The organism is Prevotella heparinolytica, from assembly GCF_004342845.1.
GTDB lineage: Bacteria > Bacteroidota > Bacteroidia > Bacteroidales > Bacteroidaceae > Bacteroides > Bacteroides heparinolyticus.
The window spans coordinates 57672-115342 of the sequence record NZ_SLXB01000009.1 but is presented as its reverse complement, the minus strand read 5'-3'; the positions used below and the strand labels follow the sequence as shown (position 1 = coordinate 115342).

Below are 57671 nucleotides of genomic sequence, written 5' to 3'. Positions count from 1 at the left end.
CGTACAGACGAAGAGTTTATGGCAATGTACGAAGAATACGAAGCTTTCGACGATTTGGAAGACGAATTCCTGGAAAAGGAAGAAGAATATACCGCTGCCGTGGCCGGATATGTGGATGAGCATATCGATTTGTTTGCCACGATTGTATGATTCCGGGGCGTTTTCCCACCGACAGATAATGCCGTTCGCAAAAAGCACGAAACGGGCAGGCTGGTTGTGCCGGTTGGGATGACGAAGTGTTAAAAAAGCAGAAGTATTTGCAGTATTCGGGCGTGTTTTCCGTTTACTCTTAAAAACAATGAAAAAAAGAGTGGGGTATCTCGTTACCCGATTCTTTTATCTAAATTTGCAAACCCTAATATTAAAGAAAATGAAACATTTGAATTTTTTGATGATTGCCTTTACCCTCTTGTTGGGTGTTTCGTTAACCTCCTGTCTGAATAGTGGTGATAATGAAAGTTCTTTTGACGGCTATGGCTATATGCGTGTAAAACACTATTTAGGAAGTTCTTGGTTTGAAGATTTGGGAGGAAATAAATATTTCCCCACTGAAAGTTCACTTGCCACGGTAAAGTCTAACAGTGGCTTTGATATAACAAAAAGCGATTTAGTCTTGCTTCAATACAAAAACGTAGAAACGCAGGCAGGGAAAGAAACGGCTACAACTACCAATCGTACTATTAGACTTGTGGGAGCCGTGGCTATAGATTCTTATGAAACTCGAACCGTACCTACCGAGGCCGATATGCCTCTTGGGAATGCACCTATTGTGACCTTGAATCCTGTTGCTCAGTACGGTGATACCTACAAGCCGTTTATTTATGGTCCTGAAATGGTGGTTTTGCCCATCAACTGGAAGATGGAAAATAAAACGGAAGCATTGGCACAACATTCATTCGAATTGATATATGTAAAAGATATGCAGAAGAGTGCATCGGAGCTGGTGCTTTATTTGCAACATAATAAGGGAACGGATACCAAAACAGAAGCGAATGCTTACCGGAATAAGGCTTATGATATCAAAAGCATCATGAGTGCCATCAAGAGCAGTACCCAAAAATATCCTGAGAAAATTATAATCAAAGCCAAAGTTGCTGCCGATGGCGGGACGATGCCTGATACTTATACGGATTTTGAGATAGACAGCAGCGCACTTAATAAACTGAAATAATTTGAACTATAAAGATTTATTTCACATAGCTCTGCGACTGATTACCTCTCCGGCTCGTACGTGGGAGGAAATTAGTTTAGAGGATAGACGAAAGGTCTTTACGGCCTTTGTCTATCCTATGATTGGTTTATGCGGGTTGTCCGTCTTCATTGGTTCGTTGATAAGAATGGGGTGGGGCGAGCCGCAAAGTTTTCAATATGCCATGACGCGATGTTGCGCTGTGGCTGTTTCTTTGTTCGGAGGATACTTTCTGGCGGCTTATCTCATCAACGGGTTGCGTGCCCGCATGCTTGGAATGGAGAGCGACATTCCGTTGGCACAACAATTTGCAGGCTATGCCTTAGTGGTAGTGTTTCTGATGAAAATGGTTATCGGCATACTGCCCGATTTCTATGTCATAGCTTTGCTGCTTCAGTTTTACATCGTGTATGTGGTGTGGGAAGGAAGCGACAAAGTGATGCGGGTAGCTGAGAAAGAACGTTTGCGTTTCACCATTCTTTCTTCAGTTTTGCTGATTGTCTGTCCGGCAATGGTGGAGTGGATATTCAATCAATTGACGACAGTGCTGAACTGAGCGCTTTCAACGTGTGGAGTTTTTAAGGTAAAGAGTTATTTGAAAGGATGAATAGAATTATGAAACAAGCTCCTGTAAATATAAAGAACAAACGTGCCACATTCGATTACGAACTGATAGACACCTATACGGCCGGTATCGTGCTTACGGGTACGGAGATTAAGTCCATTCGCTTGGGAAAAGCAAGTCTGGTCGATACTTTTTGTTATTTTGCAAACGGCGAACTATGGGTGAAGAATATGCATATTGCCGAATATTTTTACGGGTCGTACAACAATCATTCGGCACGCAGGGAACGTAAGCTTCTGCTAAACAAGAAAGAACTGGATAAGTTGGCACGCGACACGAAAACTCCCGGCTTTACCATTGTCCCGGTTCGTTTGTTCATCAACGAGAAAGGCTTGGCCAAAGTAGTGGTGGCCCTTGCCAAGGGTAAAAAAGAATTCGACAAACGCCAGTCTTTGAAAGAAAAAGAGGACAAACGCGATATGGCGCGGATGTTCAAACGATGATAATTATCAAACAGCGAACCACAGATTACAAGGCTCTTTTTTTCTACAAACATTATGAAACAGCTGAACGAGTTGGTGCGTGAGCACATCCTTATTCTGGATGGTGCCATGGGTACCATGATACAACAATACAACTTAACGGAGAAAGATTTCCGGGGCGAACGTTTTGCACACATTGCCGGACAGATGAGAGGCAACAATGATTTACTCTGTCTGACGCGGCCGGATGTGATACAAGATATCCATCGCAAATATCTGGAAGCAGGGGCAGACATCATTGAGACAAACACGTTCAGTTCCACTTGCGTCAGTATGGCCGATTATCATGTGCAGGAATATGTGCGTGAAATGAATCTTGCGGCTGTAAGGCTGGCTCGCGAGGTGGCCGACGAGTTTACCGCTCTTACTCCTGATAAACCTCGTTTTGTGGCAGGTGCCGTGGGGCCTACAAACAAAACGTGCTCCATGAGTCCCGATGTCAACAATCCGGCTTTCCGTGCTCTGACCTACGACCAACTGGCCGCTGCCTATCAAGAGCAGATGGAGGCTTTGCTTGAAGGTGGAGTAGATGCCTTATTAATAGAAACCATCTTTGATACGCTGAATGCAAAGGCTGCTATTTTTGCCGCAGAGCAAGCTATGGAGACTGTCGGCATACGCGTTCCTCTGATGCTTTCCGTCACGGTTTCTGATATAGCCGGACGTACGCTTTCGGGGCAGACGCTGGACGCTTTCTTAGCTTCCGTGCAACATGCCGACCTCTTCTCCGTGGGGCTGAACTGTTCTTTCGGAGCCCGGCAATTGAAACCTTTTCTGGAACAACTTGCCGCCCGTGCTCCTTATTATATCAGTGCCTACCCCAATGCCGGTTTACCCAATAGTCTGGGAAAATATGACCAAAGCCCTGACGACATGGCACATGAAATAAAAGAATATATTCATGAAGGCCTGGTGAACATTATTGGAGGATGTTGCGGAACCACGGACGAATACATTGCTCGTTATGCTGCTTTAATAGAAGGTGTGTCGCCTCGTCGTCCCGCCCCGAAACCTGCCAACTTGTGGCTTTCGGGACTTGAACTTCTGGAGGTGAAACCGGAGAACAACTTTGTAAATGTGGGTGAGCGTTGCAATGTGGCGGGCTCGCGTATGTTCCTGCGCTTGATCAACGAGAAGAAATACGATGAGGCGCTTGGCATTGCCCGTCGGCAAGTGGAAGATGGCGCCCAACTCATCGACATCAATATGGATGACGGCTTGCTGGATGCTTGTGCAGAAATGACTACTTTTTTGAATCTGATAGCTTCCGAGCCTGAGATCGCGCGCGTTCCCGTGATGATAGACTCTTCCAAGTGGGAAGTGATTGTTGCGGGGTTGAAATGCCTGCAAGGTAAATCTGTAGTCAACTCCATTTCTTTGAAAGAAGGTGAGGAGAAGTTTCTGGAGCATGCACGCATCATCAAGCAATATAGAGCGGCAGTCGTAGTGATGGCTTTCGACGAGAAGGGGCAAGCTGATACTTTTGAACGCAAAATTGAAGTTTGCGAACGTGCATATCGCCTTTTGGTCGATAAGATCAACTTCAATCCTCATGATATTATTTTCGACCCGAACGTGCTTGCCGTAGCTACGGGGATGGACGAGCATAACAACTATGCCGTGGACTTTATTCGTGCCACCGGTTGGATTAGGAACAATCTGCCGGGTGCGCATGTCAGCGGAGGAGTAAGTAATCTCTCTTTCTCATTCCGTGGCAATAATTATATCCGTGAAGCAATGCATGCCGTGTTTCTTTATCATGCTATTCGCGAAGGGATGGATATGGGTATTGTGAATCCGGCAACTTCTGTTCTTTATACGGATATTCCTGCCGACATTTTGGAACGCATTGAAGATGTGGTGCTGAACAGGCGCCCTGACGCTGCCGAGCGGCTGATAGAAACAGCCGAACGCCTGAAAGCAGAAGCCGAGGAAGCTAAGGGGGCAGGTGGTAAGAGTACGGCTTCCCCCCATTCGCAACTGGCATGGAGAGAGGGAACCGTTGTGGAAGACCGCTTGAAATATGCTTTGACCAAAGGTATCAGCGATTATCTGGAGGAAGACCTTGCCGAGGCGTTAAAGCTCTATCCCACGGCTGTGTCTATCATTGAAGACCCTTTGATGGCAGGTATGAATCATGTAGGCGATTTGTTCGGAGCTGGTAAGATGTTTTTGCCGCAAGTGGTGAAAACGGCGCGCACCATGAAGAAAGCGGTGGCCATACTTCAGCCGGTGATTGAATCCGAAAAGGAAAAAGGGGCGGTATCTGCCGGTAAGGTATTGCTTGCCACGGTGAAAGGAGATGTACATGATATCGGCAAGAATATCGTTTCGGTGGTTATGGCCTGCAACGGATATGAAATCATAGACCTTGGCGTAATGGTGCCTGCCGAAACCATCGTGCAGCGTGCCGTAGAGGAACAAGTAGACATGATAGGACTGAGCGGCCTGATAACTCCTTCCTTGGATGAGATGGTGCATGTGGCCATCGAGTTGGAGAAGGCGGGTCTGAATATTCCTTTGCTGATAGGGGGAGCTACGACTTCGCAGCTTCACACGGCATTGAAGATTGCTCCGGTATATCAGGCTCCGGTTGTTCATCTGAAAGATGCTTCGCAGAATGCCACGGTAGCAGTGAAACTTATGAATCCTGCAACAAAAGAGGAACTAAAGAAGGAACTTAACGAGCAGTATGCGCAATTGTGCAAAAAGAATCAGGAAAGAAAAGTAGAGACCGTTTCGTTGGAAGAAGCGCAAAAGAATAAGCTGAATCTGTTTTAAACAGCAGTTTTTATCTCTCCGGTTGTCAGCCTACACTTGGTCGCTCCTATAGTGTGGGCAGACCTTCCTCAAAGTGTGGGATAATGTCGCTTAAGGTGTGGGCATACGCTTCGGCAAGTGTGGGCATACTTCCCGTAAGGTGTGGGCTTGCGATTGCACAAGTGTGGCCTCCCGCATCTATAAGTATGACCACTCAATTCTACAGATTAGGGGATGATTATTTCTTCCTTGCAGAAGGGCGCGAAGTATCCTGTATCTTATTCTTATATTGATCAAATCGTGAAGTAATATCCCTCACAAAATTATATGTCTCGATACCCCGGAAATATCCATTCTTACAAACGGGATCGGTGAAGTATTCTTCATTACTTTTTAGCAGAATGAAAGTCTCTACATGGTCTTTCCACACATACTTGTTTTTGCCGTACTTTTCGGCCAGAGCCATGGCGTCTTGTACGTGTCCGATTCCTGAGTTGTAAGCAGCTAATATGAAGTTGATGCGCTCCTCTTGGGGAACCAGTGTAAAGCTTTTATCCATAGCAGCTATATATTTTGTGGCTGCTTTGATGCTTTCCTCCGGATTTTGTTCCTTGCCTGCAGGTACTCCCATTGCTCTTGCCGTGGACGGCATTAGCTGCATCAACCCTTTGGCTCCTGCCCATGACACGGCAGTGGTGTCAAAGTTCGACTCCGTGTAGGCCAAGGAAGCCAGCAGGCGCCAGTCCCAATTAATATCGGGCGCATATTTCTTAAACAAATCATCGTAATGAGATATTTTGCCTTCGCGTAACGAGAGAATAGGGGAGTGCGGAAAGATTTTGCTGATTTCAAAGTAACGCTTCATACTCGCCGTGTAGGCAGGCGAGGTCACGTTCTCTGCGTGCCACTTGTCGGCAATGGCAGCCAATTGCGGACTATCTTTGCGTACAGCCCATGAAGCACGCTGATCGAAGCTGATGGATAATCCGATGTTTAGGTTAGGATAATAGGTGGCATTCAGTTGTGCTACATCATTATCGGCCACCGTATAGGGAATTTTTCCTTGCGCTACTTGCGTAATCAGGTCTTCGGTGCTGATGCTATCGTTGGTGACCTGATGGATGCGAATGCCTCCTCCAAGTTCGTCGTCCAGATTGACCAGACGTTCATAATATTTCCCCGGTTTCACATATATGTCTTTTCCGATGAGTTCCGTAACGTCTTTCAGGGGCTTGCTGCCTCCACCGTTCCGTTGCACGATGACTTGGTGGGTGATGATTTCCTCGCCGCAATAAATCAGGCTGTCTTTCCATTCCTTGGTGATGGGCAGGTTATAGGCTATAAGGTCTCCCTTGCCGGCTTGCAATTGTTCGATAAGTTCGTGCACGCTCCGGACAACTTCTATCCTCAGCTTTACTCCCAGGCTTTTGGCAAACTGTTCGCTCAACTCATACTGGAATCCCATATCCTGACCGCGATAGATGAAATAGGACGTGGAGCTGTATAAGGTCAACGCCACCAGTTCACCACTGTCTTTTATCTGTTGCAAGCCGTCGTATTGTCTTTCTTCTTTACCGTGGCTTCCACGGCATCCCGAAATGCAACAAAGCAACAGTGCAAGAATGACCGATAATGAATGATTGCTCATTAATGACCAAAGTTTCCGGAAGCAAACTATGTCAATCATACTATGTTATTGTGTTGATCGTCAATCTGTTTTTGGAACCTCAATCTTCTCGTATCACTTCAAATGCTTCTTGATATACATGGTCAATATGTCAATGGCTATCCGGTTATTTCCACCTTCGGGCACAATGAGGTCGGCATATCGTTTGCAGGGTTCGATGAATTGCTGGTGCATCGGTTTCAGAATACGGGTGTAACGTTCCATTACCGCTTCGGCTGTACGTCCTCGTTCCACCACGTCACGTTGTATTACGCGAATCAAGCGTTCGTCGGGATCGGCGTCTACAAATATTTTGAGGTCCATCATGTTGCGCAATTTCTTGTCGCACAAGGCTAAGATTCCTTCGATGATGATGACTTCGCGAGGTTCGATATGGATGGTTTCGGGCTGCCGGGTACACGTCAGGTAAGAATAAGTGGGCTGTTCAATGCTCTTCCCTTCGCGCAGCATGGCTACGTGTTTGGAAAGCAGACTCCATTCAAATGCGTCCGGATGGTCGAAGTTGATGTTCTGCCTTTCTTCCACAGGCACGTGGCTGCTGTCTTTATAATAAGAGTCTTGTGGCAGTAATACCACTTCACCGGCCGGTAGGCTTTCAATAATCTTACGTACTACGGTGGTTTTTCCCGAACCGGTTCCTCCTGCAATTCCTATTATTAACATCCGTTTAAGTATATATTTAAAACAAAACCTGTATTTTTGTTGCACGAAAACCGGCATTATTCCGCCAAACGTTTCGGCAAAAGAAGATGAACATTCTTTTGTTCTCTGTCGTTATAAATTTTGCTGTTCTTGAGAAAAACAGCCGTTTCGGCTGACAAATATAGACATAAATCATTAAAACAACAATTTATGGTAAAGCACATTGTATTATTTAAATTGAAAGATGAGGTTTCAGCTGACGAAAAGTTAGCGGCAATGAATAATTTTAAAGCAGCTATTGAAGCGCTTCCGGCAAAGATACCTGTTATCCGTAAGATAGAAGTCGGATTGAACATGAATCCGGGCGAGACTTGGAACATTGCTCTTTACAGTGAGTTCGATACATTGGATGATGTGAAGTCTTATGCTGTCCATCCCGACCATGTGGCTGCCGGGAAACTCCTTGCCACAGTGAAGGAAAGTCGCGCCTGTGTGGATTATGAATTGTAAACAAATCTCTTTTCAATTAATTAAAAGCTTTAGACGAAACATGAAGAATATATCGCTCTCTTTTTTTCTGTTGCTCTTCGCCATGGTGGCGCAAGCGCAGATACAAGACCCCGTTAAGTTTAAGTCGGAATGGAAGATTTTACCGGGCGGTGAGGCAGAGGTTGTGTTCACTGCATCCATTGATAAAGGCTGGCACGTTTATTCTACCGATTTGGGCGATGGCGGTCCTATTTCGGCTACTTTCAATGTGGAGAGACTTTCGGGAGTGGAAACTGTGGGTAAATTGAGACCGGCAGGTAAGGAGATTTCCGCATTCGACCGCTTGTTCGAGATGAAGGTGCGGTACTTTGAGCATACTGCCCGGTTTGTGCAGAAATTAAAGCTCACAGGCAGTACCTATCAAGTGGAAGGTTATTTGGAATATGGTGCCTGCAATGACGAGAATTGCTTACCTCCCACCCAAGTGCCCTTTAAGTTTTCCGGAGAAGCGGAGGGTGTTGCCAGGGAAAATGTCGCTTCTGTGTCGGAAACAAACGTTGCTGATGTATCGGCACCGCAAGAAGCCGTTGCAGCCGATACGGTTTCTGCTGCAAATGTTGATGGAGTGGGAGTCCTCGCAGGAGGGGATGTGCCGAATAAGTCTGACTTGTGGAAACCGGTAATCGACGAATTGAAAGCCTTGGGGGAGTCTACTTCTCACGAGGATATGTCATGGTTTTACATTTTCATTACCGGATTTGTCGGAGGACTTCTGGCATTGTTCACCCCATGCGTATGGCCTATTATCCCGATGACGGTCAGCTTTTTCCTGAAGCGAAGCAAAGACAAGAAGAAAGGTATTCGTGACGCTTGGACGTATGGTGCATCAATCGTCGTTATTTATGTTACGCTCGGTCTGGCCATTACGCTTATTTTCGGCGCCAGTGCACTGAATGCGCTTTCCACCAATGCCGTGTTCAATATCCTGTTCTGCTTGATGTTGGTTGTGTTTGCCGCTTCTTTTTTCGGGGCTTTCGAGATTACTCTGCCTTCCAAGTGGAGCACGGCTGTAGACAGCAAGGCGGAAGCAACGAGTGGCCTGCTCAGCATTTTCTTGATGGCGTTTACGCTCTCATTGGTTTCTTTCTCCTGCACAGGGCCTATTATCGGCTTCCTTTTGGTACAAGTTTCTACTACGGGCAGTGTGGTGGCTCCGGCCATCGGCATGCTTGGCTTTGCAGTAGCTTTGGCATTGCCATTTACATTGTTTGCACTGTTCCCGTCTTGGCTGAAGTCCATGCCCAAGTCAGGAGGGTGGATGAATATAATCAAGGTGACTCTTGGTTTTCTGGAATTGGCGTTTGCCTTGAAGTTCCTCTCAGTGGCTGATTTGGCTTATGGCTGGCGTATTCTTGACCGTGAAACATTCCTCGCATTGTGGATTGTGCTGTTTGCCTTGCTTGGCTTTTATTTGTTGGGTAAAATCAAGTTCCCGCACGATGACGACGATACGAAAGTCAGCGTACCACGCTTTTTCATGGCTCTGGCATCATTGGCATTTGCCGTTTACATGGTCCCCGGTTTGTGGGGAGCGCCGTTGAAAGCGGTCAGTGCTTTTGCACCACCCATGCAGACGCAGGATTTCAATCTCTATAATAATGAAGTACATGCCAAGTTCGATGATTATGATCTCGGAATGGAGTATGCGCGTCAGCATGGCAAACCGGTGATGCTCGATTTTACCGGTTATGGCTGCGTAAACTGTCGTAAGATGGAACTTTCCGTATGGACAAATCCGAAAGTGAGTGATATCATCAATAACGGATACGTACTTATCACCCTTTATGTGGACAATAAAACACCGCTTCCTGCACCTGTGAAGATCGTGGAAAACGGTACGGAACGCACTCTGCGTACAGTGGGCGATAAGTGGAGCTATCTGCAACGTGTGAAGTTCGGTGCCAATGCGCAGCCTTTCTATGTGCTGATTGACAACGAGGGGAAACCTCTTAACAAGTCATATTCTTACAATGAGGATATACCCAAATACATTGAGTTTTTGCAGACCGGTTTAGAGAATTACAAAACGAAAAAATAAATATGAGTCAGCTTAATGAGTAATAAACCCACTCGTTAAGCTGACTTTCTTTTAAGATGAAACATATTATTGACATCGAAAAATGGGAGCGACGGGATAATTATGGATTTTTCCGTGGCTTTGCAAATTCGTGGTATTCCATTACAACGGAGATTGAATGTACGGAAGCAAGCGCTGTCGCCAGAAATATCGGACGGTCCTTCTTCCTTTATTACCTGTATGCTGTGCTACGCTCGGCCAATGAAGTGAAAGAGTTGCGTTATCGTACGGACAAAAACGGGCAGGTCATTTTTCACGATCAGGTAGACATTATTTCCCCGATAGCGGTTCCCGGAAAGACTTTTTATACGGTCCGTATTCCTTATCATGAAGATTTTGAACGTTTTTATACCGATGCCCATGCCATAATAACAGATATTCCGGCAGACGGCGATCCTTATAATGCAGAGAAAATACTGATGGCTCAAGGCGATTATGACGTGGTACACCTGAGTGCCGTGCCTAAAATGTATTTCACGGCTACCACGTATACGCTTGCCGAAATCGGGAATGGCTGTAACTACCCGTTGATGACTTCCGGCAAAGTTATCACTCGTGAAGGAAAGCTGTATTTTCCTCTCTCCATATATGTAAACCATGCTTTTGTGGATGGTTCGCATTTATCGGTTTTCTTCGGAAAAATAAAGGAGCATCTGAAAGAGATTGCACAAGGATGAGATGCACTTAAACACCGCTCATAGAATAAACCTCTTGAATCCATAGAATAAAATCGTTTGTTGCAAACAGTAAACTTGTTCGCAACTTGGATAAATCTCTGTTCGCGCCGTGCGAATACAAAATCGCAACCTGCGGATAAACGGTCGCGCTGTGCGAACAGACATCCGCGCACTGCGAACAAAGGTTTGCACAAAAGTGAAGCGATTCCTGTAAAGCGTGTAGGGAAACCGATGGAAAAATAGGGGGATTATCCGGCTATTTAACGCAACCTCCCTTTTAGAGTAAAAGATTCAGTATCTTTCATATTGCTGTCATGTGACAAGCCGAACCGCCTAACACGAAGAAATGAAAGACAGAGTGCATATATCGCGCTTTGTGTAGTGAGTAGAAAGCGGCTCCCGTTATATAGCATATCCCTTCGGCAATAATCCAGTAGCAGGCTGCAGGAGAAATGGCAAAGAGTTGCTTGAATACTGCCAGCACGGATAACCCCATCAGAATGTAGCATGCTGTTTCCACATGGCTGTGTTCTTTCATTTTTCGGAAGCTGACAACGGTGCCGATGAGGGCGCACAGCCATACGAAACCAAATAGTCCCCATCCGGACTCGTCTTTCAGTGCAACGAGCGTAATGGGCGAATAGCTTCCCGCAATATGCCAATAGATGGCTGCATGATCCCAATGACGCAGGCGTCGCTTCCATGGATTGTGGTGCTTCAGTGCATGATAAAGGGTAGAGGCAAGGTAGGAACCACCCATGCCGAAGAGATAAAGCCATACTCCGAAGATAGCCGGCAGATTGCCGCTTTGATAGCTTTTTATCAGGAAAACGATTCCGACAATCACTCCCATGGCAAAGCCTATGCCATGGGAGATTGAATTGACGGTTTCTTCTTTTTGGCTGTAGAACAGTCCGCTACGTTTGTTTTTCATCAGTCGAAACATCCGTAGCAGGTAGGCAACAGGTTACGGTCGCCCAATGTGTTGTCTACACGTGCCACGTTTACCCAGAACTTGTTGTCCCGTACGCTTTCTATCGGATAGGCCGCTTTCTCGCGTGTATAGCTGTGTTCCCATTTGTCGGACACAATCTCATATTCGGGATGCGGTGCATTGACCAGTACATTGTCTGTTTTGTCGGCTTTACCCTCTTTTACTTCCTGAATTTCATTCCAGATATTCAGCATCACATGGATGAAATTGTCAAGTTCGGCCAGACTTTCGCTTTCTGTGGGCTCAATCATCAATGTGCCGTGCACGGGGAAGGACAGGGTGGGGGCATGATAACCATAGTCCATCAGACGTTTGGCGATATCATTCTCGCTGATGCCCGTTTCCTCGTGAACATTGCGGCATTCCAATATCATTTCGTGTCCCACGTAGCCGTTCACTCCTCGATAAACAGTGCTGTATGTGTCTTGTAGGCAAGCAGCCAGATAGTTGGCGCTGAGGATGGCTGTTTTGGTGGCGCGTGTCAGTCCTTCCGCTCCCATCATGCGGATGTAACCATACGTGATGGGCAGGATGCCGGCGCTGCCGAATGGAGCGGCAGATACTTCATTGGAGGCATTGCCAAATGAAACGTGTCCCGGCAGGAACGGAACCAGATGTTCGGCCACACAAATAGGGCCTACGCCGGGACCGCCTCCACCGTGGGGTGAAGCGAATGTCTTGTGCAGGTTCAGGTGGCATACGTCGGCACCGATAAAGCCGGGGTTGGTCAAGCCTACCTGCGCATTCATGTTGGCACCGTCCATATACACTTGTGCCCCACAAGCATGGATAATGTTACAGATCTCTACGATTTCCGTTTCAAAGATACCGTGTGTTGATGGATAGGTGATCATCAGGGCGGCAAGTTCGTTCTTGTTTTCTTCCGCTTTGGCGCGAAGATCCTCCATGTCTACATTACCATGTGCATCGCAAGCACATGTCACGGTGGCAAAGCCCGCCTGTATGGCCGATGCCGGATTGGTTCCGTGTGCAGATGCCGGTATCAGCACTTTGTTGCGGTGTCCCTGTCCGATATGCTCCAGATAAGCACGGATGACGCGCAATCCGGCATACTCACCTGCGGCACCGGAGTTCGGTTGTAGGCTGACACCTGCAAATCCGGTTATCGTTTTCAGTTCGTCGCTAAGATTGTCAATCAGCTTCCGGTAACCTTCTGCCTGATCTTCGGGTACCAGAGGGTGTATGTTCATGAATTCGGGACGGCTGAGCGGCAGCATCTCTGCGGCTGCATTCAGCTTCATGGTGCACGAACCGAGTGAGATCATGGAATGTGCCAAAGAGACATCCTTGCGGTCAAGGCGCTTGATATAGCGCATCATTTCCGTTTCCGTATGATACTTGTTGAACACTTCATGAGTCAGATAGGCACTTTGGCGCTTCAAGCTTTTACTGATATTGTTGCCCATCGGAATTTCGCAGATCTTCTCCCAATCTTTTCCGGCAGCAATGGCAAAGATGGATAGTAGTATGTTGACGGCCGGCACATCTGTGGTCTCATCAATACTCATACCCACATCACCGTTCTTGAAGTAGCGTAGGTTCACTTCTTTGCTAAGTGCAATGGTGCGGATTTGTTGCGCTGATATGGTGTCGGGCAGTGCGAAACGCAAAGTGTCGAAATACTGTGTGTTCACTTGCTTGTATCCCAGCTTGTTGATGCTCTTTTCCAAAAATACGGCAATGCTGTGGATACGCTCTGCTATGGTATGGATGCCTTTCGGACCATGATATACGGCATAGAATCCAGCCATTGTGGCCAACAACGCTTGTGCGGTGCAGATATTGGAAGTGGCCTTTTCTCTCTTGATGTGTTGTTCACGGGTTTGCAAGGCCATGCGGTAACAGAGCTTACCATGTTTGTCTTTCGACCAGCCGATGATACGTCCCGGCATATTGCGTTTATATTCATCGCGTGTGGCAAAGTAAGCAGCCGACGGTCCACCGTAGAACATCGGTGTGCCCAACCGTTGTGTCGTACCGAAAACAATGTCTGCTCCCCATTCTCCCGGAGGAGTAAGCAAAGCAAGGCTTAAGATGTCGGCAGCAACAGCCACTTTGCAGTTTGCCGCATGTGCTTTTTCCACAAAATCCCGATAATCTTCCACATTACCATTGGTGTCAGGATATTGAAGTATGCAGGCAAAGATGCCCGGGGTAAATTCCATTTCATTCCACTTGCCTGTACGCAGTTCGATGCCTTGCGGAAGGGCGCGGGTGGTCATGACTGCCAAGGTTTGCGGGAATATGTTTTCATCTACGAATACAATGTTCGCTCCGGATTTTTGCATGTCGCGTGGTCGCAGGGCATACATCATTGTCACGGCCTCGGCGGCTGCGGTAGCCTCGTCCAGCAAGGAACAGTTGGAAAGGGGCATCCCTGTAAGGTCGCACACAGCAGTCTGGAAGTTCATCAAGGCTTCCAATCGTCCTTGTGATACTTCAGCCTGATAAGGAGTATAAGAGGTGTACCAAACGGGGTTCTCGAATACGTTACGTTGGATAACGGCAGGAGTGATGGTATTGTACCATCCCATACCAATGTAAGTGGTGTAAAGCTTGTTTTTTGCAGCCAGTTCGGCAATGTGTTGTCCAAACTCATATTCCGTCATGGCTTTTGGGAGTGCCAACTGCTCTTTTAGGCGAATATTGGCAGGAATGGTCTTGTCAATCAGTTCGTCCAGACTTTTCACTCCGATTTTTCGGAGCATTTGTTCCTCATCTTGTTCACTGATACCGATGTGACGGCAGGAGAATACGTCGTTTTTCATAATTTATAGTGATTTTAAAGTTTATTTTCTGAAGAAAGGATTTTCTGCTTTTTCAAATCCAATTGTTGTGGGAGCGCCATGTCCCGGATAGACAACGGTTTCATTTGGCAAAACGAACAGACGACTGCAGATATGCTCTATCAGTTCATCGAAGTTCCCACCGGCAAGGTCGGCGCGACCGATGCTGCCTTGAAACAATACGTCACCCGAAAACATGCAATGGTCTGCCGCACAATAATACACCAAACTGCCCGGTGAATGTCCCGGTACGTGAATGGCTTCCAGCTTCGTGTTGCCGAAGCTGATAATGTCTCCATCGTGCAGATATGTGCCCAAAGGCACGGGGGCTTCTTGCAGCTGAAAGCCGAACATGCGACTTTGCTTGGGAGCCTCGTCAATCCAGAACTCATCTGCCTGATTAGCTTCAGCTTTCAGTCCGAACTCTTTCAGCATGAACGGGTTGCCGAATATATGATCCAGATGTAGGTGCGTATTCAGCAAGTGTTTTACGTTCAGTCCATTTTTTATAATGAAGTTTTTCAAAGTCTGTTTCTCTTCTTCGTAGAAACAGCCCGGATCAATGACGACTGCTTCATTGGTTTCATCCCACAGCACATAGCTGTTTTCCGGGAACATGTTGAATTCAAATTTCTTTATTTTCATTTTTGTATGAGACTACAAAGTTATTTGTTACGTTTTTCAGACAGCTACGTGCACTACCTTCTTCGTGCTGAAAAAATCTTCTTCAAAGATGTCTTTCAAATCCCACATGGTAGTTTTATTCTTAAAAGGCATCGATTCTTGTTCCAATTCACCTCCTTTAAGACAAATCAGCCCGTTGGGCAAGGCATTTTGTTGTTTGGCAGAAATATTCTTGCGGATGATCTTGAGTAAGTTGGACAGCGGCATCACAGCACGACTCACTACGAAATCAAAGATTCTTTTTTCCTCTTCTGCACGGGCATGGCGGGACGTGACATTTTCCAATCCGATGCTATTGGCTATTTCAGTGGCCACACGTACTTTCTTGCCAATACTGTCCACCAGATGAAACTCCACTTCAGGAAAAAGAATAGCCAATGGTATGCCAGGAAAACCTCCTCCTGTCCCGAGATCCATGATCTGAGTTCCCGGTTTAAAACAGACCACTTTAGCTATACCCAAGGAATGGAGTACATGGTGTTCGTAGAGATTCTCGATATCTTTACGTGAGATGACGTTTATCTTGGAGTTCCAATCCAAATAGAGGTCGTAGAGGGCAGCGAACTGCTCTTTCTGCTTCTCTGTCAGATCGGGAAAATACTTCAGGATTAGTTCCATTTAATTATGAATTAATTACAATGTATGACGGGTTGTTTTTAATTATGAGTTTCTTATTTCATTCAGCACCATACAATCGTCTTTCAGTAAGTGCTGCATTATTTCGTATGGAAGAGTTATTTCTATCGGTCCCATTACGTAAGGAGCTATGTCGTAGACATTATAATAAAATATGATGCCTTGAGGAGTGAGGTAGAAATTCTCTGTTGGTGCCAGTTCTCCGGTGGTGGCATAGCCTATATCTTCCAGCTCTTGACGGGTCTTTACCTTATTATCAGCCATCAACTGGTTCCACAGTAAGTCGGTCAGTGCTTCTTTGTAGTCATTGGCAAACAAGTCGTCCAGACGGACGGGGCTTAATGTATGTAAGTCCATGTTGAGGAATGTGGCCATGTAAATGCCGTGTGCGCCGCCGGTATATTCGTTATAGTCGATGCGATAAACCAACAGATGTTTGAAGTAGTTTTTTACACTGCCTTCTACACTTCTATAAAAAGAATACCATCCTTCCAAGTTCATGCCTTCTTCCTGTTCCTGTTCGTCTTTCTTATACATCGGTTCCAGATCATTGCGATAATCGTTGATATATTTCTCCGTGTACTTCTTGATGGCTTCTTCAGGCTTCATGTTTATGTATTTGTCTCCGAAGAAAGCGGAAACAAGAAAACTATTGAGGCTATCCCTTAATTTTATGTCAGATGATTTAGCAGCATAGGTGAATCTTACAATAAGGTTGCAGGCTGGTTTGGCAGTATCTCCGAAAAGGTGAGAGGTTTCATTTACTCGTATACTGTCAAACTCTAATGCGCCGGTATTTTTGTTCACGGTGTTATTGCAGGAAGAGAAATAACTGCTTGTCGCAAGTAGAAAGACAAGTAGGCTGACAGTTTGCTTTTTCATATTCGATTTTATTTATAATTCAATATTTCAACCAAAATACTTTATCGACAAATATAGAACTTATTAACGAACTGTAGGCATAAAAAAAGGAAAATTAAATCCGGCGAACGGTTAAAACTTTCTATCTTTGCCCTTACTTATGAAGGAACTACGTTACATATTCGCGGTACTTTTTTCCTCTTTCATCATTGTGAGTGGAGTAGGGGTTTCTATTATCCATTATTGCTGTACCGGATGCGAGACAATGCAAAGTTGCTGCTCTTCCGATTGTTCCAAATGTGAGCAAAAGCATCGGACGTCCGAAAATACATGTAAGGATGCGGGTTGTACAGTTGTTCATTATAAAGTAGATATGGTAAAACATGCGCAGGATTCTTCTCCGGCCATACCCCCCATCATGCTTCTTTGCGAACAACTGTTCTTACCGGGATACTTGATGTCCGTAGCCGATTCTTTTTCAGATTTTGTTTTCGAAGTGCCACCACACCCGGGTGGCTCACGCCAATATTTGGCACTCTATTCAGTACTTCTCATTTAGTAGTCGAGGCAAAGACAAACGGTTCGGTTATGCTGGGCGATGGGTTCGCGATGCAAAAAACGGTTCGTTCCATGTCTTTAAGTCTGTGCTATATTTAAATATTCACAAATCATTTCATACTGTTGCATTTGTATTTGGGTTATACCTGAACCGTATCTGGGCTGTACTTCCTCCATAATATACGGAGTTGATACGAACCTCTTACGGGGCAACTGCGGAGAAAACAGGGAGTACTCCGGATCATGAAATGCTTTACCTGAAAATAAAAAAGAAAATGAGAAATAAAATACTACCAATAACCATATGGATGATGTTGTTCCCTTTTGCGATATTGCATGCGCAGATAGAGGGAATAGTGAAAGATAATGCAGGTGTTCCCATTGCCGGAGCCAATCTATTCTGGCAGGGCACCGCGCAAGGTACTACGACTAAGGCCGACGGAACTTTTTCTTTGGCTAAACTCCGGAATAATCACAGTCTCGTGGTCAGCTTTATTGGCTTTGAAAATGATACGATAAACGTGGAAGGACGGCACGAACGGCTGGACATCGTTCTTCGCGAGGGAGTTGAACTCAGAGAAGTGAATGTGGTAGGTCGTAAGTTGGGCACCATGAAGTTGCGCAATAGCGTGATGAACGAAGACATGATAAGCAGTGCCGAGTTGAGTCGTGCAGCATGTTGCAATCTTGGAGAGAGTTTTGTGACGAATCCTTCGGTCGATGTCAGCTATTCCGATGCGGCTACCGGTGCCAAACAAATCAAACTATTGGGTTTGTCAGGCACGTATGTACAGATGCTGACGGAAAATATTCCGAATTATCGTGGTGCGGCTGCCGCTTATGGATTGGGATACGTGCCCGGTCCGTGGATGCAAAGCATTCAAGTGAGTAAAGGTAGCTCATCTGTAAAGAATGGTTACGAAGCTATTACGGGGCAAATTAATGTGGAGTTCAAGAAACCTCAACTTCCCGAAGCGGATAGGTTATCGGCCAATCTCTTTGTGAGCAGCACCAATCGGTATGAGGCCAATGCAGATGTCACCATAAAGCTTTCCAAACGCTGGAGTACATCACTGTTGGCTCATTACGAGAATGAGACCAAAGCCCATGACGGCAACAATGATGATCTTATCGATATACCTCAAGTGGAGCAGTATAATCTGTGGAACCGTTGGGCATATATGGGCGACCGCTATGTTTTTCAGGCCGGCATCAAGGCTCTTTCCGAAGGTCGGTATAGTGGTCAGGTAGGTCATGGGATAAATCATTCTTCCGATCCGTACAAAATAAATATCGGAACAGACCGTTACGAGGCATTTACCAAAAACGCTTATATATTCGACAAAGATAAAAATACCAATCTGGCACTGATTCTTTCAGCCTCTTTGCATAAGCAGGATGCAGTGTACGGACGAAAAAGGTATGACGTAGACCAGCATAATATGTATGCTTCTTTGTTGTTTGAAACGGAATTTAGCAAACGCCATAGTCTTTCTGCAGGATTGAGCTTCAATTATGACTCTTACGGTCAAGCTTATCGGCTGTATAATGATGTGGAATATCCTCTTGTAAATGATTTTGTAAAAGAAGCTGTTCCCGGGGCTTATGTACAGTACACTTATAATTGGAACGATAAGCTTATCCTTATGGGAGGACTTCGAGGAGATTACAGCAGTGAATACGGTTATTTTATCACACCCCGTTTCCACGTAAAATACAATCCGAATGAATATGTCCATTTCCGTCTTTCTGCCGGGAAGGGCTATCGTTCCAATCACGTCTTGGCTGAAAACAATTACTTGCTGGCAAGCAGCCGGCGGGTAGATATCGCCCGAAACCTCGAGCAAGACGAGGCTTGGAATTACGGGGCAAGTACTTCTGCCTATATACCGGTATTTGGCAAAACACTGAATCTGAATGCCGAATTCTATTATACAGACTTTCGTAAGCAAGTGGTGGTAGATATGGATACCGATCCGCATGCCGTTTTGTTTTATAATCTGAACGGGCGTTCATATTCGCAGGTCTTTCAGGTAGAAGCCACCTATCCGTTTTTCCCGGGCTTTACTTTCACGGCTGCCTATCGCTGGACGGATGTCCAGACAAATTACAATGGTCGATTGATGGAGAAGTCTCTTACGGGTAAGTATAAAGGGCTGCTGACAGCATCTTACCAGACGCCTTTGGCATTATGGCAATTTGATGTGACATTGCAGATGAATGGGGGCGGACGAATGCCTGCACCATATAAATTGGAAAACGGCGATTGGGCGTGGGAGAATCGCTACGGTAGTTTTGAACAGTTGAGTGCGCAAGTGACCCGCTATTTCCGTTATTGGTCTGTATACATTGGCGGCGAAAATCTGACGAATTTCAAACAAAAGAGTCCCATTATTGACGCTGCCAATCCGTGGGGCAATCGCTTTGACGCAACAATGATCTGGGGGCCGATGCATGGAGCGAAAGCCTATATAGGTATTCGTTTTAATCTGCCGGGAGTATGAAGATTTATAAAAGACATGGAATGTCGTTCAGACAAGTCCGGTATTTCCTGTGAGAAGATGTACCGGATTTCCGTATCTCTATATTTCAATCATAGGACATTTAATAACTTTAATATGTAAATAAAATCAACCTGAGTTCGATGTAAAAAGAGACTCCGCCTATACAAAAAAACGCTCCCGGAGGGGTCAATCAGTGGTGCCAAGTCTCGTATATGCGACGTGTGTGGTCTCGTATATGCGACGTGCGCGGTCTCGTATATGCGACGTTCGGCACCTCATATATGCGAGGAAAACGGTAAGATATATACAAGTATTTAACAGGCATATAACATCTTGTTTTATACCGAATTCAGGTTAAAATCAGGAAAGAATGAAAACAAAAAGATGTTTGATGATTGTGGCAGCAATGCTGTTCAGTTTCACCTTTGTGGTGGCGAAAGATATTCGTACAGCTGTGTTTAAAGTGGCGCAGATGAAGTGCGATAATTGTGTCAGGAAGATAAACAATAACATTCGCTTTGAGAAAGGGCTGAAGAACTTCCATACAGACCTGAAAACAAAGACGGTCACCATCACATATGATGCCGAGAAAACCAGTGTCGATAAGTTGAAAGAAGGTTTTAAGAAGTTTAATTACGAAGCAGAGTTTATCAAAGAAGCCAAGCAGGAGGACAAGAAGTAATTTTCACTGTTTTATTCCTTTTGTAAAAGGAATCTGTTATTCAATCTTTCTTGGAAAAGTGAAAGGAATTTCTTACTTTTGGTTGTTATTAAGAAAAGAAGAGTTAACCTTATCTAATAGACAGAATGATGAAACAGTTTCATAAAATTATCGTCACCGGATGTTTTTGTGTTTTTGGAGCGGGATTATGTATGCGTGCGCAAGAAACGCCGCATACAGTGCCCGACTCCTTGATAACCATCGGATATACCGTAGGGCATGAGAAAAACGTATCTTCCCTTGTTGAAAAAGTCACCGGAAAGCAACTGAAGGTCGACCAGATTACCAATCCTTTGGAAGCCATTTACGGTAAAGTGCCGGGGTTGACGATACATCGTGCGGCGAATGGCACGGCTGCTTTAGATGCGGTTCGTCTTCGCGGAACGACTTCACTGACCAGTGGCAATGACCCACTGATTATCATTGACGGAGTGTTCGGAGACATCTCTTTGCTTACCTCCATTTATCCTACGGATATAGAAAGCTTTACCATTCTGAAAGATGCTTCGGAGACTGCCCAGTATGGTTCGCGTGGTGCATCCGGTGTTATTGAAATCACAACGAAAAAGGGAATGAAGGGTAGAACGCAGGTAAGCTACAACGGCAGCTTCGGCGTTGCGGCCGTTTATAAGAGTCTTAAAATGTTGTCGGCCGACGAATATCGCAAAGTGGCGCAAAGGGAAGGCATATCCATCGTAGATTTAGGCAATGACACCGAGTTCTTGAAAGAGATACAACAAGCCGGTTTGCAGCAAGATCATCATGTGGCCTTCTATGGAGGAAGGGATGAATCCAGCTATCGCGTGTCTCTTGGTTTTATGCGTAGAGAAGGAGTTATAGTCAATGAGAGAATGACCAACTTCACATCGAACATGAATATGACTCAGAAGCTGTTCGATGGATTTGTGCAGTGCGATGTGGGAATGTTCGGTTCTGTACAGAAAAATCGTAATATAGTAGACGGGCAAAAGACTTTTTATTCGGCTGCCGCATTCAACCCCACTTATCCTAATCATAAAAATAAGGAAGGGGCGTGGGATGGAGTGACCAATGCAAGCCAAATCACTCATCCTTTGGCTTGGATGGAGGTGAAAGACAAAGAATCGACCTCACATATCAGTACCTATGCCAAACTGAAGTTTAATCTTATGCCGGATTTGAGTTTGCAGCTTTTCGGTTCTTATTCTTATAATATGATTGAAAATTCCCAATATCTCCCTACCTGCGTGTGGGCACATGGGCAGGCTTATCGCGGTGTACGTAAATCGGAGGCATTGGTTGGAAATGCTATACTGACATATCGCAAGCATATGAAGCGCCATTTTATCGATGTGTTGGCATTGGCTGAAGTTCAACAGGAATGCTATACCGGTTTTTATACAACGGTCACCAACTTCAGTTCCGACCTGTTCGGATATGATAATCTGCAAGCCGGCGCTCTACGCCCTTGGGAAGGCACGAACTCATATTACGAGCGCCCTCGTCTGGTCTCCTGTATGGGACGCATCAATTATACGTATGCCGATCGTTATATCCTGACCGTGAATGCCCGTGCGGATGCTTCTTCTAAATTCGGAAATAATCATAAATGGGGATTTTTTCCTTCCATTTCAGCAGCTTGGAATGTGTCTCAGGAGAACTTTATGAAGCAACTCTCTCAGGTGAATAATCTGAAAATCCGTATCGGATATGGATTGGCGGGAAACCAAAGCGGAATTGATTCCTATACTACCCTTCGGTTGGCACAGCCCAACGGAGTAGTGCCCGTAGGCAGCTCACAAGTAGTTTCTCTTACCGAATTACGCAATACAAATCCAAATCTGAAATGGGAAGTAAAACATAATCTGAATGCCGGGGTCGATTTGGCCTTATTCGATAATCGCCTATTGCTTTCTGCCAACTATTATCTTTCCAAAACAAACGACATGCTTTATACTTATAATGTCAGTGTTCCACCATTCACTTATAGCACATTAGTGGCAAATATCGGCTCGATGCGTAACAGCGGTTTGGAAATAGCTGTGGGAGTAACTCCTCTGAAAACCGAAAACATGGAACTTAACGTTAATGCCAACGTTTCTTTCCAACAAAACAAGCTCCTCTCTTTAAGCGGCATGTATGATGGCGAATATCTCAGTGCGGCAGCGTATAACAGTATTTCCGGTTTAGATGGAGCCGGCTTTCATGGAGGATACAATCACATTGTATATCAGATTGTGGGGCAACCGCTGGGGGTATTCTATCTTCCGCGCAATGCCGGATTGGTGGCTGACGGGAATGGCGGTTATAAATATGGAGTTGTTGATTTGAACGGTGGAGGCATAAGTTTGGAGGATGGGGAAGACCGTTACATAGCCGGACAAGCCATGCCGAAAACCATTGTCGGTTCCAATATCAGTTTTCGTTATAAAGATTTCGATCTGGCGGTACAAATCAATGGGGCTTTCGGGCATAAAATTTACAATGGAACTTCGCTGACTTACATGAATATGGGGATATTTCCCGATTATAACGTAATGAAGGAGGCTCCGCAGGCTAATATCAAGGACCAGACGGCTACCGATTATTGGCTGGAACGGGGAGATTATGTGAACTTCGATTATGTGACGGCCGGATGGAACGTGCCTTTGCGGGGGACGAAAAAGTATATTCAGAATCTGCGACTTACTTTCACAGTGAATAATTTGGCGACGATTACCGGTTATTCTGGAGTTTCGCCTATGATAAACAGTTCTACGGTCAACAATACGTTAGGTCTGGATGATAAACGTAATTATCCGCTTGCCAGAACCTATACATTGGGGGTGAGTATTAATTTCTAAAGAGAAAAGGCTATGAAGAACTATCGGATTCAATATTGGCTGACGGCATCTTGCTGTTTCTTTCTGTTGGCGGCTTGTGATACTTTTTTAAAGGAAGAACCTCGTGACAAGATAGATAAAGAGGAAGCTTATCGTACACTTCCCGATTTATATTTGAACGCGGTGGCGTCGCTTTATAATTATGTGGGTGGATGTGCCGACAGTCAGGGGTTGCAAGGAACGGGACGCGGTGTCTATGACTTGAACACGTTTACCACCGATGAAGCCATTCTGCCTACTCGCGGCGGCGATTGGTATGATGGAGGTTTCTGGCAAGGATTGTTTCTACATCGATGGGGAGTGAATAATGATGCCATTCAAGCCACATGGGAGTATCTCTATAAAGTGGTGATGCTGAGCAACAGGTCGGTAGAGAGAATTGAAAAGTTTCAGGCCACTCATGATGAACCGGAGTTAGCGGAGTATGATGCAGAGGTGCGTGCGTTGCGTGCCATGTATTACTATTATCTGATGGATTTGTTCGGGCGTGTGCCTTTGGTACTTTCTTCTTCTGTTACTATGGAAAAAGTGGTACAAAAGGACCGGAAGGAAATTTTTGATTTCGTGGTGAAAGAATTACAGCAGGCAGCTCCTTTATTGTCCGAGGTACATAGTAACCTGCCGGGAGATTATTATGGACGCATCACGCGTCCGGTCGCCTATTTTTTGCTTGCGAAATTGGCACTAAACGCCGAAGTTTATGCCGACAATGATTGGACTGACGGTGTACGTCCTGACGGAAAAAACCTTTATTTTACGGTAGACGGGCGGTTGTTGAACGCTTGGCAAACTGCGATGGCCTATTGTGATAGTATCACTGCATTGGGTTATCAATTGGAAGCCCGGTATGAAACAAACTTTGCCGTATATAACGAATCATCGGTGGAGAATATATTCACTATTCCCATGAACAAAACTTTATATACCAACCAGATGCAATATTTGTTCCGCTCCCGGCACTATAATCATGCCAAGGCTTACGGATTGGGCGGTGAAAATGGTTCCAGTGCGACGGTAGATGCATTGCACGTGTTCGGCTATGATACGGATGAGGTAGATCCGCGTTTTGATAAATGTTATTATGCCGATGTGGTATATGACTTGCAAGGGAATGTTGTCAGGTTGGATAATGGCACGATTTTGGAATATCATCCGTGGAAAGTGTCGGTGGACATATCCGATACGCCTTATGAAAAGACGGCGGGGGCACGTATGAAGAAGTATGAGATAGATGTGAATGCCACCAAAGATGGTAAACTGATGGAGAATGATATCGTATTGTTTCGATATGCGGATGTGTTGCTGATGAAGAGCGAGGCAAAGGTGCGTAACGGAGAAAGCGGAGACGAAGAGCTGGCGAAAGTCCGCAGTCGTGTAGGGGCTGCTTTCCGTCCGGCCACATTAGCGACTTTGCTGGATGAACGGCAATTGGAGCTTGCTTGGGAGGGATGGAGACGCCAAGACCTTATACGCTTCGGGAGGTTTACCCGTGCCTATGACAGCCGCCCTCAATTGCCTGAGGAAGCAAACGGATATACCACTGTATTTCCCATTCCGGGAAATGTGCTGAAGATGAATGGAAGATTGGTGCAGAACAAAGGCTATTGATAGAGACGGATGCTTGGCTATTATCGGAAAAGTGCTATATTTGCCCTCATGAAACCGAAAATATCAGATTGGAATGTAATTCCTTATGCCGAGGCATGGAAGCGGCAGACGGAATGGTTTGATGCACTTGTGCAAGCCAAACAGGCGGGGATAGGGTATGTAAACCATATTGTGCTCTGCGAACATCCTCATGTCTATACCTTGGGCCGTAGCGGGAAAGACGGGAATATGCTGCTAAGCGATGAACAGCTTCATAGGATAGGAGCTACACTCTATCACATAGACCGTGGCGGAGACATCACTTATCATGGTCAGGGGCAATTGGTTTGCTATCCCATATTGAACCTTGAAGATTATTCTTTAGGGTTGAAAGAGTATGTGCATTTGTTGGAAGAGGCGGTAATCGGTGTATGTGCTTCGTATGGTATCACGGCCGGACGTTTGGAAAAGGCTACCGGCGTATGGCTGGAAGGCGATACTCCCCGTGCCCGTAAAATCTGCGCTATCGGGGTACGCAGCAGTCATTTTGTCACCATGCACGGATTGGCCCTGAATGTAAACACCGATTTGCGCTATTTCAGTTATATCCATCCTTGCGGATTTATAGATAAAGGAGTCACTTCCCTGCAAAAAGAGTTGGGAAACGAAGTATCCATGACAGAGGTAAAAGAGCGCCTTTGCGAGGAGTTGACGAATAGGTTGTCGTAAGCGTCATTAGATACATCCTTTTTAGGGAGGGTTTGACTTTTTTCTATTAAAATAAGAAGTCTTGCTTGTTTTATTGTTAATAAAACAAGGGATATGGTTGTGGTAATGTAATTTTTACTATCTTTGTGTTAGTGAAGTGTGTCGAGATACTGATAATGGAATAATAACAGAATTCTGTGTGCGGCACACTTTCCTTTTTGTTAACCATATAATAAACTAAAAAAAGATTGGCGTATTATGAATCAAGAATTGTCAATGAGCTCCAATTCGTTGGTTGCTGAGCTTCAGAAACCGGCTTCTGAATTTACGAAAGCAGACATCATTTCTTATATTAAAAAGAATGATATCCGTATGATAAATTTCATGTATCCGGCTGCAGACGGACGATTGAAAACACTGAATTTCGTTATTAACGACGCTACTTATCTGGATGCAATCCTTACTTGCGGGGAGCGTGTGGATGGGTCGAGTCTCTTCCCGTTTATAGAGGCCGGCAGTAGCGATTTGTATGTAGTGCCCCGCTTCCGAACCGCTTTTATCGACCCTTTTGCAGAGTTACCCACACTCTCTATGCTATGCTCTTATTTCAATAAAGATGGAGAACCGTTGGAGAGTTCGCCTGAATATACTTTACGCAAGGCTTGTCAGGCATTCAAGGATGTAACGGGAATGGAATTTCAGGCTATGGGCGAATTGGAGTATTATGTGATTTCGGAAAACGACGGCATGTTTCCCGCCACCGACCAGCGCGGCTACCATGAATCGGCCCCGTATGCCAAATTCAATGAATTCCGCACGGAGTGCATGTCATGTATAGCACAGGCAGGGGGACAGATAAAATACGGTCATTCCGAGGTGGGCAACTTCACGCTCGACAATAAAATATACGAACAAAACGAGATAGAATTCTTGCCCGTGCCTGCCGAGCAGGCTGCCGACCAGTTGATGATAGCCAAATGGGTGATTCGCAATCTGGCTTCACAATATGGTTACAACATTACTTTCGCGCCTAAAATAACAGCCGGGAAAGCCGGTTCGGGACTGCATATCCATATGCGCATCATGAAAGACGGGAAAAATCAGATGCTGAAAGATGGTGTACTCTCTGAAACGGCTCGCAAAGCCATTGCAGGAATGATGGTTTTGGCACCTTCCATTACGGCTTTCGGCAATACGAATCCTACGTCTTATTTCCGTCTTGTACCTCATCAGGAAGCACCTACCAATGTATGCTGGGGCGATAGAAACCGTTCCGTGTTGGTACGTGTCCCGTTGGGATGGTGTGCCAAAACAGACATGTGTATGCTGGCCAACCCATTGGAGACTCCGAGCCATTATGACACCACGCAGAAACAGACGGTAGAGATGCGTTCACCGGACGGGTCGGCCGACTTGTATCAATTGATAGCGGGGCTGGCCGTGGCATGTCGTCATGGTTTTGAGATGGAAGATGCGTTGGCTGTTGCGGAAAAGACTTATGTGAACGTGAACATTCATCAGAAAGAAAATGAGGATAAACTGAAAGAGTTGGCACAATTGCCGGATAGTTGCTCGGCTTCTGCCGATTGTTTGGAAAAACAGCGTGCCATATTCGAGCAACATCAGGTATTCAGTCCTGCAATGATTGACGGAATTGTCGCCAAGCTGCGTTCATACGGAGACAAAACTTTGCGTAGCGAGATACAGAATAATCAGGATGAAATGCTGAAACTGGTGGAGCGGTACTTCCACTGCGGCTAAATTCGGCGAAGCGCAGAGACATTGAAGTGCAAGGGACATTGCGCCTGAAAATCATAGTTTGAATATGGTTTCAGGCGGATTTGATTTCCCGTATTCTTGTGCTTCCTTGTCTCTGTGTTTGCTTTTCTTATAACTCCTTTAAAACTTACCTTGTCTTGAAGTGTGGGAATAACTTCCCTAAAGTGTGGGCTCATCTTCCCTATGGTGTGGGGTTATGCTTCCTGAAGTGTGGGCTTGTGTTCATTAAGGTGTGGGCTTGTGACTGCTAAAGTGTGGGCATACGTTTTCCCCGATGTAAGCTTACGATTGCTTAATCGTAAAATACTGATTTGCTTTGAATTGTAGATATGGAGAATTCTCTTCAGCGGATTTTCAGGATTGTTCTTGAATACAGGGCTTCCCTTCCTCACTTTTAGAACTTTTAGACATAAAAAAAGGAGTACCGCTGTACTCCAACCTTTGTTAACCTTAAATCTAATACTATGAAAAACACAGTGCAAATATACGGACTTTCTTGAAACTTGCAAGAGGCAAGAGGGATAAACTGTAGTTTTATAACACTTGTTATGATTTTCCTTCTGATATTATAGCCTTTTTAGAGATCTATTTCGCTTTTTCTTTCAGCAACTCTTCCATTTTCAACACCTCGTCGCGATATTGGGCAGCTTCGATGAAGTCGAGCTTCTTGGCTGCTTCCTGCATGAGTTTTCTGGTACGTTCGATGCTCTTTTCCAGTTGCGCGCGGTTCATGTACCGGACAATCGGGTCGGCGGCAACAGAAGACGTTGGTTCTTGTTCCACATAGGGACGAGGAGTACTGCCGGTCCGGTTTTCATTCTCGGAAGCAGGCGGGGCAGAAGGTTCGCCGGTGGCAAAAACATTGAGATTCTTCGCTTTTTTTATCTGCTGGGGTGTGATACCGTTCTCTTCGTTGTATTTCAACTGTTTCTCGCGGCGTCGGTTGGTTTCGTCGATAGTCATTTGCATGCTTTCCGTTATTTTGTCGGCATACATGATAACCATTCCGTTCACGTTGCGGGCAGCACGGCCGGCAGTCTGCGTCAGCGAACGGTGGGAGCGGAGAAAGCCCTCTTTGTCGGCATCAAGGATGGCCACAAGAGAAACCTCCGGCAAATCAAGTCCTTCGCGCAACAGATTCACGCCAATCAGTACGTCATACAATCCTTCGCGAAGGTCGCTCATGATTTTCACTCGTTCCAGCGTATCTACATCGCTGTGTATATAGTTACATCTCACCTGATTGTTCAGCAAATATTCGGTCAGCTCCTCCGCCATTCGTTTGGTGAGGGTGGTTACGAGAGTGCGTTCGTTCTTTTCGATGCGTAGTTGTATCTCTTCCATCAAGTCGTCTATCTGGTTGTGGCTGGGACGCACCTCAATGATAGGGTCGAGCAATCCTGTGGGACGAATGACCTGCTCTACCACAATGCCTTCCGACTTCATCAGCTCATAATCGGCAGGTGTGGCGCTGACGTAAATCACTTGTTTGGCCATCTCTTCGAACTCGTCGAACTTCAACGGACGGTTATCTTTAGCAGCAGGCAGCCGGAAGCCGTATTCCACCAGATTCTCCTTGCGGGCACGGTCGCCTCCATACATGGCACGTATCTGCGGAACGCTGACGTGGCTTTCGTCAATAACTATCAGGAAATCTTCGGGAAAGAAGTCCAGCAGGCAGTAGGGACGAGTACCGGCGGCCCGCCCGTCGAAGTAGCGCGAATAATTCTCTATGCCCGAACAATGTCCCAGCTCCCGTATCATCTCCATATCATAAGTCACCCGTTCCTGCAAGCGTTTGGCTTCAAAGGTACGCCCTTCACTTTCAAACCATTGCACCTGTTTGTGCAAGTCGTCCTCAATCTCGTGGATGGCGCGCAAAGTAGCTTCTTTGGTTGTCATGAAGAGGTTGGCGGGATAAATCTTATAGGCATCGAATTTACCGACTGTCACACCGCTGATGGGGTCTACCTCTTCGATGCTGTCTATCTCATCGCCCCAAAAAACAATGCGCAACAGATTGTCGGCGTATGCCAGATAGATGTCCACGGTATCTCCTTTCACACGGAAGTTGCCACGGTTCAGGTCTATGTCGTTGCGCACATAGAGACTATCCACCATGCGTCGCAAGAATACGTTCCGGCTGAAATTTCTGCCTTGCTGCACTTCAATGACATTGTTGTAGAAGTCGGCAGGATTTCCCATACCGTAGATGCACGAAACAGACGATACCACCACCACGTCTTTCCTGCCGGAAAGCAGGGCAGAGGTGGCGGCAAGCCGCAGTTTGTCTATCTCGTCGTTGATGGCAAGGTCCTTCTCTATATAGGTGTCCGAAGAAGGCAGGTAGGCTTCCGGTTGGTAATAATCGTAATACGATACATAATACTCCACCGCATTGTTGGGGAAGAAGCTCTTGAACTCACTGTATAGTTGTGCGGCCAACGTTTTATTGTGGCTCAATATCAAGGTCGGTTTATTGATGTTGGCAATAACATTGGCTATGGTGAATGTCTTTCCCGAACCGGTGACACCGAGAAGAGTTTGTGCGGGAAGCCCCTCGCGTATGCCTTCGGTCAGTTGTGCGATGGCCTCAGGTTGGTCTCCCGTGGGACGATAGGCAGATGTCAGCTCGAATTTGCTCATTTTTCTTTTCTTAATGAGTGGCAATATTCGGCAAAATCTTCGAAATAAACAAAATATTTTGTTTACTTTGCAGCTATTTGATAATAATCACTAAGAACAGTACAACGAAGAACATGATTTGGAATGAAAGCATCGAGTGCATGGATCGCGAAAGTCTTCGCAAAATCCAGAGCATTCGTCTCAAAAAGACCGTGGAGCGTGTGTATCACGACACTCCTTTCTATCGTAAGAAGATGCAGGAATTAGGCATCACTCCCGATGACATAAACAGCATAGACGATATCGTGAAACTTCCCTTTACCACAAAGTATGATTTGCGTGACAACTATCCTTTCGGCCTGTGTGCCGTGCCGATGAGCCAGATTGTACGTATCCACGCTTCGTCGGGGACAACAGGCAAGCCTACTGTGGTGGGCTACACCCGTAAAGACCTCTCGGCTTGGGCCGAATGCCTTGCACGTGCTTTTACGGCCTATGGAGCAGGACGTTCGGATGTATTTCAGATATCTTACGGTTACGGACTTTTTACCGGTGGTCTGGGCGCTCATGCCGGTGCCGAGAATATCGGGGCATCCGTTATTCCGATGTCCAGCGGTAACACCGAAAAGCAAATCACGCTGATGCACGATTTCGGTTCGACCGTGCTTTGCTGCACACCTTCCTATGCGCTCTATCTGGCAGATGCCATCAAGGATTCCGGCTTTCCCCGCGAAGACTTCAAGTTGAAAGCCGGTGCTTTCGGTGCCGAGCCGTGGACTGAGAACATGCGTCGTGACATCGAAACCAAACTGGGCATCAAAGCATACGACATATACGGTTTGAGTGAAATTGCCGGTCCCGGTGTCGGCTATGAGTGTGAATGCCAAAACGGCACGCATCTTAATGAAGACCATTATTTCCCCGAAATCGTCGACCCGAAAACCCTTGAGCCGGTTGCTCCCGGCGAGACGGGTGAATTGGTGTTTACGCATCTCACCAAAGAGGGAATGCCGTTGCTGCGCTATCGTACCAAAGATCTCACAGCTCTTCATTATGATAAATGTACCTGTGGCCGTACATTGGTGCGTATGGATCGCATTCTCGGACGCAGTGACGATATGCTGATTATTCGCGGAGTGAACGTATTCCCGACACAAATCGAGTCTGTCGTTCTTGAGATGCCTGAGTTCGAACCTCACTATCTGTTGCTGGTCGATCGAAAGAACAATACCGATACGATGGAACTTCAGGTTGAAGTCCGTCCGGAATATTATTCCGATGAAATCAACAAGATGTTGGCTTTGAAGAAAAAACTTGTCGCCCGTTTGCAAAGTGTACTCGGATTGGGTGTAGATGTACGTTTGGTTGAGCCTCGCAGTATCGAGCGAAGTGTCGGTAAGGCCAAGCGTGTCATCGACAACAGAAAATTATAATTAGTATACCCCGTAAATATATTACTATGGTAGCAAAACAACTTTCCATTTTCTTAGAGAACAAATCCGGTCGCCTGACGGAGGTAACGGAAGTGCTTGCCAAGGAAGGTGTCAACCTTTCTGCCCTGTGTATTGCAGAGAATGCCGACTTCGGTATTCTTCGTGGCATTGTATCTGAACCGGATAAAGCATACAAGGCTTTAAAGGACAATCATTTTGCCGTTAATGTAACCGATGTGGTGGGTATTAGTTGCCCCAACATTCCCGGCTCGTTAGCCAAAGTACTTCGTTTCCTTTCTGACGAGGGCGTGTTTATCGAATACATGTATTCCTTTGCCAACGGTGAGACAGCCAATGTCATCATTCGTCCGAATGACATGGAGAACTGCATTCGCGTGTTGACAGAAAAGAAAGTCGATTTGCTTGCGGCAAGCGACTTATATAAACTCTGATTAGTGGTTAGAGGGTAACGATTAGCGATTAGCGAGCATGCAGCATGACAGCACAATCTGCTAATCGACTAACCGTTAACCGCTAATAGCTAATTACCCGTTTTTGAAAATTTAAGTTCCGTATCGTTGTTTAATTCGATGCGAACCTCTATCTTTGCACATTATTTGAATAAAAGTAATGAAGAAAAATACCCTGATAACTCTGCTTGCAGCCTTGCTGCTCTCCTCGTGTGGAGAATACAACAAATTGCTGAAAAGCACGGATTATGAATATAAGTATGAAGCGGCAAAAAATTACTTCGCAAAAGGTCAGTATAGCCGTACAGCAACCCTTCTCAACGAACTGATTGCCATTCTTAAAGGTACTGATAAAGCTGAAGAATCTCTCTACATGTTGGGGATGAGTTATTATAATCAGAAGGATTATCAGACTGCGGCGCAGACTTTTATTCAATACTACAACGTTTATCCCCGTGGTACGTTCGCTGAATTGGCTCGTTTTCATGCCGGTAAAGCTTTGTTCTTGGATACTCCTGAGCCCCGTTTGGATCAGTCCGGAACATACAGTGCCATTCAGCAATTGCAGATGTTTATGGAATACTTTCCCCAAAGTACCAGAAAAGAAGAAGCGCAGAATATGATTTTTGCATTGCAAGACAAGCTGGTGATGAAAGAATATCTTTCAGCTAAACTTTATTATAATATGGGGAATTACATGGGTAACAACTATCAGGCTTGTGTCATTACGGCACAAAACGCCTTGAAAGATTATCCATATACTAACCTACGCGAAGATTTGTCTATCCTCGTACTGCGTGCCAAACATGAATTGGCCATATATAGCGTGGAAGATAAAAAGCTTGAACGTTACCGTGAAGCGGTAGATGAATACTATGCTTTCAAGAATGAGTTTCCTGAAAGTAAATATCTGAAAGAGGCCGACCGTATCTTCAAGGAAGCGCAGAAAATATTAAAGGATTAAAGAAACCGGAAAAAGATATCAATATAGAATTTAAATTAGACGGATAAAATTATGGATTACAGAAAAACGAATGCTCCTGCCAGTACAGTAACTCGTGATATGATGAAGTTGTGTGAGGATACCAATAATGTATACGAATCTGTGGCAATCATTGGAAAGCGTGCCAACCAGATCAGTGTAGAGATCAAGAATGACCTCTCCAAGAAACTTGCTGAGTTTGCCTCTTATAATGACAATCTGGAAGAAGTATTTGAGAACCGGGAACAAATCGAGATCTCCCGTTATTATGAGAAATTGCCGAAACCGACTCTGATCGCTACTCAAGAATATATTGAGGGTAAGGTTTATTATCGCAATCCGGCTAAGGAAAAAGAAAAATTGCAGTAATATAATGATACAGCGCATTCAATCCGTTTATTTGTTGTTGGTGACTGTATTGCTGGTAGTTGCCATGTGCATGCCTATGGGACACTTCATCGGAGCGGATGGAGTAACTGTAAGTACCTTTAAATCTTTAGGGCTGTATATGGCCGACGGAAGTTTCCGTTCTACGTGGGGATTGTTCGGTATTTTATTGCTGAGTGCAATTATTGTGTTTGGCACTATTTTTCTATTCCGCAACAGGATGCTGCAAGTACGCATGACTGTTTTCAGCAGTGTTTTGCTGATAGGTTTTTATATTGCTTTTACCGTGTTCGCTTTTATGCTGAAAGATGGTGCAGAGACCGCTTCTTTCCGATTGGGGTGGGCACTTTGTTTGCCTGTTGTTTCTATAATACTGAACTATTTGGCTTTTCGCGCCATTTATAAAGATGAGTTGATGGTCAAGGCAGCAGATCGATTAAGAAGATAAGCAAATAACATTCTGATTTATGATAAAGACAGACTACGTGTTTAATGGATGCTTGGTCTGTCTTTTCTTTTTATAGGTTTCCGATTTATTGGTAGGATCTTATTTTTTCAAATCGAACAGGTAGGTTATCTTGGCGGTAATGACTTCGTGCGCAGAGCGAGCAAAGAAGTCTTTTTTGGCACTGTTATAGAAATCGGATAAAGCATAATAGTATCTCCCTTCTACTAAAAAATGGCCGGCCTTGGTACGCACTTCTATACCAAGTCCTCCGGTAAGACCATAATCAAATTTATTATCAATAGGTTTACCATGTTGTTCTACTGTTATGTACGACTTGGAAGCTGCGGTTGTCCAGTCTCCATCTATTTTCTCGCTGTTGTTGAGCAAAAAGCCTATTTGTGGGCCGGCATGTATGAAAAGTTGCATGCCACGGTCTTTACCAAATGCCAAATGTGCTAGAAAAGGTATTTCCACATAATTCATGTTGCGTGTATAGCTCAATGCGGGGTAATCTTCGTAGTATTCGTCCCATCCGTGTTGCGAGAGATTTATTTCAAGCTGTGCACCGCAAATCATTTTGAAGTATCTTTCTGATATATACCGAGCTGTAATGCCGCCATTGATACCCATCAGATTCTTTTGTTTTACGGTAGGAGAGAAGCTGGCTTTGTTCAGATTGATCCCTCCATTGATGCCGATGGCAAGATTATGACGTTGTTCACCCACTTGTGCATTTGCCGGCAATACACATGCGCCTGCAAGCAAGGCGACTCCTATTAGTGCTTTTATTTTCATTTTTTTCAAGCTTTAATGACCGTACAACTTCTCTTATCAGTCGAAATCCAATTTCATCAACTCATAATTTTTTGTGAAGTGTACAAAAAATACCTTCTTGTTGATGAAACCGCCCCAGTTGTTTACCCGTTGAAACTTAAAACCGGTTTGTATCGGAGTCAAGTCCATCCGTTGCATATTATCCTCAAATGCCGAACCATAGCGTACCAGACCTTTCAAGAAGAAGTAGCCAGTGTCGAATCCCAGCATTCCGAATTTGGGATAACGTTCGTCCATATCTTTACTGTACCATTTGCGGTAGTTCTTTGTGAAATTGATGGCAGCAGGCAACAAGTTGTTGGTATAGAAAGATGAATAGAAATAGGTGCTTAATTCAAAGAAAGCATCCAGATGATCCTTGGTATAGGTCTGCCATTCCGGATAGCCGAACAAGTGGATACGGCTTTCCGGCTGCTCACGCACCAACAATGTCAGTTGAGGAAGAATTTTGATAAGCGTCAGGTTGCTACCGGAGGTCGGGATGAAGATGTTTTCGCGATCAGCGCGCAATACGGTTTTCAAAGTTTCTATCGTGGCATCTTCTTTCAAGCTTTTCATGGGGATGGCGCGATTGCGCAATTCATCTTTCAAGCCTTTGATGAATTCTGCCTTATCTTTAGTTCCTTGGCTCGCCTCGATAAAAATAACGTTGGCATTGAGAAACTGGCGTACAAAATGATCGTACACTTCGGAATACAAGTATGATTGAGGAGTATTGATCTGATACACGGCAGGGTTTCTGAATACGGTATTGTCTTTTGAAGTGAAGGGTATCACCAGACGGGTGTTATGCTTCTTGGCAAATTCAGCCAAAGGCATGATGTGCTGTTGATATAAAGGACCGAAGATGATATCCATTTCCTTCATTTCGCTTTTATCAAGCACTGCATTCAATGAAGCGTCTTCCGGGCCGGAGTTGTAGGTATATAAATCTATGGAAGTACCGGTGCGCTTCAAGCTATCTACAGCCATGAGCAACCCTTCATAATATTCCACCATGCGAGACGATTCGCTTTTTGAAACGCCATCCAAGAAAGGAAGAACCAAAGCTGCTTTGATGGTATTGAACCGTTGGACTTTTTTTCTGTTCTCATTGAACAATTCGTTGTCGGTGGGAGTCATATTGCTTGAAATCGCTTGAACAGCCTGTGCTTTTGCGTATGGGATGCAAAGAAATGAACCTTTCTTGATATGTTTTTCACCTTTCAGTTCGGGGTTAGCGGCGATCAGTTCGGCTTCGCTGATTCCATATTCGCGGCTGATGCTGAAGATAGTTTCTTTTCGTTTCACCTTATGCATTTCGCGACAGCGAGATTCTACAGGACCCGGAATAGTGACTCCGGTTATCGTTGTATTACCTTTGGTTTCGGAGAGACCGACGGTGGCTTCGGAAGCAGAAGGGATGCGTATAACTTGTCCGGTACGGAAGTTCTCTGCACTTAATCCAGGATTGGCATCACAAATGGCTTTGGCTGACACACTGTATTTTATGGTCAGGCGATAGAGCGTTTCTCCAGCTTCGATGGTATGATAGGTTTCTTTTTGAACATTGGCAACACTGCGAGGGATACGTATCGTACGTCCGATATATATCTTCTCATCGCTTCCGGGATTCAGCTTGATAATGTCCGATTGGCTGACACCATACATGCTGGCTATGGAATAAAGACTTTGTCCTTTCTCGATGGTATGCAGAAAATATGACTGATTCTCTTGTGCCATTGCTCCTAAACTGTATGCACCGGCAAGCAGCAGTGAGCAGATAATGCAGTTTATAGTTTTCATTCAGTAATCGTTGGTTTATATTTACAATTTCCCAAAGTAGTTGCAAAGATAAGAATATTGGCTTATATTAGCCAACGGATTGCGTTAAGAAATAATATTGCTTCTTTGGAAGCTGTTCTTGAATTTACCCTTTCACTTTTTATGAATGCCGTCTCTCACAAAGAACTCTTCCAATAATAGTGACTAATATCAGAACAGGCGTCCGAGCAGCCTATAAAATAAAAATCAGGGTAGTTTCTAACTATTTTTAGGTTGATATTCGGAGGAAAAAACTTATTTTTGTCCCCTTATGAAGCATGGAGCCGAAAACACAAGACGTTTTTTCGGCAGATAAAATTCGTATCTGTTCCGTATCATCTCCGCATTAAGTCCGTATCTATAGGTACGAAGAACATACGGAGTAGACACGGTTCTGATACGGCTTTGATAAGAAAAAGGAGAGACCAAAACAGAACCAAAGATTATGCAGGAGGAAACAGAATATATCAATGTATATGGTGCACGTGTGCACAATCTCAAGAATATCGACGTTGAAATTCCCCGTAACAGCCTTACGGTGATTACCGGTTTGAGCGGAAGCGGCAAATCATCGTTGGCATTCGATACGATTTTTGCCGAAGGGCAACGGCGCTATATCGAGACTTTTTCGGCTTATGCCCGTAACTTTCTGGGCAATCTGGAGCGTCCGGATGTGGATAAGATAACCGGGTTGAGTCCCGTTATTTCCATCGAACAGAAGACGACGAACAAGAATCCCCGTTCCACGGTGGGGACTACGACCGAAGTTTACGACTACCTTCGTTTGCTCTATGCCCGTGCCGGCGAAGCCTATTCCTATCTGTCCGGAGAAAAGATGGTGAAGTATACCGAAGAACAGATACTCGAACTCATCTTGAAAGATTATAAAGGGAAACGAATCTATATTCTTGCTCCGTTGGTGCGCAGCCGTAAGGGGCACTATAAGGAACTTTTCGAACAGGTGCGCAAGAAAGGCTATCTATATGTGCGTGTGGATGGAGAGGTGCGTGAGGCATTGCCGGGCATGAAGCTGGATCGCTACAAAAATCACGATGTGGAAGTGGTGGTAGACAAACTGGTGGTTGCTGATAAGGATGATACGCGTCTGAAGAACAGCGTGGCAGCCGCCATGCGGCAGGGAGATGGGTTGTTGATGATACTCGATGTCCAAACCGACGACCTGCGACATTACAGCAAGCAGTTGATGTGTCCCGTCACCGGGCTGTCTTATCGGGAACCGGCACCGCACAACTTTTCATTCAACTCGCCGCAGGGAGCATGTCCCAAATGCAAAGGATTGGGAATCGTCAGCCAAATCGATATGGACAAAGTAATTCCCGATCGCGAGCTGTCCATCGCGGGAGGTGCAATAGCTCCGTTGGGGAAATATAAGAACAGCATGATTTTCTGGCAGATTGATGCCCTGTTAGAAAAGTATGAAGCAACACTTAAAACACCGGTCAAGGAACTGCCGGACGATGCACTCGACGAGATACTGTATGGTTCGGACGAACGCATCAAGATAAAAAGCTCGTTGATAGGTACTACTTCCGATTATTTTGTGACGTTTGAAGGGGTCGTGAAATATATTCAAATGTTGCAGGAGAAGGATCTCTCGGCCACGGCACAAAAATGGGCCGACCAGTTTGCCAAGACTGCGGTTTGTCCGGAGTGTCATGGAGCAAAACTTAACAAGGAGGCTCTTTCGTTTCGCATTCACGACAAGAATATATACGAACTGTCCACTATGGATATCAGCGAGCTGTATGCTTGGCTGACAAATGTAGATTCATTCCTCAGCAGCAAGCAACGGCAAATTGCCGGGGAGATACTGAAAGAAATCCGCACGCGTCTTAAATTTCTGCTCGATGTGGGATTGGATTATCTTTCGTTGAACCGTACAGCCGTCAGTCTTTCCGGAGGTGAGAGCCAGCGCATCCGCCTGGCTACGCAAATAGGCTCTCAACTGGTGAATGTGCTGTATATTCTGGACGAACCAAGTATTGGTTTGCATCAGCGTGACAACCAACGCTTGATTCATTCTTTAAAAGAGCTGCGCGATATAGGCAACTCTGTCATTGTTGTGGAGCATGACAAGGATATGATGCTGGCCGCCGACTATGTGATTGACATGGGGCCGACAGCCGGACGTATGGGAGGAGAGGTGGTTTTTGCTGGCACTCCCCGCGAGATGTTGCAGACACACACGCTGACCTCTCAATACCTGAATGGCGAACGGGGCATTGAAGTGCCTGCCAAACGCCGTGAGGGAAACGGACATAGTTTGTGGTTGCGTGGCGCAAAAGGTAATAACCTGAAAAATGTAAATGTGGAATTTCCGCTCGGCAAGCTGATTTGTGTTACCGGAGTTTCGGGCAGCGGCAAATCAACGCTCATCAACGAAACACTGCAGCCCATACTTTCACAAAGATTTTATCACTCCCTTCAAGACCCTTTGGAATACGGCAGTATAGAAGGGCTGGAATACATTGACAAAGTGGTGAATGTAGACCAATCGCCTTTAGGCCGTACACCGCGCTCCAATCCGGCCACCTACACAGGAGTTTTCTCCGATATACGCAACTTGTTTGTCGGATTACCCGAAGCGAAGATACGCGGGTATAAACCGGGACGTTTCTCATTCAACGTCAGTGGCGGACGTTGCGAAGCTTGTCAGGGAAACGGCTATAAAACCATTGAAATGAACTTCCTGCCCGATGTGTATGTGCCTTGCGAAGTGTGTCACGGTAAACGCTATAACCGCGAGACGCTGGAGGTGCGCTTTAAAGGAAAGTCTATTGCCGATGTGCTTGACATGACCATCAACCGTGCGGTGGAGTTCTTTGAAAATATTCCTCAAATATTGAACAAGATTAAGGTGATTCAGGAGGTAGGATTGGGGTATATCAAGCTGGGGCAGTCATCCACTACGCTTTCCGGAGGAGAAAGCCAACGCGTGAAGTTGGCCACCGAACTGTCGAAACGCGATACGGGCAAAACTCTTTATATCCTCGACGAACCTACCACCGGGCTTCATTTCGAAGACATCCGTGTTCTGATGAATGTTCTGAACAGGCTTGTTGACAAAGGAAATACCGTTATAGTCATCGAACATAATCTCGACGTCATTAAGATGGCCGATTATATCATCGATATGGGACCTGAAGGCGGAAAGGGCGGGGGAGAACTCCTTTCCTGCGGTACACCCGAAGAAGTGACAAGGAGTGAGAAAGGATACACACCTAAGTTCCTGCGTGCAGAGCTTGGCTAACCGAGAATCTTACGAGAAATAATATAAAATCGCTTATTCCATCCACAAATCGTCTGACGATGAAAATAAATAAGACAAATGCAGCGAGGCTGCTCGATAAAGCAAAAATAGCTTATGAACTCATTCCCTATGAAGTGGACGAGCACGATTTGAGTGCGGTTCATGTGGCTGCCGGTTTGGGCGAAGACATCAACTGTGTATTTAAAACATTGATTCTCCATGGAGACAAGAACGGATATTTTGTCTGCGTGATTCCCGGTGAGCATGAAGTGGACTTGAAGTTAGCGGCCAAGGTGTCCGGCAATAAGAAATGCGACTTGATTCCCATGAAGGAACTCCTTCCTCTGACGGGATATATCCGTGGCGGTTGTTCGCCCATCGGCATGAAGAAACCTTTCCCTACCTATATCCACGAAACATGCCTTTGCTTTCCCTACATCTATATCAGTGCCGGACAACGCGGGTTGCAGCTCAAATTGAATCCGAAAGATTTGATAAAGGAAATTCGGGCGGAAGTTTGTCTTCTTTTTAATGAATAAGAACCTGTTTTAAGAAAATATTCGGAAGAAATTATATATTTGCAGGAATTATTCAAGATATGAATTCTATTACTAACTTTAAAAACTAATTTTTATGTTCAAGAATCACCCTAAAGGTTTGTTGGCGGCTGCTATCTCTAACATGGGCGAACGGTTCGGCTACTACATCATGAATGCGGTACTGGTGTTGTTCCTTTGCTCTAAATTCGGTTTGAGCGACGAGAGTAGTTCCATTATTTATTCGGTTTTCTACTGCGGAATTTATGTATTAAGTTTGGTAGGCGGTATCATTGCCGATAGGACACAAAACTATAAAGGAACAATCATGTCCGGATTGATAGTGATGTCATTGGGTTATATTATTCTTTCCATCCCCATCCTGTCTACTGCCGGAAATATCGGCTGGCTGCTTCCTCTGACCTGTATGGCTCTGTTTCTTATAGCATTCGGCAACGGACTTTTTAAGGGAAATCTGCAAGCCATTGTGGGGCAAATGTACGACAACTTTGAAAAGGAAGCTGAAAAACAAGGGCCGGAAGCCGTTAAGTTGGCAAAAAGCCGTCGTGATTCAGGTTTCCAGATATTCTATGTATTCATTAATATTGGTGGTCTGATTGCCCCGTTTGTGGCTCCTCTGCTTAGAGAGTGGTGGCTGAAAGCCCACAGTTTGGCATATAATGCCGACTTGCCGGCACTGTGTCATCAATACATCAAGGAAGGTGGAAAGATGGCTTCCGATCATTTGCAGAATCTTACGGAATTGGTTGTAAAAGTAGGCGGAACCGTTACTCCGGATATGACTTCATTCTGTACACAGTATCTCGATGTATTCAATACAGGTATCCACTACTCATTTATTGCTTCTGTGGGTGCCATGCTGATTTCTCTGCTTGTTTTCGTAGTATGCCGGAAAGTATTCCCCACGCCGGGTAAAAAGACAAAACAGGAATCCGTAGATTATACACCCGAAGAGAAAGTGGCTATGGCTAAGGAAATCAAGCAACGCTTGTATGCTTTGTTCGCCGTGTTGGGTATCGTGATTTTCTTCTGGTTCTCATTCCACCAGAACGGACAATCGCTCTCGCTCTTTGCGCGTGACTTTGTTGTTACGGACAGCGTTGCGCCCGAAATCTGGCAGGCCGTGAATCCTTTCTTTGTCATTGCACTTACTCCGCTCATCATGCTTTTCTTCGGTGCTCTCACTCGTCGCGGCAAGGAGATTTCTACTCCGAAGAAGATAGCTATCGGTATGGGAATCGCAGGTATTGCCTTCTTGTTCCTTGCCCTATATTCGGCTATGCAAGGTTATCCTTCGGCTACCGACTTCAAGGCTATGGCAGATTCCGCCAAGGCAGGAATGAAGGCAGGACCTTGGGTGCTGATTGTTATCTATTTCTTTTTGACAGTTGCGGAACTCTTTATTTCACCGCTTGGCCTCTCTTTTGTTTCAAAGGTAGCCCCGAAACATATTCAGGGCTTATGTCAGGGATTGTGGCTTGGTGCGACGGCGATAGGAAACCTCTTCCTTTGGGTTGGCCCGTTGATGTACAACAAAATTCCTATTTGGCAATGCTGGACCGTGTTCTTTGTGGTTTGCCTTGTGTCCATGGGCGTGATGCTGGCCATGGTAAAGTGGCTGGAACGGGTGACAAAATAAGCTTGAGGTTATAATAAAATATAAGGACTGTGCAGTCTGAACAAGTAGGGATGCTTGCGAAGAGAATGCACAGTCTTTTTTTATATTTCCATTCCCATGATATAATCATTCATATAGTACCCGTTTCCTATCGGGAAATCTCCTTCGCGCAGTTTACGCATTCCCATGTGCTCGTAAAAGTGCACAGCTTTGTTGTTGCGATTCACATTTAACTCCAGCATACAAGGAGAGGGATGGATAGCTTTGATATACCGAATGGCCTCACGAAACAGAAAGCTACCGCAATGTGCACCCTGATAACGAGGCAGCACGTAGATTTTCTGCAGATGGAACAGTGCCTCACCTTGCTGTTCCACGGAGGCATATCCTGCGGTTTCTTCTCCCTCGCAGGCAAGGAGATAGACGTGTCCTTCCTCTTCCATTTGTTTACGCAGGTTCTCTGTCGAGTACATCCATTCCATCATGTATTCTGTTTGTTCATGAGTGAGGATGTCTTTGTACGTTACAGGGAAAACTTGTTGTGCCAATCGGTGTATCAATTCACAGTCGGCAGTCGTTGCTTTTCTGATGCTGAACATAAGGGATAAAATGCTTTAAAACATTATTTGATACAAAGTTATATGTTTTTTTGTAAAGACTGAATTGGCGACGGTTATTTTCATGTGACAAAAGCAAGATAAAATATTAGCAGAAATAGTTGATAACACGGATGTATTACATCTATGGAATAAACTTCGTGTATCCATAGAATAAAATCGTGTGTGGTGTAGAGTAAACTTGTTTTCAGCCTGAATAAATCTCTGTTCGCACCGTGCGAATACAAATTCGTACGCTGCGGACAAAGATTCGAAAGTAAAAGTGAAGAGAGTCTCGCAAGTTGAAGTGTGTAAATAAATTCGTTGGAAGATAGGAAGGATGGAGATGATGGCTCAATAGAAAGCATAAAGCAGAGCGAATCCTGAATATCCGAGAATAGTTTTGGTGGACGGCATATAGAATTCATGTGATGAGTTTGCTCGGATTTATTTACGTAAACTTATTTGTAAAACCATGCTAATTATGCTAAAAATATTATCTTTGCAAACGTCACAAACTAACTGATTCTGAACCTTACAATTATTATGGCATTTACCAACAACACTATGATCGTGCGTCACAGATTGCTGAAAGAGCTGGTAAGTCTGTGGAAAAACAATGAACTCGTAGAGAAAATAGATCGTCTACCTATTGAGCTGACCCCGAAAAAGTCGAAACATGCAGGACGCTGTTGCATACACAAAGAGCGGGCTGTATGGAAATACAAATCATTGCCGTTGCTGGGGCTGGATATGGAGGATGAAACGGATGAGTTGACTCCGTTGTCGGAATATGCGGCTCGTGCGCTGAACAGGGCGGAGAACGGCAGGCCGAAAGAGCGCATCATGTGCGTGATAGATGAAGCCTGTTCGGCTTGTGTGCAGATAAACTACGAAATAACGAACCTTTGTCGCGGATGTATAGCACGAAGTTGTTTGACTAATTGTCCCAAGAATGCGGTGTCGCTGAAAGAAAACAGTCAGGCACGCATCGACCATGATGTGTGTATCAGTTGCGGCATTTGCCATAAAAGCTGTCCCTACCACGCCATCGTATATATTCCCGTACCTTGCGAAGAGGCTTGTCCGGTAAAGGCAATCAGTAAAGACGAAGAAGGGATAGAGCACATTGACGAGAGCAAATGTATCTATTGCGGAAAATGTCTCAATGCCTGTCCGTTCGGCGCCATTTTTGAAATATCCCAAGTATTCGATGTGCTACATCGCATCCGCAAGGGCGAACAAATGGTGGCTATTGTGGCACCTTCTATCTTAGGTCAGTTCGATACAACCATCGAGCAAGTGTACGGTGCACTGAAGGAAGTAGGTTTCGCCGATGTTATCGAGGTGGCTCAAGGGGCAATGGATACTGTGAGCAACGAGGCGCACGAACTGGTTGAGAAACTGGAGGAGGGGCAGAAGTTTATGACGACTTCTTGTTGCCCGTCGTACATCGAACTGGTGAACAAGCATATTCCTGCAATGAAGCCTTATGTATCGGGCACCGGGTCGCCGATGTATTATGCCGCACGTATCGCGAAGAAGAAGCATCCTGATGCGAGTGTCGTATTCATTGGTCCTTGTTTGGCCAAGCGCAAAGAGGCTCAATGGGACGAAGCGGTGGATTTTGTCCTGACCTTTGAGGAAATGGCTTCTGTCTTGGCCGGTCTCGACATTCGTATTAAAGAAGCCAAACCTTATCCGATGACATTCGCTTCCGTGCGCGAAGCGCATGGTTTTGCACAGGCAGGCGGCGTGATGGGAGCTGTAATATCTTATTTGAAAGAAGAAGCGGCCGATATCAATGCTATTCAGGTGGCTAATCTGGATAAGAAAAACATCGGAACACTGCGGGCTTATGCCAAGACCGGCAAGGTTCCGGGACAGTTTGTCGAGGTAATGGCATGCGAAGGAGGGTGTATTACCGGACCGTGTGCGCACAACGAGGTAGTGGCCGGCAAACGGCAGTTGGTGCAGGAACTGGTCAAACAAGAGAAGACTTATTGATGATATTTATATTTTAGAAGCGGATGAAACAAGAGCCGATATTCCTCTCTCCAAAGAAATCGTAATGAAGAATTTGGTTGACAGATTGCGCAGCAGACGTACGCTGACCGTTGAAGAATATAAACAACTATTGCTTTGCCGTGATGCCGAGGTGACGGATTATCTGCATAGACAGGCACGGGAAGAGACGTTTGCCCGTTTCGGTAATAAGATTTTCATTCGTGGACTGATAGAAATTACAAACAGATGTCGCAATAATTGCTATTATTGCGGAATACGAAAGTCAAACAGCGGTATAAACCGCTATGAGTTGACACAAGAGGAGATTCTTGAGTGTTGCTGCGAAGGATATAGGTTGGGCTTTCGCACTTTTGTATTGCAAGGTGGTGAGATGCCGGATATAAAAGATGAATGGATGGAGAATATTGTTGCTTGCATCCGCCGGAGTTTTCCGGAATGTGCCATAACACTGTCGTTGGGCGAAAAGTCTTACGGAACGTACGAACGTTTTTTCCGGGCAGGAGCTAACCGCTATCTGCTTCGACATGAAACTTGCAATATACAACACTATCGTAAGTTGCATCCTGCTGACATGTCGCTTGCTTATCGGTTGCAGTGTCTGGATTGGCTGAAGGAGATTGGCTATCAGGTGGGGACGGGCATCATGGTAGGAAGTCCGTATCAGAATATCCGCCATTTGGTGGAAGATATTCTTTTCATCGAACGGTTTCGCCCGGAGATGATAGGCCTTGGTCCTTTTATTCCTCATCATGACACACCTTTTGCTGCTTTTGCACCGGGCAATGCCGGATTGTGCCTGAAACTTATTTCTATCTTCAGACTGATGCTGCCGGCAGCATTAATACCTGCTACCACTGCGTTGGCAACGCTTGCTCCGGACGGGAGGGAACGGGGTATACTGGCAGGTGCGAATGTGGTGATGCCCAATCTCTCTCCGCAGAAGCGGCGGGCAGACTATTTGCTTTACGACAATAAGGCGTTTGCGGGGGCGGAAGCGGCCGAGGGATTACGGGAATTGAAAGAACGGTTGGAAAGGATAGGGTATGAAGTGTCGGGAGAAAGGGGAGATTATGAAAATGGAAAAAGGAAAGTGGGAAATGAGGGATGAATGTACGGTGAAGTATAATATGAACTCAAAACGGGCGGAGGAGTTTATCCATCATCAAGAGATATTGGATACATTGGAATATGCGCAGGCCAATCGAAACAATCGCCGGCTGATAGAAAGCTTGATTGAAAAGGCGGGTTTGTGCGGGGGACTCTCGCATCGGGAGGCTGCCGTGCTATTGGAGTGTGACGAACCCGACTTGACTGAGCGCGTTTTCCGTCTGGCAAAGGAAATCAAGCAGAAGTTCTACGGCAATCGCATCGTGATGTTTGCCCCACTGTATCTGTCCAATTATTGTGTGAACGGTTGCGTATATTGTCCTTATCATGCCAAGAATCGAACCATTTTGCGCAAGAAGCTGTCGCAGGAAGAGATACGGCAAGAGGTGATTGCTTTACAGGATATGGGACACAAGCGTCTGGCATTGGAGGCGGGAGAAGACCCGCTACGTAATCCTATCGACTATATCCTTGAATCCATCCGTACGATTTACGGCATCCGTCATAAAAACGGAGCCATCCGCAGGGTCAACGTGAATATAGCCGCTACCACGGTAGAGAATTACCGCCGTCTGAAAGAGGCGGGCATCGGTACTTATATCCTTTTTCAGGAGACTTATCACAAGGAAAACTATGAGGCGCTGCATCCCACGGGGCCTAAGAGCAACTATGCCTATCATACCGAAGCGATGGATCGTGCCATGGAAGGTGGCATAGATGATGTGGGTATGGGAGTACTTTTCGGACTGAATACCTATCGTTACGATTTCGTGGGACTGCTGATGCATGCCGAGCATCTGGAGGCCGCTTTCGGAGTAGGGCCGCATACCGTCAGCGTTCCGCGCATTTGTCCGGCAGATGATATTTCGACGGAAGATTTTCCGAATGCCATCTCGGATGAGGTGTTTTGCCGCATAGTAGCGGTTACGCGTATTGCGGTGCCCTATACCGGCATGATTATCTCTACCCGCGAGACGGAAGCTGTGCGCCGCAGGGTGCTTGAGTTGGGTATTTCGCAAATCAGCGGAGGTTCGCGCACCAGCGTAGGAGGATATGCCATACCCGAAAAAGAAGAACAAGGTGCTTCGCAGTTTGATGTGAGCGACAGGCGTACGTTGGACGAAGTGGTGAACTGGCTGCTCGAACTGGGGCATATTCCCAGCTTCTGCACCGCTTGCTATCGTGAAGGGCGTACCGGCGACCGCTTTATGTCGCTTCTGAAGAACGGACAGATAGCGAATTGCTGCCAACCAAATGCTTTGATGACGCTGAAAGAGTATCTGGAAGATTATGCTTCGCCCGATACAAGAGAGAAAGGAATACGCTTGATTCAAGAAGAAATAAACCGCATTCCTAATCCGAAAATAAAGGGGATAGCTTTAAATAATCTGCAAGAGATAGAAAAAGGGAAAAGAGACTTCAGGTTTTAGAAACAAAGAATAAAAGATGAATCAGGTTCCTCGTTCGACCCGCCTGCACATCGCTCTCTTCGGAAGGCGGAACAGTGGAAAATCCAGTCTTATCAATGCTTTGACCGGACAGGACATTGCACTTGTGTCGGCCGTACCGGGTACTACGACCGACCCTGTGGCAAAGGCCATGGAAGTACATCCTCTCGGCGCATGCCTGTTCATTGACACTCCCGGTTTCGACGACAATGAAAATGAACTGGGAAATATGCGCGTGAAGCGAACCTTGAAAGTGGTGGAGAAAGCAGATATCGCCCTGCTGCTTTGCGAAGACGGCGGAGCGGAGGAGAAGCAGTGGGTGGAGTGCCTGCAGGCGCATCACATTCCGACAGTGCTTATTCTGAACAAGTCCGACCTTCGTCCGGATGCCGGCGCACTGGCCTCTCAAATCGAGAATAATTGCGGCCAACGTCCTTTGATTGTCTGTGCCAAAGAGGGTATCGGTGTAACTGAAATCTATCAGGCTATCCTGAAGAAAATCCCGGAGGATTTTGGCGGAGAAAGTATCACGGGAGATTTGGTTCGAGAGGGAGATACGGTTCTTCTGGTGATGCCGCAGGATATACAAGCTCCTAAAGGCCGTCTTATCCTTCCGCAGGTGCAGACACTCCGTGAATTGTTGGACAAGAAATGTATGGTGACATGTTGCACCACGGACAAACTTGCAGGCACTTTGCGGACGCTTGCACATCCTCCGAAACTGATTATTACCGACTCACAGGTGCTTCCCATAGTCTGCCGGCAAAAGCCGGCGGAAAGCCGGCTGACCTCTTTCTCCGTACTTTTTGCCGCATATAAAGGCGATATCGACTGTTTTGTCGAAGGGGCGGCCGCCATTGATTGTTTGACGGAACAATCGCGTGTGTTGATAGCGGAAGCCTGTACGCATGCTCCGCTTACGGAAGACATAGGAAGGGTGAAACTCCCCCGCCTGTTGCGTCGGCATGTCGGTCCGAATCTACAGATTGATATTGTCTCAGGCGATGACTTTCCCGATTCCCTTTCCGGATATGATTTGATTATCCATTGCGGTGCCTGCATGTTTAACCGGAAGTATGTGCTCGGCCGCATTGCAAATGCCCGTTCGCAACAAGTTCCGATGACGAACTACGGAGTGGCAATCGCCTATTTGAGCGGAATGAAGATTAACGGAAAAGAAGTTGTGATTGGCGGTTAGTGATATGCGGAAGGCATGCTGTGCCGTGATTTCACACAATCGCTGACCACTTGTTGCTTAATCTGAATTAGATATAAGGTTCTGGATATGGGTTTCATCCGTACAAAAAAACTTTTCATCAGCGGATAAAACCTGCCTCTGCCTTGTCTGAAACAGGATGAGATTAGGAAGGAAGTTATATCGCAGCGCTTGCGTTATACATCTTGCGCCTTGCGATGTATATCTTAGCGCTTGCGATATATAACGCAAGCGCTAAGATAGAGTTTTCTCCCATTGGCGGTAAATGTTTTCAGGCAGGTCTCATCATCTTTCGGACGGCATCTCGTCTGCTTCTTTTCTTAATCTCGAACCCGGATTGCTTGCCACTAACCGCTAATCCCCCTTTTCATCCTCTTCTTCCAATATTTTCTTCACGTCTATCGGTTGCAACCTTCCGTAAACTTTATCTCCTACCATTACTACGGGGGCTAATCCGCAGGCCCCCACGCATCGGAGGCAGTCGAGGGAATATTTCCCGTCAGGGGTTGTTTCGCCCACATCGATGCCCAATACGCGTTTGAACTCTTCGAGCAGTTTTTCCGAGCCTCGTACATAACATGCTGTTCCCATACATACCGAAATGGGATGCTTGCCTTTGGGCTGCATGGTGAAAAACGTGTAAAAAGTCACGACCCCATACACGCGGGATACCGGAATATTCAGTTTGGAGGCGATGATGCGTTGCATCTCTTCGGGCAGATATCCATGCAAGTGTTGGGCCTCGTGCAATATGTTGATAAGTTCGCCCGGCCGATTGCCATGCTTGTCGCAAATGGCACGTACTTGTTCGGCAACGTCGCAGGCCAGTTTCATCTCTGACATAGCTCTTCTTTTTAGCGGTTTAATCAATGGATTTGTTGAAATAACGTGTATGCAGCAGATGTTCTGCCGTTTCACTCAGAGGCTTGCCCAGATACTCTTCATACAATGTCTTGATGTATGGGTTTTCGTGCGATTTGCGCAACGGCTTGGCGGCATCCTCACGATAGAGAGCATCGGCACGTGCATAAAGCACATCCGAATGGCCGTGGTGCAACGGTTGTCCGCCACCGCCTATGCAACCGCCGGGGCATGCCATGATTTCAATGGCATGATACTCGTTCCGACCGTTGCGGATATCCTCCAGCAGCCGGCGCGCGTTTCCCAACCCGTGGGCAATGCCCACTTTCAGTTCAAAGCCGTTCAGATCAATGGTTGCCCGCCGCACACCTGCCAATCCGCGTACTTGCTCGAAGTTCACGTTCTCCAATGTGTTTCCGGTGTAGATTTCGCAGACCGAGCGCAAGGCGGCTTCCATCACGCCTCCGGTGGTTCCGAAGATGACACCGGCACCCGTCGATGCTCCCATAGGCAGATCGAACTCTTTATCGGTCAGCAGTGTGAATCCTATGTTGGCACGTTTGATGAGACGGGCCAGTTCGCGGGTTGAAATGGAGTAGTCTACGTCGGGATTACCGTTCGTCTTGAACTCCTCCCGGTCGCATTCGTATTTTTTGGCCAGACAGGGCATGATGGATACCACCACCAGTTTTTCGCGCGGAATGCCCATCTTCTCCGCCCAGTATGTTTTGGCGATGGAGCCGAACATTTGCTGTGGCGAACGTGCTGTGGAGGGGATATCGAGCAGATCGGGGAAATGATGCTCGAAGAAGTTGACCCATGCCGGGCAGCAGGAGGTGAGAATGGGCAGGCGTACAGACTTGTCGCCGTTCAGATAAGCAGTCAGTCGTTTCAGAATTTCGGCCCCTTCTTCCATGATGGTGAGGTCGGCTGCAAAATCTGTGTCGAACACATAGTCGAATCCCAGTTCGCGCAAGGCATATACCATTTTCCCCGTCACCAGTGTGCCGGGAGGCAACCCGAATTCTTCGCCCAAAGCGGCACGTACGGCAGGGGCTGTTTGCACGATGACCACTTTGTCGGGGTTCTCCAAATCTTCGAGCAGACGGTTGGTGTGGTCGCGTTCGGTCAGTGCTCCTACGGGGCAGACGGCAACGCATTGTCCGCAATAGGTACATTCGCTGTCCGTCATCATCTTGTCGAAGGCCGGAGCAATGGTCGTGTTGAATCCGCGGCGGATGGCACCCAATGCGCCCACGGTCTGCACTTCGTTGCATACACTTTCGCAACGACGGCAGAAGATACATTTATCCATATTTCGCACGATGGATGAAGTTACTTCACGTTTGCGGGGAGAGAGTTCGCCTCCGTTGAACGGCATGGCACGAATATTGAAGCGCAGTGCCAATGTCTGCAATTCGCAATCACCGCATTTGGGGCAGGTGAGGCAATCATTGGGATGGTCGGACAATATCAGCTCGGCCACCACTTTACGGGCATTCATTACACGCAACGTGCTGGTGCGCACCACCATTCCTTCCGTGCAACGCGTGGCACAGGCAGGAGCAAGGTTGCGTCGTCCTTCTACTTCCACCACACAGATGCGGCACGATGCCGGATTATTCTTGATGCAAGTACCCTTCAGGTCGATGTGGCAAAGGGTAGGGATGTCGATGCCTATTTTCCGTGCCGCTTCCAGAATGGTGGTTCCTTGAGGCACGGTGATATAGTGGCGGTCTATTTGCAAGGTTATTTGTTTCTCTTCCATGACAGTTAGGTTTTTAGCATACGGATATTGCTTTGAATTTGCAGCGAGCCATGCACATGCCGCATTTGATACATTTGTCCGGATTGATGACATGCGGTTTGCGCACATCTCCCAAGATAGCATCTGCCGGGCAATGTTTGAAGCAGAGGTGGCACCCGATACATAATTCCGGATTGATGGTGTAGGTGAGCAGCGACTTACATTGCCGTGCCCGGCACACTCTGTCCCTTACGTGTTCCAGATATTCATCGTAGAAGTTGTTGAGCGTGGAGAGCACCGGATTGGGTGAGGTCTGTCCTAATCCGCAGAGGGTGGTATCCTTTATCACCTGCCCCAGTGTGGAGAGTTTTTTCAAGTCCTTTTCCGTTCCGCAACCTTGGGTTATCTTGTTCAGAATCTCAAGCAACCGCTTGTTGCCGATGCGGCATGGAGTACATTTCCCACAAGACTCTTCTACGGTGAATTCGAGGTAGAAACGGGCTACTGACACCATGCAGTCGTCTTCATCCATCACAATCATGCCGCCCGAACCCATCATGGAGCCTTCTGCAAGCAGGTTGTCGAAGTCTATCGGGGTGTCCAGATGCTTCTCTGTCAGGCAGCCTCCGGAGGGGCCGCCTGTTTGCACGGCTTTGAACTTCTTGCCCCCCTTTATGCCGCCGCCGATTTCGTAGATGACTTCGCGAAGTGTCGTACCCATAGGAACTTCTATCAACCCTACGTTATTGATTTTTCCGGCAAGGGCGAAAACTTTGGTTCCTTTAGAATGTTCCGTTCCGATGGACGAAAACCATTCGGCTCCTTTTGTAAGTATAATCGGTATGTTGGCAAGTGTCTCCACATTGTTCACGTTGGTGGGCTTTCCCAAGTATCCGGTTTCTGCCGGGAAGGGTGGTTTCAGGGTAGGTTCGCCGCGTTTTCCTTCCATGGAGTGAATGAGCGCCGTCTCTTCGCCACAGACAAACGCTCCTGCGCCGTAACGGATTTCGATGTCGAAACAGAAGTCTGTACCGAAAATGTTGTTGCCCAATAGCCCGTATTCGCGAGCTTGCGCAATGGCTGTCTTCAAGCGTTGGATGGCAAGCGGGTATTCGGCACGGATGTAAACCAATCCTTTCGACGAACCTATGGAGTAGCCGCAGATGGCCATGGCCTCTACAATAGAGTGCGGGTCGCCTTCCATGATGGAGCGGTCCATGAATGCGCCGGGGTCGCCTTCATCGGCATTGCACACCACATATTTTATATCCGCTTGCTGATGGGCGGCAAATTCCCATTTCTTTCCGGTGGGGAAACCGCCTCCGCCGCGTCCGCGCAGTCCGGAACACTTTATTACTTCTATCACTTCTTCTGGTTTCTTGGTAAGCAAACTCTCTGCCAATGCTCTGTAACCATTCAGGGCGATGTATTCTTCTATGTTTTCAGGGTCGATGAAGCCACAGTTGCGTAAAGCTATGCGCATTTGCTTCCGATAGAAGTCCATGTGCTTGGAGTCGCTGACAGCCTTTTCCGTCTTAGGGTCTACGTAGAGCAGCCGTTCTACTTTTTGCCCGCCGATGATATGCTTGCCGATGATTTCATCGGCATCTTCCGGAGCGACTTGTGTATAGAACGTATTGTCGGGGATAATCTTGACAATAGGCCCTTTCTCGCAAAAGCCAAAGCAGCCGGTTGTAATCACGTCTACCTTGTCGGTAATTTTGTTTTTTTCGAGTGCCTGCCGCAGTCTCTCGGCAATGACATGGCTGGCAGAGGCTTTGCACCCTGTACCGCCACAAATCAGGATTTGCAGATGCTTTGTGCCCGATGCCAGTCCGCAGCATTGTTCCGTTCGCAACTCATTGCTTTGCTTGCGTAGCCGAAGCGCATTTTCCGCCCTCTTCCTGATAGCTTCCAGATCATGATTAGTCAGTATTTTCATTACGTAATGGATTAGGTCGGAAACAAAGATATGAAAATATTTAAAAATAGCAGAAATAAAGAGAAAAAAGGAAGAGCGCTTACATTGATATGTAATTATGCTTCTTTAGTCTGTTAATAATTAATAATAGATGGTACTATGTAATACATGGTATTGATGCAATGCATATATTTGTACCAAACAAAGAAGGTTGGTATAATGACAGTTTATCGAGAAAACAACCTGAAGAAGATAAAACAATGAGGAATATAGAATAATAAATAGTCAAATAATAAATGTCATCATGGATGTAAACAATGTAAAGTCGCAAATGCGCAAGGGCATGCTTGAATATTGTATCATGTTGCTGCTTCACAAGGAACCGGCTTACGCTTCGGACATCATTCAGAAGCTGAAAGAAGCCAGATTGATAGTAGTGGAAGGAACGCTTTATCCGTTGCTCACCCGTCTGAAGAACGACGATCTTTTGAGTTATGAGTGGATTGAATCTACGCAAGGTCCTCCTCGCAAGTATTACCGGTTGACGGCGGAGGGTGAAGTCTTTCTCGGCGAATTGGAAGTATCTTGGAAAGAACTCAATGATACAGTCAACCACATCAGTAACTCCTGAGGTCGCAAATGCTAAGACTGATATAAAAGATGTGAGTTTGTGTTAATAATATTTGACAAGAAAAACGTCCCAAATCATTCTGAAAATCAGCACGGCGATTTTTACTAAAAACTCACCGGATTTTTAGTAAAAATTCGCTGGAAAATTAGTAAAAATCCGGAGAGTTTTTAGTAAGCATAAAATTGAGGTTTTTCATGAAGTATTTTATATATACAAATGGCCCTTGTGTGGAGGAGTGAACCTGAATTGGCGTATAAATAAAATAGTAAATAGTTAAACAATAAATAGAATTAGGTTTTATGAAAAAGACATTAACAGTAAATTTGGGTGGAACCGTTTTCAACATAGACGATGATGCATACCGCCTTTTGGATAATTATCTGAGTAATCTCAAGATGCACTTTAGCAAAGAAGCAGGTGCCGATGAAATTGTAGATGATATTGAACGTCGCATTTCCGAGCTTTTTGCAGAGAAACTGTCAACCGGTTTGCAAGTAATTACGATTGCCGATGTGGAAGAAGTGATTGCCCGTATGGGGAAACCGGAAGATATGGATACCGAGAAAGAAAACAGCAGTTTCGATTCGGGTGCTGCGAATGCCGGCAAGAGCTATGGTTCCGGTGCTTGGAGCGGCGATGCGGCATACGGTGCTGCTCGTCGTCGTCTTTACCGAAATCCGGACGATAAAATGCTGGGAGGTGTTGTCGGTGGATTGGCAGCCTATTTGGGATGGGATGTAACTTTGCTTCGCCTGTTGCTGCTTGTCGTTCTGGTGTGTGGGGTAGGGACGTTGATTCCGGTTTATATCGTATGTTGGCTGCTTATACCCGAAGCCCATACGGCAGCTGAGAAACTGAACATGCGTGGCGAAGCCGTGACGGTAGAGAATATAGGTAAGACTGTGACGGACGGTTTCGAAAAGATGGCTAATGGTGTGAACGATTATATGAAGTCGGACAATCCCCGTACTCTATTTCAAAAGATCGGTGATGCATTGGTAATGGTTGCAGGTTGGTTTTTGAAGATTTGTCTGGTTATTTTTGCTATCATTTGCAGTCCGATATTGTTTGTATTCGGAGTGCTGTTTGTGACACTGTTGTTTGCCGCAGTCATGGTGGCCATAGGTGGTGGTGCCGCTCTGATTGCTCTCTTTCCGATGGCCGATGTGGTATTACCCGATTCTCCGTTAGTGGCTATTGTGATGTACATTGCCGGAATTTTGGTGGTGGGTATTCCTTTGATCAGCCTTGTGTGGGGTATTTTCAGCCAGATGTTCAAGTGGCAACCTATGAATACAGGTCTGAAGTGGACGCTGGTCATTCTATGGATTGTGAGTGCGGCCTGTTTCGGCATCTGTTATCTGATGCAAGGGAGCACTTTCCCTGAAATCGGTTTGTTGCACAACATATAAACTGATGCAGGTTCGAGATAAAGAACCCTGAACTGACATCCAATGAACGGAGGCGCATAAGCTACCATTACTGATGGTAGTCTATGCGCCTCCGTTCATTCATTATGAAACGATATCAGCTGTAAGCATTCAGTCTTTATTTCTTTGCCCTTATCACCCGGATTCCGGTCCACTTGTCATTTTCTTTCAGCAATTGTGACAAGGTGACTTTAGATACTACCACTTTTTTCTCGGTAGAAGAGGCATGCAGCAGAGTAAGTTTTCCGTCGGCATAGAAAGCAATGCCCATGTGGACTACATCCAATCCCGGAATATTCGTTGTGATGGCAATGATATCGCCGTCTTTAATCCAAGGCAATCCTTCAGCCGGAAGTTTCTGTTTAGGCAGGTAATGGATGATTTTGCCTGACAATGCGCGCTCCGTTTCTTTTATTTTAGCTACATTTTCTGCCGAATTGGCCAGATGCATGTATTGCTGGGGGCGGGATGACATATAGAAAATGGATAGTTTCTCGGTATCGGAACTCATCTTCGCCGTGATATCTTCGAGGAATCCTTTGCGTATCCCGTTGTCTACCCAGTCTGTATTGTAGTGCAGTCTGGAGGCATATCCGTCAATCTTGCCGTTGCGATAACGGATATTTTGCAACTTCTCGCCGAATGCCGTTTCAGATACGTCTCCATCTTCCATTTTCGGAGTTAGGGTTTCAGCCAGCACATATTCCACGAAAGTGGTGCAATCTACTTCATCACAATTGATGATAAGTTCTTCCGGACCTTCCGCTTCGAGTGTGTGAGCCACATAAGGAATATCCAGATACTTTATTCCGTTACTCAACATCTCTTTCCCTACTTGTGCAGAAGCCGAGGTCAGCACGCCTGTGGCACAAAGGATGCAGAACATAAGTTTACTCATTGTTTTCATACTCTTAAGTCTTTTGATTAGTTATTCTTTTTGTTTTATTGAAAGCCATTGCGTTTGGTGACGAATGGCCAACTCTTTTTCCCTCCTTTTGCAAAAAGGTGAAAAAGGATGCAGCAAATGTACTACATCCTTTTTATAAATGCCTCATCAGGAGGGAGTAAAATTCAAAAGACCTCTTAATATTGCAGGATTAATGATTTATAATCCTCTTTTTTGTCGAACGGAACAATCGAGAAACCATATTCGATAGCGTTGGCTCTGCCCGGACGAATCAAGTAAGCCTCGTGAGGTATCGCTCCCCAGCTATCATCTCCTCCAAGCCCCATCATGCGGTAGTCGATGAATAAGTCCACCATCTCTTTGGGCAGCGGGTCGGTGAGATGACGATGGTTGCTCTTCGCTGTACGCGGAGCACCATTGTCGATGGAGTCGCCACTATCCAAACTCTCCAGCGGATAGTTGGAAGCATTCATCTCGAAAGTGCTGTCGGCAATGAACAGCAAGCCCCGGTAAGCTTTGTCAGTGAGTGCACACCAATAAATGTCCGTCCGGTGATTGTTCTCTTGCGGACGTATATAGGGTTCGTACATCGTTTTCAGCGGAGTAGTATATTCTCCGATGAACTGTGAGGTTCGACGGTCGCGATAATTCTCTTTCGGTCCCCGGCCATAATAAGTCAAGTTTTTGAAAGAGTTCTGCAGCTGCATCCGCAAGCCTACACGCGGAATCATTGGCGCTTTCTCATTCTCAGTCACGAAACGATTGTCCACTTTGATTATTCCGTTGGCATATATCCGGTAGGTAATGTTCCAGCGAGCATCTGTCTGCGCAAAACGATAAGTCACCTTTACTGTGGTAGAGTCGTTGCCCTGCAATACGCGGAAGCTTTCGGCTTTCGGTTCCTGATAGCTTGCATCTTTCCATGCTTTGAGGCGGAGGGGTAATTGTGCTCCATAATCATTATCTGTCGGGGCACGCCAGAAGAAAGGTCGGGGACCTTGACCATCCAGGATATACTCGTGCTTTTTATATAAGTAAGATGTGAGCAGACCGCTTGTTTTATCGAAAGTCGCCTTGAAATCGATACCCGAGAATTCTATTTTGCCACTTTCGTCTTTGGATGCTGCAAGTTTCTTCAGCTGCGCTTCTTTCTTGAAGAAAGTATGGATATAAGTCTGTTCGCGTGCAATGACTGTACCAACCGGCAGGAAAGGTTCGGCTGTCTTTATGGCTGCATAGAATTCTATGCGTACGTCCCCCGTAGTCTTTTTTTCCTTAGGAATGCCATTCAGGAATCCGGAAGTTACAGCCTTGCCCGGTGCAGCTTTGATGTTCTCTATCTTGCCACGATAAATTTCCTTTCCGGCATCGCGAATGATGTAATAAAAATCATATTTATCCAGATTGGTAAAGGAAAAATCATTGCGGATTTTCACGGTGCAGGTCTGCTTATCGAAATCCATGAATTTGATGTTCTGATAAACTTTTCCCATCTCCTCCGTTTGTGGCTTGATGCTGCGATCGGGATACACCACTCCGTTGATACAGAAATTTCCGTCGGAAGGCGTACCGTATTCTCCATAGTCTCCTCCATATTTCCAGTATTTACGTCCGTCTGTGGTCTTAGCAGCCAATCCCTGATCTACCCAGTCCCAAATACATCCCCCTTGCAGGATGGGATATTTCTCTATGATGTCCCAATAATCTTGGAAGTTGCCGAGACTGTTACCCATGGCGTGAGCATATTCGCAAAGAATAAGGGGGCGTGTCATGTCCTTGTTCAGGGCATACTCCTCCAAAGCTGCGGGCGAAGCATACATAGGGCAATAGATATCCGTGTTCCACTCCATCAGCGCACGTTCATACTGAATAGGACGGCTGTCGAGCGATTTCAAAGTATTGTAGGTAACGTAGAAATTCAATCCATTTCCGGCTTCGTTTCCTAATGACCAGATGATGACTG

General features: G+C 46.0%; 44 protein-coding genes (2 of these 44 cut by a window edge). 28 read left to right on the top strand and 16 right to left on the bottom strand.

What is annotated here, in order from left to right; all coding sequences use genetic code 11:
• The 5 genes from EV202_RS06550 to metH form a co-directional block, all read left to right on the top strand.
• Nucleotides 1–150: the 3' end of a DMP19 family protein gene (locus tag EV202_RS06550; RefSeq protein WP_106068659.1), read on the top strand. 354 nt of this gene lie to the left of the window's left edge; the window shows 150 of its 504 coding nt (coding positions 355–504); its start codon lies beyond the left edge, outside the window; its stop codon occupies nucleotides 148–150.
• A gap of 148 nt (nucleotides 151–298) precedes the next feature.
• A complete protein-coding gene (locus tag EV202_RS06545; protein ID WP_234878250.1) occupies nucleotides 299–1171 on the top strand; it encodes a hypothetical protein in 873 nt (290 codons plus the stop codon).
• 1 nt (nucleotide 1172) lies between these two features.
• Entirely contained in the window at nucleotides 1173–1745 is a 573-nt protein-coding gene (locus EV202_RS06540; protein ID WP_106068661.1) for a Yip1 family protein, read from the top strand.
• 59 nt (nucleotides 1746–1804) lie between these two features.
• Nucleotides 1805–2257, top strand: a complete 453-nt coding sequence (gene smpB / locus EV202_RS06535; RefSeq protein ID WP_106040353.1) for an SsrA-binding protein — start codon at nucleotides 1805–1807, stop codon at nucleotides 2255–2257.
• A gap of 54 nt (nucleotides 2258–2311) precedes the next feature.
• Nucleotides 2312–5077, top strand: a complete 2766-nt coding sequence (gene metH / locus EV202_RS06530; protein WP_131926231.1) for a methionine synthase — start codon at nucleotides 2312–2314, stop codon at nucleotides 5075–5077.
• 217 nt (nucleotides 5078–5294) lie between these two features.
• Here metH and EV202_RS06525 read toward each other — a convergent pair whose 3' ends face one another.
• Together EV202_RS06525 and udk are read right to left on the bottom strand one after the other, a co-directional pair.
• On the bottom strand, nucleotides 5295–6704 hold the full coding sequence (locus EV202_RS06525) for an MltF family protein (RefSeq protein WP_106068663.1): 1410 nt from the start codon (nucleotides 6702–6704) through the stop codon (nucleotides 5295–5297).
• Between the two features lie 93 nt (nucleotides 6705–6797).
• A complete protein-coding gene (gene udk / locus EV202_RS06520; RefSeq protein ID WP_106068664.1) occupies nucleotides 6798–7406 on the bottom strand; it encodes a uridine kinase in 609 nt (202 codons plus the stop codon).
• A 189-nt stretch (nucleotides 7407–7595) separates the two neighbouring features.
• Between udk and EV202_RS06515 the strand changes: the two genes are divergently transcribed.
• Genes EV202_RS06515 through EV202_RS06505 form a run of 3 tightly spaced genes read left to right on the top strand, consistent with a single transcriptional unit; the run spans nucleotide 7596 to nucleotide 10688 of the window.
• On the top strand, nucleotides 7596–7895 hold the full coding sequence (locus tag EV202_RS06515) for a Dabb family protein (protein WP_125239769.1): 300 nt from the start codon (nucleotides 7596–7598) through the stop codon (nucleotides 7893–7895).
• 40 nt (nucleotides 7896–7935) lie between these two features.
• Nucleotides 7936–9972, top strand: coding sequence for a protein-disulfide reductase DsbD family protein (locus EV202_RS06510; RefSeq protein WP_131926229.1), 2037 nt, complete (start codon nucleotides 7936–7938; stop codon nucleotides 9970–9972).
• Nucleotides 9973–10028: 56 nt separating this feature from the next.
• The gene (locus EV202_RS06505; protein ID WP_131926227.1) at nucleotides 10029–10688 is read left to right on the top strand and encodes a CatA-like O-acetyltransferase; all 660 of its coding nucleotides are present in this window, start codon (nucleotides 10029–10031) and stop codon (nucleotides 10686–10688) included.
• 301 nt (nucleotides 10689–10989) lie between these two features.
• Here the strand turns inward: EV202_RS06505 and trhA are convergent, their stop codons facing one another.
• Genes trhA through EV202_RS06480 form a run of 5 tightly spaced genes read right to left on the bottom strand, consistent with a single transcriptional unit; the run spans nucleotide 10990 to nucleotide 16691 of the window.
• Entirely contained in the window at nucleotides 10990–11622 is a 633-nt protein-coding gene (gene trhA / locus EV202_RS06500) for a PAQR family membrane homeostasis protein TrhA (RefSeq protein WP_131926225.1), read from the bottom strand.
• A complete protein-coding gene (gene gcvP, locus EV202_RS06495) occupies nucleotides 11622–14471 on the bottom strand; it encodes an aminomethyl-transferring glycine dehydrogenase (RefSeq protein WP_131926223.1) in 2850 nt (949 codons plus the stop codon). Before gcvP ends, trhA begins: the two co-directional genes overlap by 1 nt.
• 21 nt (nucleotides 14472–14492) lie before the next feature.
• Nucleotides 14493–15134 carry an MBL fold metallo-hydrolase gene (locus tag EV202_RS06490; RefSeq protein WP_131926221.1) on the bottom strand — a complete coding sequence of 214 codons (642 nt, stop codon included), beginning with the start codon at nucleotides 15132–15134 and terminating at the stop codon, nucleotides 14493–14495.
• Nucleotides 15135–15170: 36 nt separating this feature from the next.
• Nucleotides 15171–15791 (bottom strand): 16S rRNA (guanine(527)-N(7))-methyltransferase RsmG, encoded by a 621-nt coding sequence (gene rsmG, locus EV202_RS06485; RefSeq protein WP_106068669.1) that lies wholly within the window; start codon nucleotides 15789–15791, stop codon nucleotides 15171–15173.
• A gap of 42 nt (nucleotides 15792–15833) precedes the next feature.
• Nucleotides 15834–16691, bottom strand: a complete 858-nt coding sequence (locus EV202_RS06480; RefSeq protein ID WP_131926219.1) for a DUF3298 and DUF4163 domain-containing protein — start codon at nucleotides 16689–16691, stop codon at nucleotides 15834–15836.
• Between the two features lie 845 nt (nucleotides 16692–17536).
• Between EV202_RS06480 and EV202_RS06470 the strand changes: the two genes are divergently transcribed.
• From EV202_RS06470 to EV202_RS06445, 6 genes are all read left to right on the top strand, one after another.
• Complete coding sequence (locus EV202_RS06470) at nucleotides 17537–19732, top strand: TonB-dependent receptor (protein ID WP_394364513.1); 2196 nt, start codon at nucleotides 17537–17539, stop codon at nucleotides 19730–19732.
• A 370-nt stretch (nucleotides 19733–20102) separates the two neighbouring features.
• Nucleotides 20103–20414, top strand: a complete 312-nt coding sequence (locus EV202_RS06465; protein ID WP_131926213.1) for a heavy-metal-associated domain-containing protein — start codon at nucleotides 20103–20105, stop codon at nucleotides 20412–20414.
• A gap of 128 nt (nucleotides 20415–20542) precedes the next feature.
• Entirely contained in the window at nucleotides 20543–23275 is a 2733-nt protein-coding gene (locus EV202_RS06460; protein WP_131926245.1) for a SusC/RagA family TonB-linked outer membrane protein, read from the top strand.
• A gap of 12 nt (nucleotides 23276–23287) precedes the next feature.
• Nucleotides 23288–24922 (top strand): RagB/SusD family nutrient uptake outer membrane protein, encoded by a 1635-nt coding sequence (locus tag EV202_RS06455; RefSeq protein ID WP_131926211.1) that lies wholly within the window; start codon nucleotides 23288–23290, stop codon nucleotides 24920–24922.
• A 48-nt stretch (nucleotides 24923–24970) separates the two neighbouring features.
• Nucleotides 24971–25630 (top strand): lipoyl(octanoyl) transferase LipB, encoded by a 660-nt coding sequence (gene lipB, locus EV202_RS06450; protein ID WP_106068674.1) that lies wholly within the window; start codon nucleotides 24971–24973, stop codon nucleotides 25628–25630.
• 237 nt (nucleotides 25631–25867) lie between these two features.
• A complete protein-coding gene (locus tag EV202_RS06445; RefSeq protein WP_131926209.1) occupies nucleotides 25868–27370 on the top strand; it encodes a glutamine synthetase family protein in 1503 nt (500 codons plus the stop codon).
• 603 nt (nucleotides 27371–27973) lie between these two features.
• Here EV202_RS06445 and uvrB read toward each other — a convergent pair.
• Nucleotides 27974–30034 (bottom strand): excinuclease ABC subunit UvrB, encoded by a 2061-nt coding sequence (gene uvrB, locus EV202_RS06440; RefSeq protein WP_131926207.1) that lies wholly within the window; start codon nucleotides 30032–30034, stop codon nucleotides 27974–27976.
• Nucleotides 30035–30147: 113 nt separating this feature from the next.
• Here uvrB and EV202_RS06430 point away from each other — a divergent pair, with 113 nt between their 5' ends.
• From EV202_RS06430 to EV202_RS06410, 5 genes are all read left to right on the top strand, one after another.
• On the top strand, nucleotides 30148–31446 hold the full coding sequence (locus EV202_RS06430) for a phenylacetate--CoA ligase family protein (RefSeq protein ID WP_131926205.1): 1299 nt from the start codon (nucleotides 30148–30150) through the stop codon (nucleotides 31444–31446).
• A gap of 26 nt (nucleotides 31447–31472) precedes the next feature.
• A complete protein-coding gene (locus tag EV202_RS06425; RefSeq protein WP_009126720.1) occupies nucleotides 31473–31898 on the top strand; it encodes an amino acid-binding protein in 426 nt (141 codons plus the stop codon).
• 178 nt (nucleotides 31899–32076) lie between these two features.
• Complete coding sequence (locus EV202_RS06420; protein WP_125239015.1) at nucleotides 32077–32880, top strand: outer membrane protein assembly factor BamD; 804 nt, start codon at nucleotides 32077–32079, stop codon at nucleotides 32878–32880.
• 51 nt (nucleotides 32881–32931) lie between these two features.
• Nucleotides 32932–33267 (top strand): DNA-directed RNA polymerase subunit omega, encoded by a 336-nt coding sequence (locus EV202_RS06415; protein ID WP_131926203.1) that lies wholly within the window; start codon nucleotides 32932–32934, stop codon nucleotides 33265–33267.
• A 4-nt stretch (nucleotides 33268–33271) separates the two neighbouring features.
• The gene (locus EV202_RS06410; protein ID WP_131926201.1) at nucleotides 33272–33733 is read left to right on the top strand and encodes a DUF4293 domain-containing protein; all 462 of its coding nucleotides are present in this window, start codon (nucleotides 33272–33274) and stop codon (nucleotides 33731–33733) included.
• Between the two features lie 99 nt (nucleotides 33734–33832).
• Here the strand turns inward: EV202_RS06410 and EV202_RS06405 are convergent, their stop codons facing one another.
• Together EV202_RS06405 and EV202_RS06400 are read right to left on the bottom strand one after the other, a co-directional pair.
• Nucleotides 33833–34528: a porin family protein gene (locus EV202_RS06405; protein ID WP_131926199.1), complete on the bottom strand. Its 696-nt coding sequence runs from the start codon at nucleotides 34526–34528 to the stop codon at nucleotides 33833–33835.
• 36 nt (nucleotides 34529–34564) lie between these two features.
• The gene (locus EV202_RS06400) at nucleotides 34565–36352 is read right to left on the bottom strand and encodes a muramidase family protein (protein ID WP_106068681.1); all 1788 of its coding nucleotides are present in this window, start codon (nucleotides 36350–36352) and stop codon (nucleotides 34565–34567) included.
• 463 nt (nucleotides 36353–36815) lie between these two features.
• Here EV202_RS06400 and uvrA point away from each other — a divergent pair, with 463 nt between their 5' ends.
• The 3 genes from uvrA to EV202_RS06385 all read left to right on the top strand — a co-directional run bounded on the left by uvrA (nucleotide 36816) and on the right by EV202_RS06385 (nucleotide 41837).
• Complete coding sequence (gene uvrA / locus EV202_RS06395) at nucleotides 36816–39641, top strand: excinuclease ABC subunit UvrA (protein ID WP_131926197.1); 2826 nt, start codon at nucleotides 36816–36818, stop codon at nucleotides 39639–39641.
• 59 nt (nucleotides 39642–39700) lie between these two features.
• The gene (ybaK, locus tag EV202_RS06390) at nucleotides 39701–40180 is read left to right on the top strand and encodes a Cys-tRNA(Pro) deacylase (RefSeq protein WP_125239019.1); all 480 of its coding nucleotides are present in this window, start codon (nucleotides 39701–39703) and stop codon (nucleotides 40178–40180) included.
• A 94-nt stretch (nucleotides 40181–40274) separates the two neighbouring features.
• Nucleotides 40275–41837, top strand: a complete 1563-nt coding sequence (locus tag EV202_RS06385; protein WP_131926195.1) for a peptide MFS transporter — start codon at nucleotides 40275–40277, stop codon at nucleotides 41835–41837.
• Between the two features lie 80 nt (nucleotides 41838–41917).
• Here the strand turns inward: EV202_RS06385 and EV202_RS06380 are convergent, their stop codons facing one another.
• Nucleotides 41918–42415, bottom strand: coding sequence for a GNAT family N-acetyltransferase (locus EV202_RS06380; protein WP_106068685.1), 498 nt, complete (start codon nucleotides 42413–42415; stop codon nucleotides 41918–41920).
• A 543-nt stretch (nucleotides 42416–42958) separates the two neighbouring features.
• On the opposite strand from EV202_RS06380, the gene EV202_RS06375 reads away from it, so the two are divergent.
• From EV202_RS06375 to hydF, 4 genes are all read left to right on the top strand, one after another.
• Nucleotides 42959–44419, top strand: coding sequence for a monomeric [FeFe] hydrogenase (locus EV202_RS06375; RefSeq protein ID WP_131926194.1), 1461 nt, complete (start codon nucleotides 42959–42961; stop codon nucleotides 44417–44419).
• 64 nt (nucleotides 44420–44483) lie between these two features.
• A complete protein-coding gene (hydE, locus tag EV202_RS06370) occupies nucleotides 44484–45548 on the top strand; it encodes a [FeFe] hydrogenase H-cluster radical SAM maturase HydE (RefSeq protein ID WP_131926192.1) in 1065 nt (354 codons plus the stop codon).
• 19 nt (nucleotides 45549–45567) lie between these two features.
• Nucleotides 45568–46977, top strand: a complete 1410-nt coding sequence (hydG, locus tag EV202_RS06365; protein WP_394364512.1) for a [FeFe] hydrogenase H-cluster radical SAM maturase HydG — start codon at nucleotides 45568–45570, stop codon at nucleotides 46975–46977.
• A 16-nt stretch (nucleotides 46978–46993) separates the two neighbouring features.
• Nucleotides 46994–48193, top strand: coding sequence for a [FeFe] hydrogenase H-cluster maturation GTPase HydF (gene hydF / locus EV202_RS06360; RefSeq protein WP_131926190.1), 1200 nt, complete (start codon nucleotides 46994–46996; stop codon nucleotides 48191–48193).
• A 372-nt stretch (nucleotides 48194–48565) separates the two neighbouring features.
• Here hydF and nuoE read toward each other — a convergent pair whose 3' ends face one another.
• The 3 genes from nuoE to EV202_RS06345 are packed head-to-tail and all read right to left on the bottom strand — an operon-like array spanning nucleotide 48566 to nucleotide 52761.
• Nucleotides 48566–49054 carry an NADH-quinone oxidoreductase subunit NuoE gene (gene nuoE, locus EV202_RS06355; RefSeq protein WP_131926188.1) on the bottom strand — a complete coding sequence of 163 codons (489 nt, stop codon included), beginning with the start codon at nucleotides 49052–49054 and terminating at the stop codon, nucleotides 48566–48568.
• Between the two features lie 19 nt (nucleotides 49055–49073).
• Complete coding sequence (locus EV202_RS06350) at nucleotides 49074–50840, bottom strand: NADH-dependent [FeFe] hydrogenase, group A6 (protein WP_131926186.1); 1767 nt, start codon at nucleotides 50838–50840, stop codon at nucleotides 49074–49076.
• Between the two features lie 13 nt (nucleotides 50841–50853).
• Nucleotides 50854–52761, bottom strand: a complete 1908-nt coding sequence (locus tag EV202_RS06345) for an NADH-quinone oxidoreductase subunit NuoF (RefSeq protein ID WP_131926184.1) — start codon at nucleotides 52759–52761, stop codon at nucleotides 50854–50856.
• Between the two features lie 283 nt (nucleotides 52762–53044).
• On the opposite strand from EV202_RS06345, the gene EV202_RS06340 reads away from it, so the two are divergent.
• Nucleotides 53045–53371 (top strand): PadR family transcriptional regulator, encoded by a 327-nt coding sequence (locus EV202_RS06340; protein WP_106068692.1) that lies wholly within the window; start codon nucleotides 53045–53047, stop codon nucleotides 53369–53371.
• Between the two features lie 299 nt (nucleotides 53372–53670).
• Nucleotides 53671–54783: a PspC domain-containing protein gene (locus tag EV202_RS06335; RefSeq protein ID WP_131926182.1), complete on the top strand. Its 1113-nt coding sequence runs from the start codon at nucleotides 53671–53673 to the stop codon at nucleotides 54781–54783.
• 136 nt (nucleotides 54784–54919) lie between these two features.
• Here the strand turns inward: EV202_RS06335 and EV202_RS06330 are convergent, their stop codons facing one another.
• Both EV202_RS06330 and EV202_RS06325 read right to left on the bottom strand, forming a co-directional pair.
• The gene (locus EV202_RS06330) at nucleotides 54920–55708 is read right to left on the bottom strand and encodes an N-acetylmuramoyl-L-alanine amidase-like domain-containing protein (RefSeq protein WP_106068694.1); all 789 of its coding nucleotides are present in this window, start codon (nucleotides 55706–55708) and stop codon (nucleotides 54920–54922) included.
• Nucleotides 55709–55884: 176 nt separating this feature from the next.
• A protein-coding gene (locus EV202_RS06325) for a glycoside hydrolase family 2 TIM barrel-domain containing protein (RefSeq protein ID WP_131926180.1) crosses the window boundary here: on the bottom strand, nucleotides 55885–57671 show its 3' portion. Its footprint extends 1435 nt past the window's final position; 1787 of the gene's 3222 nt are visible here — the last part of the coding sequence; the start codon falls outside the window, past its right edge; its stop codon occupies nucleotides 55885–55887.

What these genes read in the sequence shown, in the direction of transcription:
- lipB (WP_106068674.1), top strand. Translation starts at nt 24,971, where the DNA reads ATGAAACCGAAAATATCAGATTGGAATGTAATTCCTTATGCCGAGGCA.
- udk (WP_106068664.1), bottom strand. Translation starts at nt 7,406, where the DNA reads ATGTTAATAATAGGAATTGCAGGAGGAACCGGTTCGGGAAAAACCACC.
- EV202_RS06470 (WP_394364513.1), top strand. Translation starts at nt 17,537, where the DNA reads ATGATGTTGTTCCCTTTTGCGATATTGCATGCGCAGATAGAGGGAATA.
- EV202_RS06465 (WP_131926213.1), top strand. Translation starts at nt 20,103, where the DNA reads ATGAAAACAAAAAGATGTTTGATGATTGTGGCAGCAATGCTGTTCAGT.
- EV202_RS06455 (WP_131926211.1), top strand. Translation starts at nt 23,288, where the DNA reads ATGAAGAACTATCGGATTCAATATTGGCTGACGGCATCTTGCTGTTTC.
- uvrA (WP_131926197.1), top strand. Translation starts at nt 36,816, where the DNA reads ATGCAGGAGGAAACAGAATATATCAATGTATATGGTGCACGTGTGCAC.
- nuoE (WP_131926188.1), bottom strand. Translation starts at nt 49,054, where the DNA reads ATGTCAGAGATGAAACTGGCCTGCGACGTTGCCGAACAAGTACGTGCC.
- EV202_RS06505 (WP_131926227.1), top strand. Translation starts at nt 10,029, where the DNA reads ATGAAACATATTATTGACATCGAAAAATGGGAGCGACGGGATAATTAT.
- EV202_RS06510 (WP_131926229.1), top strand. Translation starts at nt 7,936, where the DNA reads ATGAAGAATATATCGCTCTCTTTTTTTCTGTTGCTCTTCGCCATGGTG.
- trhA (WP_131926225.1), bottom strand. Translation starts at nt 11,622, where the DNA reads ATGAAAAACAAACGTAGCGGACTGTTCTACAGCCAAAAAGAAGAAACC.
- EV202_RS06350 (WP_131926186.1), bottom strand. Translation starts at nt 50,840, where the DNA reads ATGGAAGAGAAACAAATAACCTTGCAAATAGACCGCCACTATATCACC.
- EV202_RS06375 (WP_131926194.1), top strand. Translation starts at nt 42,959, where the DNA reads ATGGCATTTACCAACAACACTATGATCGTGCGTCACAGATTGCTGAAA.
- EV202_RS06525 (WP_106068663.1), bottom strand. Translation starts at nt 6,704, where the DNA reads ATGAGCAATCATTCATTATCGGTCATTCTTGCACTGTTGCTTTGTTGC.
- EV202_RS06385 (WP_131926195.1), top strand. Translation starts at nt 40,275, where the DNA reads ATGTTCAAGAATCACCCTAAAGGTTTGTTGGCGGCTGCTATCTCTAAC.
- smpB (WP_106040353.1), top strand. Translation starts at nt 1,805, where the DNA reads ATGAAACAAGCTCCTGTAAATATAAAGAACAAACGTGCCACATTCGAT.
- EV202_RS06415 (WP_131926203.1), top strand. Translation starts at nt 32,932, where the DNA reads ATGGATTACAGAAAAACGAATGCTCCTGCCAGTACAGTAACTCGTGAT.
- EV202_RS06330 (WP_106068694.1), bottom strand. Translation starts at nt 55,708, where the DNA reads ATGAAAACAATGAGTAAACTTATGTTCTGCATCCTTTGTGCCACAGGC.
- EV202_RS06335 (WP_131926182.1), top strand. Translation starts at nt 53,671, where the DNA reads ATGAAAAAGACATTAACAGTAAATTTGGGTGGAACCGTTTTCAACATA.
- hydF (WP_131926190.1), top strand. Translation starts at nt 46,994, where the DNA reads ATGAATCAGGTTCCTCGTTCGACCCGCCTGCACATCGCTCTCTTCGGA.
- hydE (WP_131926192.1), top strand. Translation starts at nt 44,484, where the DNA reads ATGAAGAATTTGGTTGACAGATTGCGCAGCAGACGTACGCTGACCGTT.
- EV202_RS06425 (WP_009126720.1), top strand. Translation starts at nt 31,473, where the DNA reads ATGGTAGCAAAACAACTTTCCATTTTCTTAGAGAACAAATCCGGTCGC.
- EV202_RS06380 (WP_106068685.1), bottom strand. Translation starts at nt 42,415, where the DNA reads ATGTTCAGCATCAGAAAAGCAACGACTGCCGACTGTGAATTGATACAC.
- EV202_RS06430 (WP_131926205.1), top strand. Translation starts at nt 30,148, where the DNA reads ATGATTTGGAATGAAAGCATCGAGTGCATGGATCGCGAAAGTCTTCGC.
- hydG (WP_394364512.1), top strand. Translation starts at nt 45,568, where the DNA reads ATGAACTCAAAACGGGCGGAGGAGTTTATCCATCATCAAGAGATATTG.
- uvrB (WP_131926207.1), bottom strand. Translation starts at nt 30,034, where the DNA reads ATGAGCAAATTCGAGCTGACATCTGCCTATCGTCCCACGGGAGACCAA.
- ybaK (WP_125239019.1), top strand. Translation starts at nt 39,701, where the DNA reads ATGAAAATAAATAAGACAAATGCAGCGAGGCTGCTCGATAAAGCAAAA.
- EV202_RS06515 (WP_125239769.1), top strand. Translation starts at nt 7,596, where the DNA reads ATGGTAAAGCACATTGTATTATTTAAATTGAAAGATGAGGTTTCAGCT.
- EV202_RS06345 (WP_131926184.1), bottom strand. Translation starts at nt 52,761, where the DNA reads ATGAAAATACTGACTAATCATGATCTGGAAGCTATCAGGAAGAGGGCG.
- EV202_RS06445 (WP_131926209.1), top strand. Translation starts at nt 25,868, where the DNA reads ATGAATCAAGAATTGTCAATGAGCTCCAATTCGTTGGTTGCTGAGCTT.
- EV202_RS06545 (WP_234878250.1), top strand. Translation starts at nt 299, where the DNA reads ATGAAAAAAAGAGTGGGGTATCTCGTTACCCGATTCTTTTATCTAAAT.
- rsmG (WP_106068669.1), bottom strand. Translation starts at nt 15,791, where the DNA reads ATGGAACTAATCCTGAAGTATTTTCCCGATCTGACAGAGAAGCAGAAA.
- EV202_RS06410 (WP_131926201.1), top strand. Translation starts at nt 33,272, where the DNA reads ATGATACAGCGCATTCAATCCGTTTATTTGTTGTTGGTGACTGTATTG.
- EV202_RS06405 (WP_131926199.1), bottom strand. Translation starts at nt 34,528, where the DNA reads ATGAAAATAAAAGCACTAATAGGAGTCGCCTTGCTTGCAGGCGCATGT.
- metH (WP_131926231.1), top strand. Translation starts at nt 2,312, where the DNA reads ATGAAACAGCTGAACGAGTTGGTGCGTGAGCACATCCTTATTCTGGAT.
- EV202_RS06480 (WP_131926219.1), bottom strand. Translation starts at nt 16,691, where the DNA reads ATGAAAAAGCAAACTGTCAGCCTACTTGTCTTTCTACTTGCGACAAGC.
- EV202_RS06400 (WP_106068681.1), bottom strand. Translation starts at nt 36,352, where the DNA reads ATGAAAACTATAAACTGCATTATCTGCTCACTGCTGCTTGCCGGTGCA.
- gcvP (WP_131926223.1), bottom strand. Translation starts at nt 14,471, where the DNA reads ATGAAAAACGACGTATTCTCCTGCCGTCACATCGGTATCAGTGAACAA.
- EV202_RS06460 (WP_131926245.1), top strand. Translation starts at nt 20,543, where the DNA reads ATGAAACAGTTTCATAAAATTATCGTCACCGGATGTTTTTGTGTTTTT.
- EV202_RS06420 (WP_125239015.1), top strand. Translation starts at nt 32,077, where the DNA reads ATGAAGAAAAATACCCTGATAACTCTGCTTGCAGCCTTGCTGCTCTCC.
- EV202_RS06340 (WP_106068692.1), top strand. Translation starts at nt 53,045, where the DNA reads ATGGATGTAAACAATGTAAAGTCGCAAATGCGCAAGGGCATGCTTGAA.
- EV202_RS06490 (WP_131926221.1), bottom strand. Translation starts at nt 15,134, where the DNA reads ATGAAAATAAAGAAATTTGAATTCAACATGTTCCCGGAAAACAGCTAT.